General features: G+C 60.4%; 62 protein-coding genes, 2 tRNA genes and 4 pseudogenes (2 of these 68 cut by a window edge). 36 read left to right on the top strand and 32 right to left on the bottom strand.

What is annotated here, in order from left to right; all coding sequences use genetic code 11:
* On the bottom strand, positions 1–1,589 hold the 5' portion of the coding sequence (gene recG, locus AC5J09_RS20635; RefSeq protein ID WP_494298377.1) for an ATP-dependent DNA helicase RecG. 517 nt of this gene lie to the left of the window's left edge; the window shows 1,589 of its 2,106 coding nt (coding positions 1–1,589); it begins with the start codon at positions 1,587–1,589; the stop codon falls past the left edge of the window.
* A gap of 117 nt (positions 1,590–1,706) precedes the next feature.
* Between recG and AC5J09_RS20630 the strand changes: the two genes are divergently transcribed.
* Positions 1,707–2,012, top strand: a complete 306-nt coding sequence (locus AC5J09_RS20630; protein ID WP_003537695.1) for an FAD assembly factor SdhE — start codon at positions 1,707–1,709, stop codon at positions 2,010–2,012.
* 2 nt (positions 2,013–2,014) lie between these two features.
* Entirely contained in the window at positions 2,015–5,530 is a 3,516-nt protein-coding gene (gene mfd, locus AC5J09_RS20625) for a transcription-repair coupling factor (protein WP_018094974.1), read from the top strand.
* Positions 5,531–5,602: 72 nt separating this feature from the next.
* On the opposite strand, the gene AC5J09_RS20620 is transcribed toward mfd, so the two are convergent.
* The 5 genes from AC5J09_RS20620 to AC5J09_RS20600 form a co-directional block, all read right to left on the bottom strand.
* Positions 5,603–5,824, bottom strand: coding sequence for a hypothetical protein (locus tag AC5J09_RS20620; protein WP_275597930.1), 222 nt, complete (start codon positions 5,822–5,824; stop codon positions 5,603–5,605).
* Entirely contained in the window at positions 5,821–6,615 is a 795-nt protein-coding gene (gene xth / locus AC5J09_RS20615; protein WP_275597931.1) for an exodeoxyribonuclease III, read from the bottom strand. Before xth ends, AC5J09_RS20620 begins: the two co-directional genes overlap by 4 nt.
* A 4-nt stretch (positions 6,616–6,619) precedes the next feature.
* Positions 6,620–6,796 (bottom strand): hypothetical protein, encoded by a 177-nt coding sequence (locus tag AC5J09_RS20610; protein WP_018094971.1) that lies wholly within the window; start codon positions 6,794–6,796, stop codon positions 6,620–6,622.
* A gap of 157 nt (positions 6,797–6,953) precedes the next feature.
* Entirely contained in the window at positions 6,954–8,204 is a 1,251-nt protein-coding gene (locus tag AC5J09_RS20605) for an alpha/beta hydrolase (protein ID WP_494298376.1), read from the bottom strand.
* A 98-nt stretch (positions 8,205–8,302) separates the two neighbouring features.
* Positions 8,303–9,745, bottom strand: a complete 1,443-nt coding sequence (locus tag AC5J09_RS20600; protein WP_275597934.1) for a DUF1254 domain-containing protein — start codon at positions 9,743–9,745, stop codon at positions 8,303–8,305.
* Between the two features lie 261 nt (positions 9,746–10,006).
* Between AC5J09_RS20600 and AC5J09_RS20595 the strand changes: the two genes are divergently transcribed.
* Positions 10,007–10,927: an AraC family transcriptional regulator gene (locus AC5J09_RS20595; protein WP_100674316.1), complete on the top strand. Its 921-nt coding sequence runs from the start codon at positions 10,007–10,009 to the stop codon at positions 10,925–10,927.
* Between the two features lie 98 nt (positions 10,928–11,025).
* Here AC5J09_RS20595 and AC5J09_RS20590 read toward each other — a convergent pair whose 3' ends face one another.
* Positions 11,026–11,691, bottom strand: coding sequence for a DsbA family oxidoreductase (locus AC5J09_RS20590; protein WP_100674225.1), 666 nt, complete (start codon positions 11,689–11,691; stop codon positions 11,026–11,028).
* An 82-nt stretch (positions 11,692–11,773) separates the two neighbouring features.
* Entirely contained in the window at positions 11,774–13,588 is a 1,815-nt protein-coding gene (locus AC5J09_RS20585; RefSeq protein ID WP_494298375.1) for an extracellular solute-binding protein, read from the bottom strand.
* Positions 13,589–13,907: 319 nt separating this feature from the next.
* On the opposite strand from AC5J09_RS20585, the gene AC5J09_RS20580 reads away from it, so the two are divergent.
* Positions 13,908–14,537, top strand: coding sequence for an invasion associated locus B family protein (locus AC5J09_RS20580; RefSeq protein WP_100674227.1), 630 nt, complete (start codon positions 13,908–13,910; stop codon positions 14,535–14,537).
* 165 nt (positions 14,538–14,702) lie between these two features.
* Here AC5J09_RS20580 and hspQ read toward each other — a convergent pair whose 3' ends face one another.
* The 3 genes from hspQ to AC5J09_RS20565 all read right to left on the bottom strand — a co-directional run bounded on the left by hspQ (position 14,703) and on the right by AC5J09_RS20565 (position 17,043).
* Positions 14,703–15,032: a heat shock protein HspQ gene (gene hspQ, locus AC5J09_RS20575; RefSeq protein WP_003528052.1), complete on the bottom strand. Its 330-nt coding sequence runs from the start codon at positions 15,030–15,032 to the stop codon at positions 14,703–14,705.
* A gap of 180 nt (positions 15,033–15,212) precedes the next feature.
* Positions 15,213–16,622 carry a type I glutamate--ammonia ligase gene (glnA, locus tag AC5J09_RS20570; protein ID WP_100674228.1) on the bottom strand — a complete coding sequence of 470 codons (1,410 nt, stop codon included), beginning with the start codon at positions 16,620–16,622 and terminating at the stop codon, positions 15,213–15,215.
* 82 nt (positions 16,623–16,704) lie between these two features.
* The gene (locus AC5J09_RS20565) at positions 16,705–17,043 is read right to left on the bottom strand and encodes a P-II family nitrogen regulator (protein WP_003528058.1); all 339 of its coding nucleotides are present in this window, start codon (positions 17,041–17,043) and stop codon (positions 16,705–16,707) included.
* A 346-nt stretch (positions 17,044–17,389) separates the two neighbouring features.
* Here AC5J09_RS20565 and AC5J09_RS20560 point away from each other — a divergent pair, with 346 nt between their 5' ends.
* Entirely contained in the window at positions 17,390–18,874 is a 1,485-nt protein-coding gene (locus tag AC5J09_RS20560; protein ID WP_494298374.1) for an NAD(P)H-hydrate dehydratase, read from the top strand.
* 115 nt (positions 18,875–18,989) lie between these two features.
* Here AC5J09_RS20560 and gpt read toward each other — a convergent pair whose 3' ends face one another.
* Positions 18,990–19,487, bottom strand: a complete 498-nt coding sequence (gene gpt, locus AC5J09_RS20555; protein WP_015007526.1) for a xanthine phosphoribosyltransferase — start codon at positions 19,485–19,487, stop codon at positions 18,990–18,992.
* 170 nt (positions 19,488–19,657) lie between these two features.
* On the bottom strand, positions 19,658–20,419 hold the full coding sequence (locus AC5J09_RS20550; RefSeq protein ID WP_018094962.1) for a competence/damage-inducible protein A: 762 nt from the start codon (positions 20,417–20,419) through the stop codon (positions 19,658–19,660).
* A gap of 161 nt (positions 20,420–20,580) precedes the next feature.
* On the opposite strand from AC5J09_RS20550, the gene wrbA reads away from it, so the two are divergent.
* The 3 genes from wrbA to AC5J09_RS20535 all read left to right on the top strand — a co-directional run bounded on the left by wrbA (position 20,581) and on the right by AC5J09_RS20535 (position 22,085).
* Entirely contained in the window at positions 20,581–21,180 is a 600-nt protein-coding gene (wrbA, locus tag AC5J09_RS20545; RefSeq protein WP_100674230.1) for an NAD(P)H:quinone oxidoreductase type IV, read from the top strand.
* 356 nt (positions 21,181–21,536) lie between these two features.
* A complete protein-coding gene (locus AC5J09_RS20540) occupies positions 21,537–21,779 on the top strand; it encodes a DUF2188 domain-containing protein (RefSeq protein WP_003528075.1) in 243 nt (80 codons plus the stop codon).
* 87 nt (positions 21,780–21,866) lie between these two features.
* Positions 21,867–22,085, top strand: a complete 219-nt coding sequence (locus AC5J09_RS20535) for a hypothetical protein (RefSeq protein WP_494298373.1) — start codon at positions 21,867–21,869, stop codon at positions 22,083–22,085.
* 44 nt (positions 22,086–22,129) lie between these two features.
* On the opposite strand, the gene AC5J09_RS20530 is transcribed toward AC5J09_RS20535, so the two are convergent.
* Positions 22,130–22,369 (bottom strand): hypothetical protein, encoded by a 240-nt coding sequence (locus AC5J09_RS20530; RefSeq protein ID WP_324763406.1) that lies wholly within the window; start codon positions 22,367–22,369, stop codon positions 22,130–22,132.
* Positions 22,370–22,576: 207 nt separating this feature from the next.
* Between AC5J09_RS20530 and AC5J09_RS20525 the strand changes: the two genes are divergently transcribed.
* The 5 genes from AC5J09_RS20525 to AC5J09_RS20505 all read left to right on the top strand — a co-directional run bounded on the left by AC5J09_RS20525 (position 22,577) and on the right by AC5J09_RS20505 (position 25,031).
* Complete coding sequence (locus AC5J09_RS20525; RefSeq protein WP_324763405.1) at positions 22,577–22,837, top strand: hypothetical protein; 261 nt, start codon at positions 22,577–22,579, stop codon at positions 22,835–22,837.
* Positions 22,838–23,011: 174 nt separating this feature from the next.
* On the top strand, positions 23,012–23,401 hold the full coding sequence (locus AC5J09_RS20520; protein ID WP_494298372.1) for a YciI family protein: 390 nt from the start codon (positions 23,012–23,014) through the stop codon (positions 23,399–23,401).
* 255 nt (positions 23,402–23,656) lie between these two features.
* Positions 23,657–23,962 carry a hypothetical protein gene (locus tag AC5J09_RS20515; protein ID WP_018094956.1) on the top strand — a complete coding sequence of 102 codons (306 nt, stop codon included), beginning with the start codon at positions 23,657–23,659 and terminating at the stop codon, positions 23,960–23,962.
* A gap of 191 nt (positions 23,963–24,153) precedes the next feature.
* Positions 24,154–24,236 (top strand) — tRNA-Leu (locus tag AC5J09_RS20510).
* A gap of 324 nt (positions 24,237–24,560) precedes the next feature.
* Positions 24,561–25,031 (top strand): GNAT family N-acetyltransferase, encoded by a 471-nt coding sequence (locus AC5J09_RS20505; RefSeq protein WP_494298371.1) that lies wholly within the window; start codon positions 24,561–24,563, stop codon positions 25,029–25,031.
* 1,424 nt (positions 25,032–26,455) lie between these two features.
* Here the strand turns inward: AC5J09_RS20505 and AC5J09_RS20500 are convergent.
* Complete coding sequence (locus tag AC5J09_RS20500; RefSeq protein WP_100674249.1) at positions 26,456–27,046, bottom strand: hypothetical protein; 591 nt, start codon at positions 27,044–27,046, stop codon at positions 26,456–26,458.
* A gap of 85 nt (positions 27,047–27,131) precedes the next feature.
* A complete protein-coding gene (locus tag AC5J09_RS20495; RefSeq protein ID WP_494298370.1) occupies positions 27,132–28,586 on the bottom strand; it encodes a TrkH family potassium uptake protein in 1,455 nt (484 codons plus the stop codon).
* A gap of 160 nt (positions 28,587–28,746) precedes the next feature.
* Between AC5J09_RS20495 and ilvA the strand changes: the two genes are divergently transcribed.
* Positions 28,747–29,994 carry a threonine ammonia-lyase gene (gene ilvA / locus AC5J09_RS20490; RefSeq protein WP_494298369.1) on the top strand — a complete coding sequence of 416 codons (1,248 nt, stop codon included), beginning with the start codon at positions 28,747–28,749 and terminating at the stop codon, positions 29,992–29,994.
* Positions 29,995–30,070: 76 nt separating this feature from the next.
* Positions 30,071–30,391: an HlyU family transcriptional regulator gene (locus AC5J09_RS20485; RefSeq protein ID WP_100674251.1), complete on the top strand. Its 321-nt coding sequence runs from the start codon at positions 30,071–30,073 to the stop codon at positions 30,389–30,391.
* Between the two features lie 94 nt (positions 30,392–30,485).
* On the opposite strand, the gene AC5J09_RS20480 is transcribed toward AC5J09_RS20485, so the two are convergent.
* A complete protein-coding gene (locus tag AC5J09_RS20480; protein WP_494298368.1) occupies positions 30,486–32,459 on the bottom strand; it encodes a bifunctional 2',3'-cyclic-nucleotide 2'-phosphodiesterase/3'-nucleotidase in 1,974 nt (657 codons plus the stop codon).
* Between the two features lie 119 nt (positions 32,460–32,578).
* Positions 32,579–33,040 carry an Lrp/AsnC family transcriptional regulator gene (locus AC5J09_RS20475; RefSeq protein WP_018094938.1) on the bottom strand — a complete coding sequence of 154 codons (462 nt, stop codon included), beginning with the start codon at positions 33,038–33,040 and terminating at the stop codon, positions 32,579–32,581.
* Between the two features lie 158 nt (positions 33,041–33,198).
* Between AC5J09_RS20475 and ald the strand changes: the two genes are divergently transcribed.
* Positions 33,199–34,317 (top strand): alanine dehydrogenase, encoded by a 1,119-nt coding sequence (gene ald / locus AC5J09_RS20470; protein ID WP_338283053.1) that lies wholly within the window; start codon positions 33,199–33,201, stop codon positions 34,315–34,317.
* Positions 34,318–34,358: 41 nt separating this feature from the next.
* On the opposite strand, the gene AC5J09_RS20465 is transcribed toward ald, so the two are convergent.
* The 5 genes from AC5J09_RS20465 to AC5J09_RS20445 all read right to left on the bottom strand — a co-directional run bounded on the left by AC5J09_RS20465 (position 34,359) and on the right by AC5J09_RS20445 (position 38,211).
* Positions 34,359–34,826 (bottom strand): DUF1203 domain-containing protein, encoded by a 468-nt coding sequence (locus AC5J09_RS20465; protein WP_494298367.1) that lies wholly within the window; start codon positions 34,824–34,826, stop codon positions 34,359–34,361.
* A gap of 102 nt (positions 34,827–34,928) precedes the next feature.
* The gene (locus tag AC5J09_RS20460) at positions 34,929–35,492 is read right to left on the bottom strand and encodes a GNAT family N-acetyltransferase (protein WP_018094935.1); all 564 of its coding nucleotides are present in this window, start codon (positions 35,490–35,492) and stop codon (positions 34,929–34,931) included.
* A 5-nt stretch (positions 35,493–35,497) separates the two neighbouring features.
* Positions 35,498–36,361: a 3-mercaptopyruvate sulfurtransferase gene (sseA, locus tag AC5J09_RS20455; RefSeq protein ID WP_494298366.1), complete on the bottom strand. Its 864-nt coding sequence runs from the start codon at positions 36,359–36,361 to the stop codon at positions 35,498–35,500.
* A gap of 52 nt (positions 36,362–36,413) precedes the next feature.
* Positions 36,414–37,163 carry an alanyl-tRNA editing protein gene (locus tag AC5J09_RS20450; protein ID WP_494298365.1) on the bottom strand — a complete coding sequence of 250 codons (750 nt, stop codon included), beginning with the start codon at positions 37,161–37,163 and terminating at the stop codon, positions 36,414–36,416.
* Between the two features lie 7 nt (positions 37,164–37,170).
* Positions 37,171–38,211, bottom strand: coding sequence for a cysteine synthase A (locus AC5J09_RS20445; RefSeq protein ID WP_494298364.1), 1,041 nt, complete (start codon positions 38,209–38,211; stop codon positions 37,171–37,173).
* A gap of 313 nt (positions 38,212–38,524) precedes the next feature.
* Here AC5J09_RS20445 and AC5J09_RS20440 point away from each other — a divergent pair, with 313 nt between their 5' ends.
* The 3 genes and pseudogenes from AC5J09_RS20440 to AC5J09_RS20430 all read left to right on the top strand — a co-directional run bounded on the left by AC5J09_RS20440 (position 38,525) and on the right by AC5J09_RS20430 (position 40,013).
* Entirely contained in the window at positions 38,525–39,406 is an 882-nt protein-coding gene (locus tag AC5J09_RS20440; RefSeq protein WP_494298363.1) for an SDR family NAD(P)-dependent oxidoreductase, read from the top strand.
* Positions 39,407–39,412: 6 nt separating this feature from the next.
* Positions 39,413–39,619 carry an AbrB/MazE/SpoVT family DNA-binding domain-containing protein gene (locus AC5J09_RS20435; protein WP_494298928.1) on the top strand — a complete coding sequence of 69 codons (207 nt, stop codon included), beginning with the start codon at positions 39,413–39,415 and terminating at the stop codon, positions 39,617–39,619.
* Positions 39,616–40,013 (top strand): annotated as a pseudogene (locus tag AC5J09_RS20430) (type II toxin-antitoxin system VapC family toxin). The gene AC5J09_RS20435 and the pseudogene AC5J09_RS20430 overlap by 4 nt, the downstream one beginning before the upstream one ends.
* A gap of 78 nt (positions 40,014–40,091) precedes the next feature.
* Here AC5J09_RS20430 and AC5J09_RS20425 read toward each other — a convergent pair.
* Positions 40,092–40,418 (bottom strand): SMR family transporter, encoded by a 327-nt coding sequence (locus AC5J09_RS20425; RefSeq protein ID WP_100674260.1) that lies wholly within the window; start codon positions 40,416–40,418, stop codon positions 40,092–40,094.
* Positions 40,415–40,759 (bottom strand): SMR family transporter, encoded by a 345-nt coding sequence (locus AC5J09_RS20420; protein ID WP_494298362.1) that lies wholly within the window; start codon positions 40,757–40,759, stop codon positions 40,415–40,417. The genes AC5J09_RS20425 and AC5J09_RS20420 overlap by 4 nt, the downstream gene beginning before the upstream one ends.
* 466 nt (positions 40,760–41,225) lie before the next feature.
* On the opposite strand from AC5J09_RS20420, the gene AC5J09_RS20415 reads away from it, so the two are divergent.
* Together AC5J09_RS20415 and AC5J09_RS20410 are read left to right on the top strand one after the other, a co-directional pair.
* Positions 41,226–41,609, top strand: a complete 384-nt coding sequence (locus AC5J09_RS20415; RefSeq protein ID WP_275597950.1) for a VOC family protein — start codon at positions 41,226–41,228, stop codon at positions 41,607–41,609.
* Positions 41,610–41,776: 167 nt separating this feature from the next.
* Positions 41,777–42,166 carry a cupin domain-containing protein gene (locus AC5J09_RS20410; protein WP_494298361.1) on the top strand — a complete coding sequence of 130 codons (390 nt, stop codon included), beginning with the start codon at positions 41,777–41,779 and terminating at the stop codon, positions 42,164–42,166.
* 17 nt (positions 42,167–42,183) lie between these two features.
* On the opposite strand, the gene AC5J09_RS20405 is transcribed toward AC5J09_RS20410, so the two are convergent.
* Positions 42,184–43,101 (bottom strand): LysR family transcriptional regulator, encoded by a 918-nt coding sequence (locus AC5J09_RS20405; protein WP_494298360.1) that lies wholly within the window; start codon positions 43,099–43,101, stop codon positions 42,184–42,186.
* 97 nt (positions 43,102–43,198) lie between these two features.
* Here AC5J09_RS20405 and AC5J09_RS20400 point away from each other — a divergent pair, with 97 nt between their 5' ends.
* From AC5J09_RS20400 to AC5J09_RS20380, 5 genes are all read left to right on the top strand, one after another.
* Positions 43,199–43,990: an SDR family NAD(P)-dependent oxidoreductase gene (locus tag AC5J09_RS20400; protein ID WP_494298359.1), complete on the top strand. Its 792-nt coding sequence runs from the start codon at positions 43,199–43,201 to the stop codon at positions 43,988–43,990.
* 13 nt (positions 43,991–44,003) lie between these two features.
* Positions 44,004–44,306 (top strand): putative quinol monooxygenase, encoded by a 303-nt coding sequence (locus tag AC5J09_RS20395; protein ID WP_324763392.1) that lies wholly within the window; start codon positions 44,004–44,006, stop codon positions 44,304–44,306.
* Positions 44,307–44,362: 56 nt separating this feature from the next.
* Positions 44,363–45,205 (top strand): type 1 glutamine amidotransferase domain-containing protein, encoded by an 843-nt coding sequence (locus tag AC5J09_RS20390; protein WP_275600033.1) that lies wholly within the window; start codon positions 44,363–44,365, stop codon positions 45,203–45,205.
* 319 nt (positions 45,206–45,524) lie between these two features.
* Positions 45,525–45,719 carry a hypothetical protein gene (locus AC5J09_RS20385; RefSeq protein WP_494298358.1) on the top strand — a complete coding sequence of 65 codons (195 nt, stop codon included), beginning with the start codon at positions 45,525–45,527 and terminating at the stop codon, positions 45,717–45,719.
* 20 nt (positions 45,720–45,739) lie between these two features.
* Positions 45,740–45,913 (top strand): DUF3606 domain-containing protein, encoded by a 174-nt coding sequence (locus tag AC5J09_RS20380; protein ID WP_100674268.1) that lies wholly within the window; start codon positions 45,740–45,742, stop codon positions 45,911–45,913.
* A 375-nt stretch (positions 45,914–46,288) separates the two neighbouring features.
* Here AC5J09_RS20380 and AC5J09_RS20375 read toward each other — a convergent pair.
* Positions 46,289–46,363, bottom strand: a tRNA-Asn gene (locus AC5J09_RS20375).
* Positions 46,364–46,505: 142 nt separating this feature from the next.
* On the opposite strand from AC5J09_RS20375, the gene AC5J09_RS20370 reads away from it, so the two are divergent.
* Positions 46,506–46,787: a hypothetical protein gene (locus AC5J09_RS20370; RefSeq protein ID WP_494298357.1), complete on the top strand. Its 282-nt coding sequence runs from the start codon at positions 46,506–46,508 to the stop codon at positions 46,785–46,787.
* A gap of 47 nt (positions 46,788–46,834) precedes the next feature.
* Here the strand turns inward: AC5J09_RS20370 and AC5J09_RS20365 are convergent, their stop codons facing one another.
* A complete protein-coding gene (locus AC5J09_RS20365; RefSeq protein WP_494298356.1) occupies positions 46,835–47,182 on the bottom strand; it encodes a hypothetical protein in 348 nt (115 codons plus the stop codon).
* A gap of 397 nt (positions 47,183–47,579) precedes the next feature.
* Between AC5J09_RS20365 and AC5J09_RS20360 the strand changes: the two genes are divergently transcribed.
* Entirely contained in the window at positions 47,580–48,659 is a 1,080-nt protein-coding gene (locus tag AC5J09_RS20360; RefSeq protein WP_494298355.1) for a calcium-binding protein, read from the top strand.
* Positions 48,660–48,809: 150 nt separating this feature from the next.
* On the opposite strand, the pseudogene AC5J09_RS20355 reads toward AC5J09_RS20360, so the two are convergent.
* Positions 48,810–48,938 (bottom strand): annotated as a pseudogene (locus AC5J09_RS20355) (site-specific integrase); the annotation flags it as partial.
* Positions 48,939–49,356: 418 nt separating this feature from the next.
* Here AC5J09_RS20355 and AC5J09_RS20350 point away from each other — a divergent pair.
* From AC5J09_RS20350 to AC5J09_RS20335, 4 genes and pseudogenes are all read left to right on the top strand, one after another.
* Positions 49,357–49,614, top strand: coding sequence for a putative metallopeptidase (locus AC5J09_RS20350; protein ID WP_494298354.1), 258 nt, complete (start codon positions 49,357–49,359; stop codon positions 49,612–49,614).
* Between the two features lie 81 nt (positions 49,615–49,695).
* Positions 49,696–50,034: a hypothetical protein gene (locus tag AC5J09_RS20345; RefSeq protein ID WP_494298353.1), complete on the top strand. Its 339-nt coding sequence runs from the start codon at positions 49,696–49,698 to the stop codon at positions 50,032–50,034.
* Between the two features lie 106 nt (positions 50,035–50,140).
* Positions 50,141–50,437, top strand: a pseudogene (locus AC5J09_RS20340) (anti-CBASS protein Acb1 family protein); the annotation flags it as partial.
* A gap of 81 nt (positions 50,438–50,518) precedes the next feature.
* Positions 50,519–50,671 (top strand): hypothetical protein, encoded by a 153-nt coding sequence (locus tag AC5J09_RS20335; protein WP_494298352.1) that lies wholly within the window; start codon positions 50,519–50,521, stop codon positions 50,669–50,671.
* A 31-nt stretch (positions 50,672–50,702) separates the two neighbouring features.
* Here AC5J09_RS20335 and imm45 read toward each other — a convergent pair whose 3' ends face one another.
* Together imm45 and AC5J09_RS20325 are read right to left on the bottom strand one after the other, a co-directional pair.
* Positions 50,703–50,984 (bottom strand): Imm45 family immunity protein, encoded by a 282-nt coding sequence (imm45, locus tag AC5J09_RS20330; RefSeq protein ID WP_494298351.1) that lies wholly within the window; start codon positions 50,982–50,984, stop codon positions 50,703–50,705.
* A gap of 188 nt (positions 50,985–51,172) precedes the next feature.
* Positions 51,173–51,646, bottom strand: a complete 474-nt coding sequence (locus AC5J09_RS20325) for a hypothetical protein (RefSeq protein WP_494298350.1) — start codon at positions 51,644–51,646, stop codon at positions 51,173–51,175.
* Positions 51,647–51,890: 244 nt separating this feature from the next.
* On the opposite strand from AC5J09_RS20325, the gene AC5J09_RS20320 reads away from it, so the two are divergent.
* From AC5J09_RS20320 to AC5J09_RS20305, 4 genes and pseudogenes are all read left to right on the top strand, one after another.
* Complete coding sequence (locus AC5J09_RS20320) at positions 51,891–52,331, top strand: hypothetical protein (protein ID WP_494298349.1); 441 nt, start codon at positions 51,891–51,893, stop codon at positions 52,329–52,331.
* Positions 52,262–52,462: pseudogene (locus AC5J09_RS20315) on the top strand (transposase domain-containing protein); the annotation flags it as partial. The gene AC5J09_RS20320 and the pseudogene AC5J09_RS20315, both read left to right, overlap by 70 nt.
* A gap of 80 nt (positions 52,463–52,542) precedes the next feature.
* Positions 52,543–53,043 (top strand): hypothetical protein, encoded by a 501-nt coding sequence (locus tag AC5J09_RS20310; protein WP_494298348.1) that lies wholly within the window; start codon positions 52,543–52,545, stop codon positions 53,041–53,043.
* Between the two features lie 59 nt (positions 53,044–53,102).
* Positions 53,103–53,426 carry an immunity protein CdiI family protein gene (locus AC5J09_RS20305; protein WP_494298347.1) on the top strand — a complete coding sequence of 108 codons (324 nt, stop codon included), beginning with the start codon at positions 53,103–53,105 and terminating at the stop codon, positions 53,424–53,426.
* A 158-nt stretch (positions 53,427–53,584) separates the two neighbouring features.
* Here the strand turns inward: AC5J09_RS20305 and AC5J09_RS20300 are convergent, their stop codons facing one another.
* Positions 53,585–54,010, bottom strand: partial view of a hypothetical protein gene (locus tag AC5J09_RS20300; RefSeq protein WP_494298346.1) — the 3' portion only. The gene runs 264 nt beyond the window's last position; only the last 426 of its 690 coding nucleotides appear in the window; its start codon lies off the right edge, out of view — the gene reads right to left on this strand; it ends in the stop codon at positions 53,585–53,587.

Here is a 54,010-nt window from a genome sequence, read left to right as displayed (position 1 = left end):
TCCGGCCCTGCCATGCGCCCGTGCACCAGGCCGACATCCTTGCCGAACCGTCGAGCAAGGCTCTGGTAGCGCTCATCGGCGGACATGGCGTCCGTCTCCTCGGACTCCTCGACAAGCGGGCAGATCCAATAGGCCTTCTTGCCCTGCCGGAGCGCTACGTCGAGCCTTTCCACGATCTCCTCCGTACGTTCGTTCGGTATCGTGACGGTCTGGATCGGCTTGCGCCCTGCCGGCTTCTCTGTGAGCTTCGATACATCCATGTCGCCGAAGGCGGCGAGCACGAGTGTTCTCGGAATTGGCGTCGCGGTCATGACGAGCATGTGCGGAGAGATACCCTTGGCCGTCAGCCGCAGCCTCTGATGCACGCCGAAACGATGCTGCTCGTCGACCACGGCGAGGACGAGTTGGCGATAGATCACGGCGTCCTGGAAGAGTGCGTGCGTGCCGATGACCATCTGCGTCTCGCCGGAGGCAATGCGTTCCAGTATCGCGTCCCGTTCCTTGCCCTTCGTCCTGCCGGTGAGGATATCGATCGTGATGCCCGCCGGCGCGGCCATCCGCGAAAGCGTGGCGTGGTGCTGCCGCGCGAGAATTTCCGTCGGCGCCATCAGCACGGCCTGGCCGCCGGATTCCACCGCCGCCAGCATCGCCATCAAGGCCACGGCCGTCTTGCCGGAGCCGACGTCTCCCTGCAGCAGCCGCAGCATGCGGTCGGCTCCGGACATGTCGGCAAGGATCTCGTCGACGGCCGCCGACTGGCTGTTCGTCAAGGAGAAAGGCAGGGCGGCGATTACCGGACCGCTCAACCGGCCGGTCGGATGAATCGGTGTACCGGCGACTTTGCGCAATCGCTGGCGAACCAGCGAGAGCGAAAGCTGCCCCGCCAGGAACTCGTCATAGGCGATCCGGCGGCGCGCGGGCGCCTGTGCGTCGACATCGGTTTCGTCCCGCGGTTCGTGCAGGCGCTGGAAGCTTTCTTTGGCGCTCTTGAAGCCCTGTTGGCGCAGAAGTGCCTCATCCAGCCATTCCGGCAGGTCCGGGACGCGTGCCACTGCCGCCTCGATCGACTTGCGAAGGGGCCGCGAGGTCAGGCCCGCCGTCAGCCCGTAGACAGGCTCGACGAGCGGCATGTTCTCCGATTCGGACGCACGGACCATGTAGTCAGGGTGGACCATGGAAGCCCGCCCGTTGAACCAGTCCACCTTGCCGCTGACGATCACCGTCTCATCGATGGGCAGGGCCTTTTCGAGCCAGTTCCCCCTGACGCGAAAGAAGGTGAGCGCCAGTTCGCCGGTCTCGTCGTGGAGAAAGACGCGATAGGGCGCGTTCGATCTGCCGCCGGGAGCCGGTTGGTGCCGGTCGACACGTCCGGTGATGGTGACGATCGACCCATCGGGGGCATAAGCGATTCCGGGCTGGCGGCGACGATCGATCAGCGAATGAGGGATATGGAACACAAGATCGACCACGCGGCAGTCCTCAACCGTCTCGCGCCCGAGAAGGCGCGCGTAAAGTTCGCCGGTCTTCGGGCCGATGCCGGGCAAGGTGTCGAGGGGCGAAAACAGCGGATCGAGCAGGGCAGGGCGCATAGCAATGAAATTGCGACGATAATTCCGCCTTTGGCAAGGCTGACAACCCGCTTTCCAGCGTTTATAGAGCCCATGATCTCGATCCGCCGGAGCGGCGGAGGGCAGGAAGGACATCCCATGACCGGCATTTCGCGCACGAGCGCCGATCTCGACCCGCGTCGGCGCAGGATTCTTTTCCGTGCGTGGCACCGCGGCATCCGCGAGATGGACCTGATCCTCGGCCAGTTCGCCGAGGCGGAGCTCGCCACCTTGTCCGAAGCGGAGCTCGACGAACTCGAAGCAATCATGGGGGAGGAGGACAACGACCTCGTCCGCTGGATCACCGGAGAAAAACCGCTGCCCGAGCGTTATGCGACCGAACTCTTCTTCCGGATCGCTGCCTATCGCCCGGATTTCGACCCGGTTCGCCACGAAACGAAGTAGACATGACGATGATACCTGGCCTCGACCCTAGGAAGATACTTGCGGCGACGCGGGAAATTACGATCGGCCCGGTTCCCACGGGCGCCGAGGCGCTCGTGCTCGCCGAACTTGCCCGGGCCGGGGCACCCGTCGCCTATATCCTCTCCGATGGCCAGAAGGTCGCCGACCTCGAACAGGTGCTCGGTTTCGTTGCTCCAGACATACCGGTCCTGACGCTGCCCGGTTGGGACTGTCTGCCTTACGACCGCGTCTCGCCGAGCGCCGACACCTCGGCGCGCCGTCTCGCCGCGCTGAGCGCGTTGATCGCCCACCGCAGGAAACCGCATCCGGCGATCGTGCTCGTCACCATCAATGCAGCGCTGCAGAGGATCTCACCGCAGGATGTGATCGAAAGTCTCGCCTTCACGGCACGGCCCGGCAACCAGATCCGCATGGACGACCTTGCCGCCCGGCTCGAGCGAAACGGCTTCGAGCGGGTCCCGACCGTGCGCGAGATGGGCGAATTCGCCGTACGGGGAGGCATCCTGGATGTCTATGTACCCGGCAGCGGCGAGCCTTTGCGCCTCGACTTCTTCGGCGACACGCTCGAGGCGATCCGGTCCTTCGACCCCGCAAGCCAGCGCACGATCGGGCAGGTCCGGTCCCTCGACCTCAATCCGATGAGCGAGGTATCCCTTACGCCCGAGACGATCAGCCACTTCCGAAAGCAGTATCTTTCTCTCTTCGGGGCGGCGACGCGCGACGACGCGCTTTATCAGGCCGTGTCGGAGGGACGGCGCTATGCCGGCATGGAACATTGGCTGCCGCTTTTCTACGATCGGCTCGAAACGGTCTTCGACTATCTCGACGGCTTTCGCATCGTCACCGACCACCTGGCGCGCGAGGCCGCGGCAGAGCGCTCGAAGCTCGTTCTCGACTATTACGACGCCCGCCTCGCTTCGGCTTCGCCGGGCAAGTCTCAGGTCACCCAGAGCACGCCCTACAAGCCCGTGCCGCCGGACATGCTCTATCTCACTGCGAAAGGCTTCGGCGAAGCCCTGAATGATCGCAATGCGATCCGCCTTTCGCCCTTTACCGAACACGAGGGCGAAGCGCGCCAGGTCGTGAACATCGAAGCGCGTCAGGGCCTGCGTTGGGCCAAGCCGGCGGGCGAGGCCGATACCGATGGCACCCGCACCAACGTTTTCGATCAGGCCGTAAAGCATATCGCCGAGAAGCGGGCAAAAGGCGCCAAGGTCATCGTGTCCGGCTGGACCGAAGGCTCGCTCGACCGGCTGCTTCAGGTTCTGGCCGAGCATGGTCTCGCCAATATCCGTCCGGTCAAGGCGCTCGCGGATATCGGTTCGCTGAAGCCGGGCGAGGCCGCATCCGCGGTGCTAAGCCTCGAAGCGGGATTTGAGACGGGTGACCTCGTCGTCATCGGCGAGCAGGACATTCTCGGCGACCGTCTGGTTCGCCGCTCCAAGCGCCGCAAGCGAGGCGCGGATTTCATCGCGGAAGTGACCGGTCTCGACGAGGGCAGTTATGTCGTGCACGCCGAGCACGGCATCGGGCGCTTCGTCGGCCTCAGGACGATCGAGGCCGCCGGCGCGCCGCATGACTGCCTCGAGCTCGTTTATGCGGACGATGCCAAGCTTTTCCTCCCGGTGGAAAACATCGAGCTTCTGTCGCGCTATGGCTCGGAAGGAACCGATGCGGTCCTCGACAAGCTCGGCGGTGTCGCCTGGCAGGCGCGCAAGGCCAAGCTCAAAAAGCGGCTGCTCGATATGGCCGGCGGCCTCATCCGCATTGCTGCCGAAAGACATACGCGCCATGCGCCGGTCCTTGCGGCACAGGACGGTGTCTACGACGAATTCGCCGCCCGCTTCCCCTATGACGAGACCGAGGACCAATTGAACTCGATCGATGCCGTCCGCGACGATCTCGGCCGCGGCCGGCCCATGGACCGTCTCGTGTGCGGCGATGTCGGCTTCGGCAAGACGGAGGTGGCGCTGCGTGCCGCTTTCATCGCGGCGATGAACGGCGTACAGGTCGCCGTGGTCGTGCCGACGACCCTGCTTGCGCGGCAGCACTACAAGACCTTCTCCGATCGGTTCCGCGGCTTGCCGATCCGAATTCAGCAGGCCTCGCGACTGGTCAGCGCGAAGGATCTGGCGCTCACGAAGAAAGAGGTCGCCGATGGCAAGACGGACATCGTGGTCGGCACGCACGCGCTGCTCGGCTCGTCGATCAAATTCGCCAATCTGGGCCTGCTCATCATCGATGAGGAGCAGCATTTCGGTGTCAAGCACAAGGAGCGCCTGAAAGAGCTGAAGAGCGATGTGCACGTTCTCACGCTCTCGGCGACACCCATTCCGCGGACGCTGCAGCTTGCCCTCACCGGAGTGCGCGAGCTTTCGCTGATAACGACGCCGCCGGTCGACCGCATGGCGGTGCGCACCTTCATTTCGCCCTTCGATGCTTTGGTGATCCGTGAAACTTTGATGCGCGAGCACTACCGCGGCGGCCAGAGCTTCTATGTCTGTCCGCGGGTGAGCGATCTTCCGGAAATCCATGATTTCCTGAAATCCGACGTGCCGGAACTGAAAGTTGCCGTGGCACACGGGCAAATGCCGGCGACCGAGCTCGAAGACATCATGAACGCCTTTTACGAAGGGCGCTACGATGTGCTCCTCTCGACGACGATCGTTGAGTCCGGTCTCGACGTACCGACCGCCAACACCCTGATCGTGCATCGTGCCGATATGTTCGGCCTTGCCCAGCTCTATCAGCTGCGCGGCCGGGTGGGGCGCTCCAAGGTCCGCGCCTTCGCGCTCTTCACGCTTCCCGTCAACAAGACGTTGACCGGGCCGGCGGAACGACGCCTGAAGGTCCTTCAATCGCTCGACACGCTTGGAGCCGGGTTCCAGCTCGCCAGCCACGACCTCGACATCCGCGGAGCGGGCAACCTGCTCGGCGAGGAACAATCGGGTCACATCAAGGAGGTCGGCTTCGAGCTCTACCAGCAGATGCTCGAGGAGGCGGTTGCCGAACTCAAGGGCGAGGAGGAGATCCACGATACCGGCTGGTCGCCGCAGATATCGGTCGGAACCCCGGTGATGATTCCGGAAGAGTATGTGCCGGACCTCAATCTTCGCCTCGGCCTTTATCGGCGCCTGGGCGAGCTGACCGACCTCAAGGAGATCGACGGCTTCGGTGCGGAGCTGATCGACCGTTTCGGGCCGCTGCCGACGGAGGTACAGCACCTTCTGAAGATCGTCTACGTCAAGTCGCTCTGCCGCACGGCGAATGTAGAAAAGCTCGATGCCGGACCGAAGGGCGTCGTGGTCCAGTTCCGCAACAAGGAATTTCCCAATCCCGCGGCACTCGTGGGCTACATCGCGAAACAGGGAACAATCGCCAAGATCCGCCCGGACCAAAGCATCTTCTTCCAGCGCGACCTCGCAACACCGGAGAAACGCCTTTCCGGCGCCGCGATGGTGATGACGCAGCTTGCAGCGCTCGCGAGAGCCGGATGAGGAAAGGTGTGCGCGGTTGATCGCGACCACCAATTTCGTAAACCCGTTCCGGACGGCGACACCGTGCTGCGATCATTCGTCCGCGGCCGGCCAATTGTTGGACGGTTCTTCGATGACCTGTTCGCTGACGGAGTCAGCGGGATCCGGGTCTCGTTCGTAGGCGAGCCGAAGCTGTCCGATCTCGTCAAGAATGGCGGCGTAGACATCCTGTTGGCGCGCGCCGACAACGACGGCGGCGTCGACCAGTTTTTCCAGTTCGAGGCGCAGCTCGGCACGCCAATCTTTCATCGTCATCGACCTTCCTCCTCAGCTCCATCTGAAAGTTCGATCCAGGCCGGCGCGTGATCGCTTGTGTGCTCCCATCCCCGGACATGCTTGTCGACCCCCGCAGCCGAAAGCCTTTTGGCGACATCCGGGCTGAGCAGGAAGTGGTCGATGCGAAGGCCGGCATCCCTCACGAAGGCATTTCGGAAGTAGTCCCAAAAGGTGTAGACGCGCTCGCCGGGATGAAGCTGCCGGAGGGCATCCGTCCAGCCCTGTCCAAGCAGGCGATGATAAGCGTCTCTGACCTCGACGCGGAACAGCGCGTCGTTCACCCAACGCTCCGGTTTGTAGACATCGAGTTCCGTCGGCATGACGTTGTAGTCGCCAGCGAGGATCACCGGCACGTCGAGTTCCAGCAGTTCTGCCGCGTAGGCCGTCAGCCTGTGGAACCATGCCAGCTTGTATTCGAACTTCGGTCCCGGGTAGGGATTCCCGTTGGGCAGATAAAGGCAGCCGATCACGATGCCATCGATGGCTGCCTCGATATAACGGCTGTGGGTATCGTCCGGATCACCAGGCAGGCCCTTGCGCGTCAGCATTGGCTCCCTGTCTCTGGCGAGGATCGCCACGCCGTTCCAACTCTTCTGGCCGTGCCAGATCGCCCCGTATCCGGCAGCCTCGATGGCTTTGACGGGGAACTTCGGGTCTGGTGCCTTCAGTTCTTGAAGGCAGACGACGTCGGGTGACGCCTCCTCCAGCCACCGCAGCAGGACTTCCAGACGGCCATTCACCCCGTTGACGTTATAGGTGGCGATCTTCACGGAGCTAGTTCTTGCGATCGCCCTTGTCGCCCTGGCCGGGCTTGGCATCGTGTTTCGCCTTCTGTTTCCTGTCCGAAGACAGGGAACGGCCGACATCCACCGATTGTTTGAACTTCCCGCTTTCGTCGCGCCGCACGTAGCGCTTGTCGGTCCCGGTATCGATGAGTTCGCGCTTCGACATCACTGCCTCCGTTCCTCGGCTTGCCCGACAGAACGCACGGAAAGCCGAAAAGTTACAAACCACCGGCCGCCGCGCCACCTAAGCTTTCCTGTAATCCGGCTGGTTTGGCGGCGCACCTCATGGGGTTGCAGCCCCAGCACGCAATGTCGGCCGCGTTTCATTTCACTCCGCCGGATGGTCCGGCGAGTGACTCGACGTGATGGACGTAATTCCGCCGCGTGTTCTGATCGACGAGGGCAGCGGGAGCGGCAACGACCAGTCCCGCGGCCGTTCCGACGGAATGGGCGGCCCCGGCGGTCGCCGCGACGATATGGTCCCCGAGCCCCAGGCGACTGTCGGTCAAGGTCTGGCCGCTGGACAGGCGGCTGCCGATCAGTCGTACGATTTCGGGCGACTCCGCGAACTTGGTGTGGTGCAGATTGTCGCCTGCCTTGATTTTGGTGAGGTCGACGACGGTAATCCCATTCGCCGCCAGCTCCTCCTTGTAGGGCGACTGCTCCGGATCGATCGCTCCCAGCCGGGAGACATTTCCCCATACGCGACGCGAAACGGCGAGCGCACGGTCGTCACGCGAGACGAAGAGGGTGAAGCGCGGCCGTTGCTTGCCCATGTCGGCGATCTGCGAACCGAAGACGTCGACATCGACGTCGGGCGCCGCCAGCATGACATTCCTGAACTTTGCCGGCAGCCCGTCGTTGCGGATGGCCATCTGGCGCAAGGACTCCAGCGCCAGCCAATTTCCCATCGAGTGGGCTAGAATCGAGACTTCCTTCACCTCGGGATCACGCGCGAGATATTGGAATAACCGTTCTACTGCGTTGCGAGTATAGTTGGTGCTTTCGCGATCATAGCCATAGGCCAGCAGACTCCCGCGTGACGGCCACGTCGCGAGCACCGGGACACTGCGCGCGCCCGAGTCATGGACGATCTGCGCGAAACGGAAAACCGCATCCTCGAAATGGTTGTTGAACCCGTGGATAAAGACAAGGACACTGCCGTCCGGGCTCTTGCGCACCTGGCTGTTCAACCATTTTTCGGCCGCACCGCGGTCGATTTCCTCGGCCTTCAGTGTTGCGAAATCCGTCTCGGGATTCGGTGGAAGCTTGCGCGGCCAGGCGACTTCGCCGGCCTTGCGGACTGTGTCGGACGGAATAGACACGGTGATGTCTGCGAATGTCGGGCTAAGCGCGCGCTCGCCGCTGAACATCTCGCCCGGTTTTTCCGCCCTGCCTCGGGTGGTGGTGACCAGCATCTCGACTTGAGTGGCCGACGGATTGGCCGCCACCGGCTCGAGCACCCCTGTCGGGCGGCCCGCACATGCGGAGAGCAGCATCAGGCACAAGACGCACGGCAAAGACGGCCATGATGGTACGCCGCCCCTGGCGTTCCGGGTAAGGTGCCGCGCCAAATCGATTACTCCTGTAAAATACCGTATTCACGCCGGCAGGAAGAGGAGCGGCGATCGAACATTTCGCCGCTCCCAGTTCTCAGCGCCCAATACAGACATCAACTCACCTTCTTCACGGGCGGTATCGTCCAGGAACCATCGATAATGGAGGGATTGCCCTCGTCAGGCCAATACAGGCGCATCATGAGGATAAATTTTCCCTCGGGGGCCGGCAGCCAGTTTGATTCCATGTCCGATCCGGGGGATTCATGCTGAATCAGCAGGTCGATCGAGCCATCCGGATTGGCCTTTAGCGGTTGCCGAGCGCTGATCGAATAGCGATCGAGCGGATTGTCGACGAAGAAGTACTCCGCATCATACATGGTCAATGACCAGAAACCCGAAACCGGCGGCGTAAGCCCCTTCTTGAAAGTCAGGACGTATTTTTCGGATCCATCGTATGCCCGCTTGATCACGCCGCTGTCGGACTTCAGTGAGGTGGGGTAGATCGCATCCTGTGGCCGGTTTGCCCCAAGCCCGATCGCGGTGATCAAGGCACGCTGGAGATAATTTGTGCCGTAGATGCCTGTTTTCGTGGTGAAGCCCCAGCCGTCGATGTCCTGAACGTCGCCATCGCTGAATTTGAAGTGCATCATGATGCGCGCAAAACCCACCTCGGGGACGCGCTTTGCGAAGGCTGGATCGAATTTGGTCTTGTCGAAATCCCGGCCGGGAACGATGCCCAACTCAGCAAGCTTGGCCACCATGGGCGCATCTGCGTCGGTGGGCGGATTCCGTTTCAAGAGTTCGGCGAACAGCGTGAAGTATTCGACGGCGTCCATCTTGTTGACTTGCTCGCGAACGGCGGTCTTCATGTCGATGGCCGGATCGACCTTGCCCTTGGGCGCAGTCCAGTCCTTCCCCCAGGCGCTCAAGGGGTAGAGCTTCACTTCATCCTGAAGCTTGTGGACTTCGGCGTAGTCTTCTGGGGTTCCGGTGCAGTAGATGCGCCCGAGCAACCAGACGATGCTCGTCGGAGACTTGTATTGCTTGACCCCTTCCGGGAGCGCGCCTTCCCATCCGGGACCGGTAACCACGAAGGTCTGTGCCCCCGTGCCCGTGGTCCGCTTTCCGGGAACGTCGAACACGGTCGTCCAGCCGTCCAACATCGGAAACAGGGCATAGCGATCGTTCAGGTCGGGCAGGCTGACCACCCACGGTTCATCACCGACGTCGAAGAATGCGGTCGTATAGAGCGTATCGGCGTTGGGCGCCGTCACGTCCCGGAACTTGGCGTCCGGGTATCGGCGCAGCTTGATGATATGCCCCATCGGGCCTCGGGTTCCTTCGGTCTCGGCGACGTTGGTGATCACACGCCTGGTGATCTCCATGGTCACAAGAGGATAGGCATAGATGTAAGCCTCCACGGCCGATGCGAACTCGTCGAGACCCTCCGGCAAATTCGCGACCAGCCCATCGCGGGCGGTCGCCGGCGAACCTATGGAGCCCGCTGCCATCAGGCCGAGACCGGCCACCGTCAACTCACGGCGCGTAATATTCATTGTACCCTCCGAAAAATAGATTTGTGACGAAATGCTTCAAGCTCAGTCGATGCAGACCCCGGCGTAACGCCGCCATAAGGTTGGTAATAGACCCCGCCAAAACGCCGGAGGAATTCTGCTACGGACAACTTAATCGCGAAAGACTTCCAACGGAGTTGCATACTGCTATAGTGCGTGTATTTCGTCTTGCCTTTTCATGCCAAGTTTGGTCCCCGAATGTTGAATTCTGCACCCTCGATCAGGATCAGGGCTTTCCTGCCAATTGCGCCCTATCTGGCCCGGCGCGGTGTCTCGGCAATCGAATTCTGCGAACGCCTCGGCATCTCGCCGAACGTGTTCCAGAACGCAGACGGCTGGCTTCCCCGCGCCCAGTGCTTTCACATGGCCAACGAGCTGGCGAAGGTTGCGGCGGACCCGTTCGCGGGCGCGCATGTCGGCTTCATGACTGAACTCCGCGATCTCGGCGTGTGGGGACAATCGGTTCTCGCGGCGAGAGACGTGGCCGCCGCATGCGCGCTCGCGACCGTCAATGTGCCTACGATCCACCGCGGATCGGAGGTACGCTTCATGACGGAAGGCAAAACCGCTCGAATCGTCTTCCGCTTCGCGGACCGTTACGAGTTCGATCCCCGGCAGTTCATCTTCGGCAGCCTGGCGGTACTTCGCAAAGTGCCGCTTATGGCCGGCGAACCCTCCGCAATAAGGGTTCGGCTGACAGCTTCGAGGATGCTCGGAAACGGGGCGCTGGAGGAGTGCCTGGGGTCCAACATCGAAACGGGATGCGATCACGATATGATCGAGTTCGATCGGGAACTGCTCGACCTTCCTCTCAAAACCGCCGGAATTCGGCCTTCGAAGGCGACAGAGGCCCTAGCTTCCGCGGTAGAGGCGGCGAAGATGCTCAGCGAAAGGCTGTCCGATGGTCATGCGCTTGGACTGGAGACCGTCGCGAGAACCCTTGGCATGTCGCCTCGGTCCCTGCAACGGCGCCTCAAGTTTTGCGGCGTCGATTTCGAGGAGTTGCTTGATGACACGCGCCGCAGTGAGGCAATCCGGCTGATCTGCGAAGGTGTGCATAGCATGACCGACATCGCCTTAAGGGTGGGCTACAGTGATTCCGCGCATTTCACCCGCGCGTTCAAACGCTGGACGGGAGTAGCGCCATCCCGCTTCCGGAAATGATCGGAAATGACCGGCTGTAGCTATCCCCGCGGAAAAGAAGGTTCTCCCGATGCAGTGAAACGCCGCCGTTCCACGCGGAATTTGCTCTCTACGCAAGCTCAGTGAGCCGGATGCTCGGCCTTCATCTGCGCAATCTCGCGCAAAGCGCTGGTCAGCACCTCGACCGACTGCGCCCCCATCACCGCATACTGCTGCTCGATGATGAAGCAGGGAACGCCGGTCACGCCGATTTCCCGGGCCATGCCGATTTCCTGCCTTACGGCGTCCTTATCGGCGTCTGAGGCGAGGAGAGCCGCGATAACCGGCCTTTCGAGGCCGGCCTGTTCGGCGATGTGGAGGAGGACGGCGTGGTCGCCGAGGTTGCGACCCTCTTCGAAATTCGCCTTGAACAGCAGGCTCACCACCTGGTCCTGCGCCGCTTCGCCGCCGGTCGCGGCCCAGCGGATCAGCCGGTGCGCATCGAGCGTATTCGGGCTGACCCTGACGGCATCGAAATCGAAGGCGATGCCGTCTTCCACACCGAGGCCTTCGAGCATCCGGTGCGCCTCGTCGACGGCCGCTTGACCGCCGAGCTTGGCCGCCAGGTGCTCTTTATGGTCGACGCCTTCCGGCGGCAGATCGGGATTGAGCTGGTAGGGACGCCACTGGATAGCGACGTTGATCTCGCCGGCGACATTGGCGATCGCCTGGTCGAGGCGATTCTTGCCGAGATAGCACCAGGGGCATACGACGTCCGAGACGATATCGATATTGACGGTTTCCATGGTGCCGGCCTTTCGCTTTACCAAAACTGCGACATAGGCCGGCCGGAAACATCTTTCAATGCATCAGCGAACGGGTGCCTGCCTACTGAACACGCTCGTCCCACCAACTCGGCAACTGATAACCGTAAAGCGGTACCGTCGTCGGCCGGCCGATATGCTTCCACCGGGCAATCCATTGCGCATCGAGATGGTAAAGCGGAACAAGATAGGAATTGTTGACGAGGAGCCGGTCGTGCGCACGAACGGCGGCGGTGAAGTCCTCGGGGTTGCGCGCCTGCAGGATGTTGTTGATCAGTTTGTCGACGTCCTTGTCGGCGACGCCGGCGAAGTTGTCGCTGCCTTGCCTGTCCCGAGTTTGCGAACTCCAGCGATTGATCTGTTCGAGACCGGGGGAGAGCGACGAGGGGAAGGACTTGATGATGACGTCGTAATCGAAGGATTGGCTGCGCAGCTGATATTGTGAATCGTCGACGGTGCGAACCCTCGCTGCGATGCCGAGCGGCGCGAGAAACCGCTGATAAGCAAGCGCAACCTTCTCCTGGCCGGCATTCTGGCTCATGATCTCGAAAGCGAGCGGCGTACCCTTGCCGTCGACCATCTTGCCGTCCTTGATGGAGTAGCCCGCTTCGCGAAGAAGCGTCACCGCTTCCCGGAGCACATTGCGATCGCGACCCGAGCCGTCCGTCACGGGGAGCCGGTAGGTGCCGTCGAGGATCGCCGGATTGATGCGCTCCCTCACGTCTCCCATGAGGTCCAGTTCACGATTGTCAGCCGCCACCCCGAGGAAGGAAAGCGACGAATTCTGCCAATAACTCTGCGTACGCGTATAGGCGCCGTCGAAGAGATTCTTGTTGACCCATTCGAAGTCGAAAACGAGAGCGAGCCCCTGCCTGAGCTTGATGTTGTCGAACATCGGCCTGCGCGTATTGAAGACGAAGCCGAGCATGCCGGACGGTGTCTTCGGCTTGAACGTTTCCTTGATCACGCCGCCGCTGCGAACGGCGGGAAAATCGTAGGCGCGGGCCCATTTCGTTGCGCTGCCTTCGGCGTAGATGTCCACCACACCCTTCTTGAAGGCTTCGAACAGGGTGTTCTCCTGCAGAAAATATTCGACTGAGATCTCATCGTAATTGTCGAGGCCCACCTTCGAGGGCAGATCCTTGGCCCAATAGTCGGGGTTGCGGCGATAGACGATCCGTTCGCCGGGCCTGACTTCCGCGACCCGGTAGGGACCGGAGCCGAGCGGTGGCTCCAGGCTCGTCCGATCGAACGCCTCGACGTCGATCGCATGCTTCGGCAGCACGGGCGAAAGTCCCAGCAACAGCGGAATCTCGCGATCGGCCTCCTCGGTGAAGGTGAAGCGCACGCTACGTTCCCCGACCTTCTCCATCTTCGCAACCTTGGAGAGGCGGTTGCTGAAGGGTGCGCGCCCTTTGTCGCGCAACAATTCGAAGGTGAAGATCACGTCTTCGGCGGTCACCGGCCGGCCGTCGGCCCAGCGCGCCTTGGGATTGAGGTTGAACTGGATGAAAGTGCGGTCATCGTCCCATTCGACGGTTTCGGCGAGCAGGCCGTACATCGTGAATGGCTCGTCCTGCGAGCGCTGCATGAGGGATTCGTAGACCAGGTTGCCAAAGCCCGGGTCCCACATGCCACGCGCGGTCGTGCGCATGCTCTTCAAAATGAAGGGATTGAGGCTGTCGAACGTGCCGACGACCCCGTAGGCGACCTTCCCGCCCTTCTTCACCTGCGGGTTGACGTAAGGGAAGTGCTTGAAATCGGCAGGCAAGGCGGGTTCGCCATGCATGGCGATCGCATGCACGGGCGCGGCCAGAGCGCCATTGGCAAACATGCTGGCCGCCAGGAGCATCACCAGGCCGGAAACAACTGCGCGCAACTTCACCTCCCGTGGGGATTCAACAGGCCGATTCCGCGCAAGGTATCAATGCGGGAGCGCATTTCCAACCGGCGCCGGGTCGGGAAAAGAACAAAGCAGGCTCCTGCCACATCCCTCGCCGGTTCGAAAGGGCCGCTCAAAGCAAATGATTGCACAAAATCGCAACAAACACTGGATAAACCGCACGAGCCAATGTAACAGGTGTTTCCGGAATCGGGGCCATTCAAATGCCTCATTTGGCCAACAGGACAACGGCGGCTGACGATACTCACTCTGCGGAACTCTGTTCCGTGACCGGATTTCAGGAGACGGAATCACAATGATCTTCAAGTCGAACTTCACCACACGCGCGGGATTGGCAGCGCTGGCGCTTTCTTTCGCAGCAGCCGGTGCGCCGAACGTCGCATCCGCGCAGCAGGCGGGAGGCAAGCCGCCGCAGGGTTGGTTCAAGGTCTGCACCAAGCAGGAAGACAACGATGTCTGCATCGTGCAGAACCTGCTCACCGCCAATAACGGCCAGCTGGTGACGGCCGTCGGCCTCATTACCGTCTCCGGCAAGGTCAATCGCAAGGTCATGCAGGTTTCCGTACCGTCCGCGCGCATGATCCCGCCCGGCGTTCAAATGCAGATCGACGGCGGCAAGGGCGTCAAGCTCGACTACGCGATCTGCATGCCGGACAAGTGCGTTGCCGAAGCGCCGCTCTCCGACGCGCTTATCGCGCAGTTGAAGAAGGGCAACGAGGTCGTCTTCACCTCCGTCAACTTCCAGCGCGCTCCGAACCCCATCAAGATGACGCTCGAAGGCTTCACCGGCGTATTCGACGGCGAACCGATCGAGCAGTCCCAGCTTGAAGAGCGTCAGCGCCTGCTGCAGGAAGAGATGCAGAAGAAGGCAGAAGACGCCCGCAAGAAGCTCGAAGAGGCGCAGAAGGCTGCCAAACAGCAGTAATCGACAGCTTCTCTGAACAGGTAAAACGCCCGGCGCGGTTCACACCGAGCCGGGCGTTTTTTCGTACCTGCTTCCGCCGGCGAAGTTGCGGCGACTCTGCGTGGTTTCAGCCCGGCGCTGAGCGGATGCGGCAGCAACCCGCACGCACCTCTTCCTCATTCCGCTCTAATGCTGATAGGTGGCCTTCGGCTTGTAGTGTCCGGCGTCGGCCTTTTCGAACAGAGCGTCCACCTGGGGGTGCCGGATCGGCCTGTCGCTGTCATCGGAAACGAGGTTCTGTTCCGAAACATAGGCGACGTATTCGCTTTCGTCGTTCTCCGCAAACAGGTGATAGAAGGGCTGGTCCTTTTCGGGCCGGATCTCCTGCGGAATCGCATTCCACCATTCTTCGGTGTTCGCATATTCCGGGTCGACGTCGAAGACGACGCCGCGGAACGGGAACATCCGATGGCGAACCACCTGTCCGATCTCAAACTTGGCGTTTCTTTGTTTCATGACGCAACACATCCTTTCAGACAGTTATCTGGGTTGTCGCATATGGAACATCAAGAGGTCCGGTCCTCCGGTAGCGAGGCTTCCATCGGCGTCGAACTGAAAAGGCGGGCTTCGGATGAAACCCGCCTTCCTCGTTTCATCTTGCATGGACAGAACCTGTGAGGGCCGTCCGCTCCGCCATCAGACGGAATAGTACATGTCGTACTCGACCGGGTGCGGCGTCATTTCGAAGCGCATGACTTCCTGCATCTTCAGTTCGATGAAGGAGTCGATCTGGTCGTCGTCGAAAACGCCGCCGGCGGTCAGGAACTTGCGGTCCTTGTCGAGGCTCTCGAGCGCTTCGCGCAAGCTGCCGCAGACGGTCGGGATCTTCTTCAGTTCCTTCGGCGGCAGGTCGTAGAGGTCCTTGTCCATGGCCTTGCCGGGGTGAAGCTTGTTCTTGATGCCGTCGAGACCGGCCATCAACATCGCGGCAAAGGCGAGGTAGGGGTTCGCCGTCGGATCGGGGAAGCGGACTTCGACGCGCTTCGCCTTCGGGTTGGTGCCGAAGGGGATGCGGCAGGAGGCCGAGCGGTTGCGGGCCGAATAGGCAAGCAGAACCGGTGCTTCATAACCCGGGACGAGGCGCTTGTAGGAGTTCGTCGACGGGTTGGTGAAGGCGTTCAGGGCCTTGGCATGCTTGATGATGCCACCGATGAAGTAGAGGCAGGATTCGGAAAGCCCGGCATATTCGTCGCCGGCGAAGGTAGGCTTGCCGTCCTTCCAGATCGACAGATGCACGTGCATGCCCGAGCCGTTGTCGCCGAAGATCGGCTTCGGCATGAAGGTCGCGGTCTTGCCATAGGCATTGGCGACCTGGTGCACGACATATTTGTAGATCTGCATCTTGTCGGCGTTGCGCACGAGGGCATCGAACTTGACGCCGAGCTCGTGCTGCGCCGCTGCCACTTCGTGGTGATGCTTTTCCACCGTCACGCCCATTTCGGACAGCACGGTCAGCATTTCGGAGCGCATGTCCTGGCTGCTGTCGACCGGCGGAACCGGGAAATAGCCGCCCTTGACGCGGGGGCGGTGACCGAGGTTCCCGGTCTCGTAGTCCGTGTCGTCGTTTGAGGGAAGTTCGGAGCTGTCGAGCTTGAACCCGGTGTTGTACGGATCGGCCTTGTACTTGACGTCGTCGAAGACGAAGAATTCCGCTTCCGGACCTACGAAGACGGTGTCGCCGATGCCGGAGGCCTTGAGGTAGGCTTCTGCCTTCTTGGCCGTGCCGCGCGGATCGCGGTTATAAGCTTCGCCCGAAACCGGATCGAGAATGTCGCAGAAGATGACCATGGTAGACTGGGCGAAGAACGGGTCCATATGCGCCGTTTCCGGATCGGGCATGAGCACCATGTCGGATTCGTTGATAGCTTTCCAGCCGCCGATCGAGGAACCGTCGAACATGACGCCGTCGGCGAACATGTCTTCGTCGACGCAGACGACATCCATCGTCACGTGCTGCAGCTTGCCTTTGGGGTCGGTAAAGCGCAGGTCTACGAATTTGACGTCGTTTTCCTTGATCTGCTTCAGAACTTCATTCGCAGTCGTCATTTGTTGCAATTCCCTGTGTGATGACGAGGATTGGAAAAACGGGGCCGGACGGCCCCCGGATCGGTGAGATCGCCGGACGCGATCAGATGGCGTCGAGACCGGTTTCGCCGGTGCGGATGCGGATCACTTCTTCCACATTGGATACGAAAATCTTGCCGTCGCCGATGCGGCCGGTTTGCGCGGCATTGCGAATGGCTTCGATCACGGCCTCCGCATTTTCGTCCGCCAGCACCACTTCGACCTTCACCTTCGGCAGGAAGTCGACGACGTATTCTGCGCCGCGGTAGAGCTCCGTATGTCCCTTCTGCCGCCCGAAGCCCTTGGCTTCCGTGACGGTGATCCCCTGCAGGCCGACCTCCTGAAGGGCTTCCTTCACTTCGTCGAGCTTGAAAGGCTTAATGATCGCTTCGATCTTTTTCATGAGAAAATGTCTCTCCGCTTCTCCCTTTAAAGCAGGTTCTGCCCGCTTGGCCTCACACTATGCACGTAGCGTGCCACTTTTGTAGCGGAATGACGCGCAGATTGCGAAATTTCCAGTGGTAACGCGATGGGTGCCGATGGGGCAGTGGCTTCTGCAACGGCATTCTGCCTATTTTTTATGAGGTTTTGAGTGTTCGACACCGGTGCGCGACGGATGATCGCTACGTTTCGTGGTCAAAGCATGTTATTTGAGCACTTATAGTGTGCAATTGCATATTTTTTAGTCACGTCACTTTCCGTCAACGCTGCTCTTGTCTTGCGCTTTCGGTCGAGCTTAGATCGTTTCCATGCTTCACGCGCTTTCGAATATTCTCGTGACCCCGGCGGAAATGACAGAGGTCGACAAGGATGCCGCGCGCTCGGGGATCGACAGCTTCTCGCTCATGCGTTCGGCGGGAACGGCCGTATCGGCCGCCGCCTTGCGGCTTTACCCGGAAGCACTGCGCTTTGTCGTGCTTTGCGGCCCCGGCAATAACGGCGGCGATGGCTATGTCGCCGCAGCGGCGCTCGCCGAAACCGGCGCAAGCGTCGCCGTCTTCGCGCTCGGGGACGCGGCAATTCTGAAGGGCGACGCCGCGCAGGCGCGCGATGCCTGCGCGCTGGTGCCCGGACCCCTCGACGCCTACGAACCGCAATCGGGTGACGTCGTCATCGACGCACTTTTCGGGGCGGGGCTTGCGCGCGACGTGCCCGAGGAGGCGAGAACGATAATCGAGCAAGTGAATGCGAGCGGAGTACCGGTCCTCGCCGTGGACCTGCCATCCGGCATTGACGGGCGTACGGGCGAAATCCGGGGCTTGAGCTTCGTTGCGGCTCACACGGTGACGTTCATGGCGGCCAAGCCCGGCCATCTGCTGATGCCGGGCCGCGCCCGCTGCGGCACACTTGAAATCTTCGATATCGGCATTCCGGCAAGGCTCGTTGCGGACAGAGCCGGCGATCTCAACGTCAACACGCCCGCGCTGTGGGAGCGACACCTCGGCGCGCTGGATCCCGCGACCCACAAATACAAGCGCGGCCATCTCGCGGTGCTTTGCGGCGGACCGGTTTCGACCGGGGCCGCGCGGCTATCGGCCGCCGCGGGCCTGCGCGCCGGTGCGGGGCTGGTGACGCTTGCCTCTCCCACGGAAGCGCTTGCCGTCAACGCGTCGCACCTCACCGCCATCATGCTCAAGGAAATCAGCAACACTGCCGGCCTTGCCGACTGGCTCAAGGACAGACGCCTGAATGCCTTCGTTCTCGGACCGGGCTTCGGGATCGGTAAAAAGGCGCGGGATTTCGTGCTCATGCTCTGCGGCCGCGCGCTAGTGCTCGATGCCGACGGGATAAGTTCGTTTCGAGAGGGCAGGGAGCAACTTTTCGACAGGATCGCGGCAGAGGGCGGCCAGGTGGTGATGACGCCGCACGAAGGGGAGTTCGCCCGGCTCTTCCCGGATATCGCCGAAGATGCGGCGCTGTCCAAGATCGAGAAGGCGCAGGCCGCAGCAAGGCTCAGCCATGCCGTGATCGTCTATAAGGGTGCGGATACGGTCGTTGCCGCGCCGTCCGGCCGGGCCGCTGTCAATGTCAACGCGCCGCCCTGGCTCGCGACAGCAGGTTCGGGCGACGTGCTTGCGGGGATCATTGGCGCCCATCTGGCACAGGGAATGCCTGCCTTCGAGGCGGCAGCGGCCGCAGTCTGGCGCCATGGCCAGGCAGGCATCGTGGCCGGCCGCGCGGCAACGGCCGAAAGCCTTGTCGAGTGCATAGCGCCGCTTGGAGAGAATGCTTAGAACGCCGAGCGTTCTGCACACTTCCAGGAAAGCGTGTAACGTTTCCGTCGGGAATCGCCCACTTTCAAAGTGCTAAAGTGTTTCACTACGCTAATGAACGGTGAAACGATCTGCGCTAGCCGCGGGTGCCCTTGGCGATCGGTTCCTGGTAGGTGAAACCGAGGTCCCAGGGGAAGTAGATCCAGGTATCCTGGCTGACCTCGGTCACGAAAGTATCGACGAGGGGGCGACCTTTCGGCTTTGCGTAGACCGCGGCGAAATGCGCCTTCGGCAGCATCGCACGAACCTCGGCAGCAGTCTTGCCGGTATCGGTCAGATCGTCGACGATGAGAACGCCTTCGCCCCCATCCTTGGCGATCTCAGGTGAGATGCTCTTGAGCACCTTCATCTGACCCTGCGTGTCGTAGTCGTGATAGGAGGCGATACAGACCGTTTCGATCATCCGGATGTTGAGTTCCCGGCTGACGATAGCCGCCGGAACAAGGCCGCCGCGCGTGATGCAGACCATCGCGCGCCATTCCTGTCCGTTGTCGGCCAACCGCCAGGCCAGGGCGCGGGCGTCACGGTGGAACTGATCCCAGGATACAGGAAAGGCTTTCTCGGGAAGAGACATGGCGGACTCCGGCTCTCTTGCGCTGTCGGCGGATAAGCGTTGCTGCAGTTCGACGGCCACGCCGCCGACACTTGTTCATGCCTGATGCAATAGCGGCAATGAAGCCGAAAGTGCAAGAGCCAGTGCGGTCGCGAGCACCGCGATCTGCAATGATTTCGCGGCCGCGGAGTTCAGGGCTGGTTTTTCTCGCGCGAGCTGCCTATCGCCTCGATCATCGCGATCACTCCGGCTTCTGCGGCGCCAAGGACCGCGGCATCGCGAGCCCGGATCACGATATCCGTCGAGAAGCTCTTGCCGTCGAATTTCGGATAGGAGCCGATGCTCGTTTCGGGATGGTTCTTCTGCACCTCGGTCAGCGGCGCTCCGATGTCGCCCTCGCCATAGGGGGAGCGAACCGTACGGGACAGGACGGGCGTGCCGGCCTCAAGGCTCGGCAACAGCGCGTCGAGCATCGCCTGGAACACCTGGGGCACGCCGGCCATGACATAGACGTTCTCGATGGCGAAGCCGGGCGCGGTCGACACCGGATTGGGAATGTGGGTCGCGCCATCAGGCATGCGGGCCATCCGCTTGCGCGCTTCGGTGAACTCCATGCCGCGGCGCTCGTACATCGCGCCAAGCAGCTCCATTGCCTTCGGCTCGTGAATGCACTCGACCCCGAAGGCCTTCGAAATCGCATCGGCAGTGATGTCGTCATGGGTCGGACCGATGCCGCCGGACGTAAATACGTGGCGGTAGCGGCTGCGCAACGCATTGACCGCCTCCACAATCGCGTCCTGGTCGTCGGCGACGATGCGCACCTCGCGCAGATCGATTCCGACCATCGTCAGCATATCGGCAAGGTGGCCGATGTTCTTGTCCTTGGTCCGGCCGGAGAGAAGCTCGTCGCCAATGGCGAGCATGGCGGCGGTGACGATCGTGGGGCTGGTCATTGGTGCTCCGGGCGTATTCGGATCGCGAACGCGATCTCGTCGGTGTTGAAAAAAGCTGAACAGTCTGTCGACCATCCCTGCACTGGCAGTGGCATGTGTTTTGATAAATCCTGCCTGCCGCGGCGATCAAGCGGAATTGCCGGACAACAAGGAGTATCGTTTTGGCTAGAGTACTGGTTCTTTACTATTCGGCCTATGGGCATATCGAGACGATGGCCTATGCGGTCGCGGAAGGTGCAAGATCGGCCGGCGCCGAAGTGGTCGTCAAGCGCGTTCCGGAACTCGTGCCGGAGGACGTGGCGAAGGCTTCGCATTTCAAGCTCGACCAGCCGGCACCGGTCGCGACCGTCGAGGAACTGGCGGATTACGATGCGATCATCTTCGGCGCGGGTACCCGCTACGGAACTGTCGCTTCGCAATTGCGCAACTTTATCGACCAGACCGGCGGCCTCTGGGCAAAAGGCAAGCTCGTCGGGAAGGTGGGTTCCGCGTTCACCTCGTCGGCGACCCAGCATGGCGGCCAGGAATCGACGATTCTCGGCCTCATCCCCACGATGATGCATCACGGCATGGTGGTCGTCGGACTTCCCTATGCCTTCCAGGGTCAGATGGGGATTGAGGAAGTCAAGGGCGGATCGCCCTATGGCGCCTCGACCATTACCGGCGGCGACGGTTCGCGGCAGCCGTCCGCGGTCGAACTCGAAGCGGCTCGCTTTCAGGGTGCGCATGTCGCGCGGATTGCAGCGAAGCTTGCAGACTGACGATCTTCAACGTTCGTGCGCGGCTCCCGATCGAGCCGCGCGCTTTTTTTAGCGGGCGATTCGCATCACAACTCGCCCATCGGCGGAGTCGCCGAACATCGGCCGAGAAGCATTCGCAAATGTGGCCCAATGGGGCAATTTTGTGTTAACATCGCAGCATTCGGCATCAGAAATGCCCGACGGCGACGTGCGCTTTTTAGGTAGCGACGGTCGCTACAGCACTTGAATGGCTGCGGCGCTTCTCAAACCGGCTCCGATTCAGGGAAGTATGCGGCAACAAGGAGGAGCATAAGGGGCCCGCGCGGCGCGGCCCTTCGAGGGCAGGGACTGTCCTTGAACATCCATGGGAGTGAAGGATGGTGCAGATCACATATTTCATCGTTCCACACGATGGAGGCTGGGCCTACAAGGCAGCCGATGCATATTCAGAGCCCTTTCCCAGTCGCGAGATGGCGCTAGCGGCCGCCAAAGCTGCAGCAGCCGAACAGCAGGTCGGTGGCGACGACGAGGAGATCAGCTTCCAGGATGAGAAGGGAAACTGGCATTTCGAGCATGCCGACGGCGGCGATCGACCGGAAGCGACCGTAGAGGATGGCTGACGATGTTGCGTTGGAGGGCAATTGACGCGGGGCAGTTGTCCTTGGCTATGTGACCGGCACGGCCGGCGACTGAAATGGAGAATTTCCATGCATTACAATGTTCAGATCTTTACCTGGACTGCACGCCTGGGCGTTCACCAGGTCGGATCGGTCATCGAAATAGACGCGCCGAATCCCAAGGCGGCGGCGGTTTCGCTGTTGGGATTGCGGCTCGAGGAGACCGGCGAGTCGTCGAAGCTGGCGGTCAGAGTGTGGAGGGGAGAGGACGCCACGAGAGCCGACTGCGATTGTTTCTACTATCACTGAGCCGGTCATTGACCGGCTCCTCGCCGCACGGCCGGGATTTCTGTTCAGGCCAATCTCTTTTGTGCGTTGGCCTGGCTGACGAAGGCTTGCCCGGCTCGCAGAAGAAGTCCCTCATCTGTCGTGCCGGCCTGATATTCCCGGATCAGCATCCTCCCGAACCGTCGAGCCTGCGCGCTCTCGCGGGGCCATCGATGTTCGCGACACAGCATGTCGAACACGCGCTGCAGCGTGTCCAGGTCTTCGGGAAGCAAGGCGATGCCGCCGAACGCTTGCAGTGAACGCACGCCCCACCCTCCTAGTCATCATCAGGGATGCCATTGAGCCCTGCATTATCTTGCCATTGACATGCCGCGATTGAACCCCTGGCGAATCAGGGGTTGCAAAATTTCTTGGGCAGACGCCATCCGCGATCCTCGAACGGACCGGGCAGGCCATGAGGAACCTTCAGAAATGTCCGGGGTTGATCTGGTAAGACCGAAAGGAGCGAGCCCATGAGCGATCCCAAACATGACGATCTGACCGACCAGCCGATGCCGTCTCCCACATGGAAACCGGAACCGAAAGAAATGGATATGGAGCAACAGCCGCTCCCGGACCAGGGCGCAGAGTCCGGCACCGAGGAGGCAGACGAGCCGCCGGCCAGGAGTGGCCAGACCACAAAGAAAGAGAAACCGACCGAAGGCGCAGGATCGGACAATCCGATCCATCACACCGGCCGTGTTCCTCCAAAGGTGACCAAAGGCGAGCTTTGAGCACATCGAGCGGCTGACGCAGCTGGGCTTGCCCGCGCGCTCCGGAAACGATCTAATCGCCTCGATTCACGAGGGCGTTTCATCGGGGTTGCTTCGCATCCCGCGTGACTATGCAATCGCGTGCATGTCGTTGTGCCTGACCTGGGCACCGTATGGGAGATTGTAGAGGGATCCATGTTCTACGCGATATTGGCCTATCACGAGGAAGAAGTGGTCGAATCCTGGACCGGGGAGGCAGATGCCAAGCTGATGGACGATCTGCTGCAGGTCAATGATCGCCTCGTCCGGCAGAAGCGATTGGGGCCGGCCGCACGGCTTGGCTCGACCAGGGACGCCGTGACGCTGCGGGGCGAGGGTGCCGGCATGATCATCGACGGTCCCTTTGCCGAAACCAAGGAGCAGTTGCTCGGCCTCTACGTGGTCGATTGCCCGAACCTCGAAGCCGCCGTCGAGACGGCGCGCGAATTGCGCCGCGTCAACCCGACCGCCGTCTACGAGATTCGGCCGATTTCGCTCTATCTGCCCGGTGCCGCGCTCTCGGCCTCCGACGAGAGCCCGGCCTGATTTCGCGCGGCATGGTCGGTAATCGTAGGGAGCGGCTTTCGTCGACCTTCTGCTCACGCTTCGTGCCTCGACCTACGCGACGCGCCGTCTGGGCCGTGCCGGTGCGGCGTATATGCGTTCGAAAGCCGGAACTCAGGATTGAGCCAGGTCCCCAACCGCTCTCTTTGGTTCTATATCGTACCCCATATGTTCAACGCCGGGCTGCGATGGCAATCTCTACGGGTGTAATCGATGCAACCCGAAGGAGAGGCGTTCATGCCCGAAGTACCACACGAACCACTATCAACGAGCGATGAAGACCGGCGAGAGTTTCTGAAAAATTGCGGTCGTTTCGCCGTTGTGACACCTCCTGCAGTAACAATGTTGCTTTCCACCAGCCTGACGTCAAACGCAATCGCCAAGTCCGGCGGCGGCGGTGGCGGGAAGGTTAAAGGCAACAACGGCTGGGGTAACGGCGCAGATCCAAGGAACCCCGGCAGCTCCCATGGCAAGGGCGTAGCTCGCGGCGGCCGCGGCGCGGGACAATCACAAGAAAGCTCGAAGACCGGCCGAGGTCGGTAAGCCAATCCATTTACGCTTCGCGGCTAAATTGGTGTCGTTTCTTGCGCCGTGCGTCATTTCAGACGCACGGCGCTTTCGCATGATGTGAAATTCTGGCGTTGCCTCAGCGATCTCGCTGGGATTGTCCGGAAAACGCCGTTCGCAAAACATTGCCTTGACTGAATCGACTAAGTATTTGATTTAGGCTGCGGGCGGACGTGGCGAAACTGGTAGACGCAAGGGACTTAAAATCCCTCGGGAAACCGTACGGGTTCGATTCCCGTCGTCCGCACCACGTTGATTTTGTTGGTAAAATCGAAAATATCACTGCACGCGTCGCTAAATACAAAAACGCGCTTGGCCCTACATTTGGTCCTATCGTTGCCGTATTGTCCCGCCCCGATTGTCCCCCGGGAAGCATAATACGATATTACGGAGGCGAAACGATCATCTGCTCGGCCGCTGTCGTAAGCCGCCACCGGACATAGACTCCCGCTGTGGGGGACTGCGGAGGTTTGACGCCACGTGCTAGATGGCTAGTTTGCGCCAACAGCGGTCATTGCAAAGGTTCAAGAAACACCTAATCTCTCGTCAACCTGCTTGAACTGGACTGCTCACATTGATCACTATCCGCCCCTTCCAGGATGATGACGCCGAGAAGCTCTCCGTATTGATGACAGAGATGACGGAGTTCTATGGGGCAGCAGTTGCAGTGGGTCTCGATATTATGGGAAGCATTATCTCCAACTCGAAGCTGGTCGATATTCTCCTTGCGGAGCAGGAGGAGAAACTTCTCGGCTTCGCGACATTCGGCACGATGTACCCTGTCGCCGGCCTCGTACCATTCACTTACATCCAGCAAATCTACGTCCGTGAGGGCGGACGCCGAATGGGTGTCGCCCGGAGCTTGATGCAGAAGATCGCCAAAACCTCGATAGAACGAGGGATGACGCGCGTGGAATGGTCGACCAGTCACGAGAACTTTGCCGCTCAAGCTCTTTATAGGCGTCTCGGTGCTCACGGTGAAGACAAGGTTCATTTCGTCCTGAAGGGGGCCGCTTTACGCGCCTTGGTCGACGCAGCAAAGTGAGAGGCTGACCTCCGACAGATGACCGCCTTGGACCCGCAAACGCCTTTGAATCCAGGCCGCCGCGGCGCTGATGCGCCAGGAGCGGTCATTGCAATAAATCTAAATGCGGGCTGGCAAAAGCTGGAAAACGGCCAATGACGGCCAGAGTTGCGAATGCACTATGAAGTTCAATTCATCCCTCGGACTGTCCGTTCTTGCCTACTGCGGCCTTACCATTTTTTGGCATTTGGCGACGTGTTGGCCCCTTTACTACTCATGACGATTTGGTCTGACCGTCTCGGAGCCCCTTATTGGAAAATCGCTGTCCCCGGCAGTTTTGCTATAGCAGCATTCGTTTTATCCGCCTCCAGTTCGCATATTAGATCACCCTACAGGCTTCCAGTTTTCGTGGTCGCCGGGCTGCTTCTCTCCGTGATTTCAGTCGGACTTTACGCAGACTGGATCAGGCGTGAGAGAATTATCGAGTTCAACGCAGACGTTGCCATTCAGCACACGTTCTTTCGTTCGATTCGAGAGGCACCGCGTGAATTTCAGTTTTTTCTCCACTCCGCAGCATTGAAAGGCTGTGTTCCTTACGCGTGGAGCTATCGTCTGATGGAATTTTACCAATTGCCATCAGACGTCGCCGTCAACGTGCTCCCGCAAGATTGGTTAGAATGTTGCTCCATTCAGCGCACAAGATAGATTATTTCCCGATGAGGAAGTTCGACTGCTGAGCCGTAACTGTATTGCGGGGCAAACCGCCGCTTTGGCCCAATCGAGCACTTCGTGGTGCTTGTCGCCAACGACCGCAAGCGGCCGACTGCCGCCATGTCGCTGAAGCGCCATAGTAAGCCACCACCGGACAACGCCTAATACGCTTAAATAATGGTAGTATATGGAAGACGATATCGCCCTAGCGCACAAGCATAGTGCTAACCATCGAGCGGAAATCGAAACGAGTTCACTCTGTGGCTGCTTCTACTGCTGCTCAACCTTCCCACCTAACGAGATTGATGATTGGGTGGACGATGACCGCACCGCTCTTTGCCCACGCTGCGGCATTGATTCCGTCATCGGTGACGCCTCCGACTTCCCCGTGACGACGGTCAATTTCCTGACACGGATGAAACAATATTGGTTCTAGACGTCCGCTTAGGGCCGAGTTGCGCCATGGCGCGAGCAGGTTCGGATGGCTGCAATGGGGTCGAAACCGGTGTTTCGACTCCGGCTCCGGGATGGTGGGCGGTCGCGCCGAGATCAGCGGCGGCCGGTTAGACGGGGTTAAAACCGGGCTATTGCCCACCAACTCAAAAACTACGCGCGACTCACCCGCGGGCCCCGGCAGTCCGTCCCGTCGTCCGCACCAGAGCCGCCAGATTCTCCCACCAGCCAAGTGCTCCGCCTTTCGATTCCGGCATGCTACCGGCTGAGATCGGCAACTCTCAAGAGCCGGAGATCTCGAACGGTTGATCGACGCTTGCGCTCCTGCCGCTGTTGGTGTCGTTGAAGCGGTAGCGCAGCACATAGTTCCCGGATGGCGCCCCGGCGACGTCGATCCTCAGGGTCGCATAGATTTCCTGGTTGCGCTGATAGCCCTTGAAGGTGAAGTCGCCGAACGCCTTCTGGCTGGCGAGCACCTCTCCCTTCGGGTTCAGGATGTCGAAGTCGACCGTGAAGCGTGTCTCGAGCTTGCCCTCGTCGCTTGCTTCCTTCCAGGTAAGTCCCACGGGCTCGACATAGGATATGAGCGTTTCGCCGGCTTCGAATACCGGGTCGGGCCGGGGCTCGTACATTGCAAAGCCCGCCGGTGCTTCTGTGACGAAGACCGCCTTGCCGATGGCGAAGGGAAGGGTCTGCGAAAAGTCGCCTACGGCCTTGCGCAAGGTTTCCTGCGCGCCGGCGGCATCGCCGGAGCTCGCCTGCTGTTCGGCCTTCGCCGCAGCGTCGGCAAGCGGACCCGCCTCTGCCTGCGTGTCGGCAAGCATGACGGTGGCGTTCGTGAGGGCCGCCAGCAGGAGCAGGTATTTCGGCATCGCGCTTTTCCAGAATGCCCGATCGCTCTGAGCTTTCGGTATTTGGCACCCCAAGTCAAGGCAAGGCTGAAGCGGGCGGCGGCCGTTACTGCTTCCAGAAGATCGGAGTGAGCACGACGAGGACGGTCAGGACTTCCAGACGCCCGAGCAGCATCATCAGCGACAGCAGATAGAGCTCGGGATCCTGGAGTGTCGAGAAATTGCCCGCAGGGCCGATAAGGTTGCCGAGGCCGGGGCCGACATTGGAGAGGCACGTGATCACGGCCGACACGGCCGTGACGAGATCATAGCCGAGGGCGCCCATGACCAGACTGCCGAAGACCCAGAGCAGGATATAGGTGATGAAGAACAGCAGGATGGCGCGCTGCACGTCCGCGTCGACCGTATTCTTCCCGTACCGGACCGCATAAATCGCATTCGGGTAGACGAGCTTGTTCAGGGCAGACCGAATGGCGTTGAAGAGAACGACGAACCTATAGGCCTTCATGCCGCCCGCCGTCGAGCCCGAACAACCGCCGATGAAGGTGCATATGAACGCGACCATCACCGCGAACGGTCCCCAAAGGCTGTAGTCTTCGCTCGCATAGCCCGTGGTCGACAGTATCGACGTGATATTGAAGAAGGCATAGGTAAGCGCCAGGTGGAACTCGACACCGTTGGCGAGCCGGTGATAGGCGGCAACCGCAACCGAGAATGCCGTGAGATAGCCCAGAAATACTATGATCTGAGGATCGCGGAGCGCGTCCAGCCGTCCGCGCACGACGAGCACGATCAGGATGGAGAAGGGCAGGCTGCAGAGCGTCATGAAGAACGTGCTGACCCAGAGCAGGGGAATGCTGGAAAAGTAGCCGAATGACGCATCGTGAGTCGAAAAGCCGCCTGTCGCGACGGTCGTCATCGCGTGGTTGATCGCGTCGAACCTGTTCATCCCGAGCATGGCGTAGCTGATCGCGCACAGCAGAGTTATCGATACGTATACGACGAGGAAGGCGCGGCCGAAGCTTGCGAGCCGGGCAAAGGGTTTGTCGCTGGTGTCGGAGGATTCCATCTTGAAGAAGGACATGCCGCCGACACGCAGATAGGGAATGATGAACAGGCCGAGAACGACGATGCCTATGCCGCCGAACCAGCTCAGGAGCGACCGCCAGAGCAGGAGGCCGGGCGGCGCGTCATCGAGCCCGACGATTACGGTCGAGCCGGTCGTCGTTACCGCCGACACGGACTCGAACAGGGCCTGGGCGAAATCCAAATTCACCGAGGAAAGCCAGAGTGGAATGGCGCCGACGATCGAAAACACGATCCACAGGATGTTCACCACCAAGAAGCCGAATTTCTTCGAGAAGGGCGGAGGACCTGCGCGTGTCGCCATGAACGTCGTCGACGAGATTGCGCCCGTCATGAAGGCCGTCACGGCGAAGACCTGCCAGTCCGCGTGGCCGTAATAGAGATCGACCAGAGCCGGAATCAGCATCGCGCCGGAGAGATAGAGCCCCAGGATCGCCGCGAGATGGACAGCATGCCGGATCAGATTCGCGTTCAAGCTCTTGATTTCCTGCAAGCGGTTTGTCGGTGGGCCGGCGATCGCCCGAAGCGGGCGCGATAGTGCCGTGCGTGACCGATTCGTGTCAAATCGATGGTCTCCGGCGCGGCAATGTGCAATAGCGACTGCCATCGGCAAACTCAACGGGTGAAGTCACGTGATGAAGCAGGATGTTGAAAAAGCGGCAGCGGCAATGCGCGAAATCTTTCCGCCGACGCCGCTTCAGCTCAACGAGCACCTGAGCGCGCGCTATGGGGCGACCGTCTTCCTGAAGCGCGAGGACCTTTCGCCGGTGCGCTCCTACAAGATCCGCGGCGCCTTCAATTTCTTCCGTAAGTCGCTCGGCTCCGGAGCGGCCGGGAAGACCTTCGTTTGCGCGTCCGCAGGCAATCACGCTCAGGGCTTTGCTTTCGTCTGCCGTCACTTCGGCGTTCCCGGCGTCGTCTTCATGCCCGTGACGACGCCCCAGCAGAAGATCGACAAGACGCGCATGTTCGGGGCCGAATTCATCACGATCCGCCTCGTCGGCGATATTTTCGATCAATGCTACAAGGCGGCGCGCGAGCATGTGGAAGCGATCGGCGGCGTCATGGTGCCGCCCTTCGACCATGAGGATATCATCGAAGGCCAGGCCACGGTTGCAGCGGAGATAGCCGAACAATTGCCTGCCGGCCTCGTCGCCGATCTCGTCGTCCTGCCCGTCGGCGGCGGCGGGCTGGCCGCCGGCGTGACCGGCTATTTGGGCGACAGTCTCTCGGCCGATCGCTTTCTGTTCTGTGAACCGGAGGGGGCGCCGAGCTTCAGGCGCAGCCTGGAACTCGGCAGCGTCGTTACGCTCGACCAGGTGGACAATTTCGTCGATGGCGCGGCGGTTGCACGGATCGGCGACCTGAACTTTGCTGCGCTCCGGAGATTTTCGCCGGAGCAGGTGTTGCTGCTGCCGGAGAATGCGATCTGCCTGACGATCACCGAAATGCTCAATGTCGAGGGCGTGGTTCTCGAACCGGCCGGCGCGCTTGCAGTCACCGCACTGGAAGCGCTTGGCCGCGACAGTCTCGAAGGCAAGATCGTCGTAGCGGTCGTTTCCGGAGGCAATTTCGACTTCGAGCGTCTGCCGGACGTGAAGGAGCGGGCCATGCGCCATGCGGGGCTCAAGAAATACTTTATCCTGCGGATGGCGCAGCGCCCGGGCGCGCTTCGCGATTTCCTCGGTCTCCTGGGCGAGGAGGACGACATCGCCCGGTTCGAATATCTGAAAAAATCGGCCCGAAACTTCGGCTCCGTGCTTATCGGTATCGAGACGAAGCACGCCGAGAATTTTCCGGTCCTCAAACAGCGTTTCGATGCAGCGGGGCTGCGCTACCAGGATATCACCGACAACGAGATGCTGGCCAACTTCGTCATTTGAGAAGGCGGCACGTGACCGGCGCCGGTTCACCAATTTTCGCTTTGACAGGGCCGGCGAGCACAGCTAACTGTGAGACATGGCATCGTTTTTCTCGAAATTATTCGGTCGCTCCGGCGGCTCTGAAACGCAGGCGCAGCCTGCGGCAGGCAAGTCCGAGAACTATGCGGATTGCGTAATCCGCGCGACGCCTCAGCGCGAGGGGTCGCAGTACCGGCTTGCCGGCAGTATCGAAAAGTCGATGCCTGACGGTGCAACGAAAGTCCGCAGCTTCATCCGGGCAGATCTCTTCACCTCCGAGCAGGACGCCATCGACTCGGCGTTGCGCAAGGGACGGCAGATCATCGACGAGCAGCGCGCGGCCCTTTTTGCCGACGACGCTCAGTCCCGGCCAGTCTGACGTCCGGTACCTGTGACGAGCACAGGGACCAGGCAATCAAACAAGCCGAGCCGGATGAGGAAAAGCATGTTCGGCTTTCCGCCCGCATCGCGAGTCAAAGCTTGATCCTGAACCGGGCGAAACCGTCGCTGCCGTCGCCTGCATCCTCGATCTTCACCGCCTTGACCTCTGCCAGGAATCGACGCGCGTTCGGACCGCTATCGAACAGCACGCTCGTGTCCTTCTGCGGCGCAAATGTCCAGTTCGCGTCCGCAGAGGGGTTGATCGTTCCCTGTTCGACGATGTAGCGCACGATGACGTCACGGTTGGTGTCGGGCGCGACGAAGACGACCTTGTCGCCGGTGATGCCGGGAAAATTGCCGCCGCCGCCGGCACGGTAGTTGTTGGTCGCTACGACAAATCTCTGCTTGGGATCTATCGGCTTGCCATCGAATTTCAGGTCGCGGATGCGGCTGGCCGCCGGGTTCGCCACGTTGCCGTCCTTGTCGTATTTCGCGGACTGCGAGAGGTCGATCTGGTAGGTGACACCGTCGATCACGTCGAAATTATAGGAAGGGAAGTCGCCATTGATCAGGCTTGCATCGGCTGATCCCGGCGCAATCCGGTTGAAGATGCCGGCGGACATTTCGAGCCAGTTGCGCACCTCGTCGCCGGTGATGACGACCGCCTGCACCGTATTCGGATAGAGGTAGAGGTCGGCAACGTTCTTGATGGCGATGTCGCCCGCTGGAACGTCCGTATAGTACTCGGCGCCGCCGCGCCCGCCGGCCTTGAACGGCGCCGCGGCGGAGAGGACCGGCAGGTCGCGGTGCTCGGTGTCCTTGAGCATGTCGCGGATATACCAGGTCTGGGCCTGGCTCACGATCTGCACCGACGGATCGTCCGCGACGAGCGCGAAATAGGAGTAGAGCGGTGCCGAGGTTTTGCCGACGGGGGTGCGGACATAGGCGAGCGTCGCTTCGTGGTCCTTCTGCGCGGCTGCCAGCACTTCCGGCTTGTCACCGACCTCGGCGATCACCTTCTTTTCTTCCCGGCGAAAGATGGGCCGCGCCTCGCTTGTCGAACCGATCACACGCCACTCACCCCCGTCGCGTTCGAGCAGGAGATCGATGAGGCCGAGATGCGATCCCCAGAAGCCTCCCATGACGCCGGGCTTTCCGGAAATCAACCCTTTGGCATTGTCCACGCCCGGCGTTCCGTCGAACTTGGGCCCCGGAAAATCGAGGTGGCTGTGGCCGGTGACGATGGCGTCGATACCCTCGATTGCCGCCAGGGGTATGGACGCGTTTTCGAGATTTTCGGCATAGGCCTGCTGCCCTATGCCGGAATGGGACAAAGCGATGACGATGTCGGCACCTTCCTCGCGCATTTGCGGCACCCAGGCTTGCGCGGTCTTGACGATGTCGCGCGCATTCGCCTTGCCCTCCAGGTTCTTGGCGTCCCAGGTCATGATCTGCGGCGGCACGAACCCGATGAGGCCGATGCGGATCGGGTGTTCCTGACCGGCCCCGTCCTTAACTTTCCGGTCGAGGATCACGTAGGGCTTCAGGAAGAGCTTGTCCTGGCGCGGGGCGGCGGCCATGGCGCCATTGGTCAGGTTGGCGCAGACGATCGGAAAGTTTGCGCCGTTGATCACGTTGAACATGAAGTCCAGGCCGTAATTGAACTCGTGATTGCCCAGCGTGCCGCAGTCGTAGCCGAGTACGTTCATCGCGGCGATGACCGGATGCATGTCGCCTTCCTTCATGCCGCGCTTGTAGGCGATGTAATCGCCCATCGGATTTCCCTGAAGAAAATCGCCATTGTCGACGAGGATCGCGTTCGTCGCCTCGGCGCGGATGGCGTCGACGATCGAAGCGGTGCGCGCCAGGCCGAGCGTGTCGTTCGGCTTGTCGGCATAGTAGTCGTAGGGAAAGACATGGACGTGCAGGTCCGTGGTTTCCATGATCCTGAGATGCGCCTGGTTTGCAGCCGCGCGGGTCGCGAAGGGATGCAGCACGACACATGCCGACGTGGCGGCAAGACCGCCGAGCAGGGTCCGGCGCGAAATGGTATGCAAGACGGTCATCGGTGATCTCCCCTCGAAAGCGCGTTCAGATAAGCGTAACTATGGCGGAATGGCCGGGCTACGCAAAGCGGCTGATTTTTGCAGACGGGGTTACCGCCGCGTCTCGGCGGATCACGGTCTCAGATGCCGACATTGGGGCGGTCGATGACCTCGCGCAGCGAAAAACTCGAATTGATCTTTACCACATGCGGCAGCGCCGAAAGCCAGTCGCGGTGGATGCGCTCATAGTCCTCCAGATCCTTCGCTGCCACGCGCAGGATATAGTCGTATTCCCCGGACATCAGGTAGCAAACGAGCACATTGGGGCAGAGCTTCACCGCTGCTTCGAACTCCGCAAGCGTCTTGGCGAACTGCCCGGAGAGCGAAATATGCACGATGACCATGATCTTGTAGTCGAGCGCCTTGTGGGCGATGCGCGCATGGTAACCGGCGATCGTCCCGGACTTTTCGAGGATATCGACCCGCCGCGAACAGGCTGACGGCGAGAGGCCAACCCTCCCTGCGAGGTCGGCGTTCGAGATTCGGCCATCCTGCTGCAGAATGCGCAGAATCGAACGATCGATAGCATCCAAGCCAGCCATTCGCATCTTCTTTCGAATAGTCGCTGTTTTGCGCAATAACTCCCGAAAGCAATGCATGGATGAGCACGTCTTTGCAAGGACATTCGGAATGCCATCTGCTTTGCTGGACCCCTCATCAGCGCGGCAAAAAAGCCCACAGATAGGAGAGGAACGCGAAGATGCGTGTCGGTTGCCCGAAGGAAATCAAAAACCATGAATACCGTGTCGGCCTTACGCCCGGATCAGTACGGGAATATGTAGCCCACGGCCACGAGGTCATCGTGGAAACAAAGGCCGGGGCAGGGATCGGGGCGGATGACGACTCCTATCGCGCAGCCGGTGCGAGGATCGTACCGACAGCCAGGGAAGTCTTCGAAAAGGCGGATATGATCGTCAAGGTCAAGGAGCCGCAGCCCTCCGAATGGGCGCAACTGCGCGAAGGCCAGATTCTCTATACCTATCTTCATCTCGCACCGGACCCGGAACAGACCCAGGGACTTCTCAAGTCCGGCGTCACGGCGATCGCCTACGAGACCGTGACGGATGAGCGCGGCGGGTTGCCGCTGCTTGCGCCGATGTCCGAGGTCGCGGGACGGCTGGCGATCCAGGCGGGCGCGACCTCGCTCCAGAAGGCAAATGGAGGCCGCGGAATCCTGCTCGGCGGCGTACCGGGCGTTCTTCCGGCCAAGGTCGCGATCATCGGTGGCGGCGTCGTCGGCCTGCATGCTGCCAAGATGGCTGCGGGTCTCGGGGCCGACGTTTCGATCCTGGACCGGTCCCTGCCGCGTCTGCGCCAACTCGACGATATCTTCAACGGCCGTGTCCATACGCGCTATTCGACGATCGATGCCTTGGAAGAGGAAGTATTCTCCGCCGACATGGTCATCGGAGCCGTGCTCATTCCCGGCGCTGCTGCGCCGAAGCTCGTCACGCGCGAAATGCTGTCCGCCATGAAAAAAGGCGCTGTCATTGTCGATGTCGCGATCGACCAGGGCGGCTGCTTCGAGACGTCGCATGCGACGACGCACTCCGAACCAACCTACGAGGTCGACGGCATCGTGCATTACTGCGTCGCGAACATGCCGGGGGCCGTGCCGATCACGTCGGCGCACGCACTCAACAATGCGACGCTCCAATACGGACTTCAGCTCGCCGACCGCGGCCTCAAGGCGATCGCCGAGGACCGGCATCTGCGCGCCGGCCTCAATGTCCACCGAGGCCGCGTAACCAATGCGGCCGTGGCCGAAGCGCTCGGCTATGACGCCCACGCTCCCGAGGCCGTCCTTCACGTCGCCTGACACGCGGAACCGCCCGGCGCCGTCAAGCGCCGGGCTCCCACTCAGGCCGCTTCGATGCGGCACTGGTAGCAGTTGTATTTTCCCGAGCGAACATGCACGAAGGCGACGTCCGGCCGTGCCAGCAATTCCTCGGCCCGCTGTTCGAGGTACTCGGCATCGACGGCCCCGCCGGTGCCGTAGACGATGCGCTCATCACTCCCGTAGCCACGCAGAAGATAGCTCTTGCTGGACGCGAGAATCGGCGGCACGGAGGCTCCGTCGTGAATCGCGCAATTTTCGGCATGCATGAAGATCGGTCCCGTTTCGGCATAGGCCTGAACCGACGAAAACGGCCGGTAGGCCAGAACGAGATAAGGCTGGCCTTCATCGACATTACGAAGACAGTGCCGGCACGGCACGCCGTCGCCGTCCGAAATGCGCCGCTCGGGCCGGTGGCCATAGGCATCCCGCCCGCCTTGCCTTAGCCGCTCCGCCTCTTCGACGGGCATTGCAACGTAATTGAGTTTCATGGCGCTTCTCCCGATTGGCTGAATTCAGGAGAAAGATGCGCACCGGCGTCAGGGAACGACACCCGATACTTGCCGAACTTAGATCTAAGATCCTGAAGCCGTTCAGAGCTTCTTCGCGAAGGTGAGAAGTTCCTCGTCGCTCAGCGGCTCGACCACCGTCTCCCGCGTCGCGACCGGAGAAAAGCCGAACTGCTGGTAAAGCTGCAGCGCCCGGGGGTGATCGAGATTGTTCGTCGTGACCGTGACCTTGCGCGGGTTCATGGCCCAGGCCGCAAACAATGTCTGCAGCAAAAACCACTTACCAAGTCCCAGGCCGAGCGCGTGCTCCATGAGCCCGAAATGGGTGAGGTCGATGACGTCATCGTCGAGTTGCCGGAATTCGAAGAAACCCGCCGGCGCACCGTCCACATAGAGGACCATGACCGTCGTTCGCTTGTCGTGGAGGATAGCCGCCAGATCGTCGTCGCTCATGCGCAGGCGCTCCGCCCAGTGCCAGCGCTTTCCGACACGCAGATAGAGAAAGCGGTAATAGGCGAGCGGAATATCCGAAACGCGCAGGATCGCCGTATGGATGTTGATCGGCATCGGCAGACTTTGCTTCGGCGGCGACGTCATTTCGAGTTCGGTCACGTGCGCCGTGATCGCGGCAGGCTTTGACCTTGGCATGGCTCTCACTCTTTACCGATTGCAACCGGAGTATCCGGCCGGCTACCCCATTCCGACCAGGAGCCATCATAAAGCGTATTGTCCTCGTGTCCCAAGGATTGAAGCGCAAGCGTGATGATGGCGGCGGTAATGCCGGAGCCGCAGCTCGTGACGACCGGCTTCGTCAGATCGATGCCGGCATCCGCGAAAGTCCGGCGCAGCGCATCGAGATCCTTGAACCTGCCCTTTTCGGAGAATACGCCCGAAGGCAGGCTCCTTGCACCCGGCATATGGCCCGACCGCATGCCGGCCCGCGGTTCCGGTTCCTCTCCGGCGAAGCGCCCGGCGCTGCGCGCATCGGCAATCTGCGAGAGCCGGTGCTCGACGACATCTCTCATGCGCTCGAACGAGGTGACGGCGTTCGGGTTGAAGACTGCGTTGAAAACCTGCGGGCTGAATTTCGGGACCTCGGTCGTCGTCGGCCGGCCGTCCGCTTTCCAGCCGTCCATCCCGCCATCGAGAACGAAGACGTTTTTGGCGCCCATGATTCGGAACATCCACCAGACTCTCGGAGCGGTGAAAATCCCCGGGCCGTCGTAGACGACGATCGTGTCGTTCTCGCTGATTCCCATTGCGCCCACGGCGTTGGCGAATGCCACGGGGGAGGGCAGGGTGTGCGGCAGCGCGCTCGACCGATCGGCGATCGCGTCCTGATCGAAGAAGACCGCCCCGGGAATGTGCGCGGCGGCGTATTCGGCTTGCCCGTCGCGGTTCTGCGCCGGCAGATACCAGGAGGCATCGACTATCTTGACCGACGGATCATCGAGGCGCTGTTCAAGCCAATCCGCAGAAACGACAAAGCGGCTCTTGTTTTCGTTATCACCATTCATCGTCGTCACTCCACTGGCTTTCTCATGTGAAAGAACAATTTCCCTGCCCGCACTAGACCGCAACCCCATCTTCGGGCGTCGCGAAGCGTATACGGAAACGTCTGTTTTCCTTGCCCTTCTTCTCGATCTTGGCAACGTGGATCGCACCCACTTCCTGCGTCTCGGAAACATGCGTTCCGCCGCAGGGCTGGCTGTCGATCGATGAATTCTCGCCGATGCAGACGAGACTGACCCGGCCAAGCCCCATCGGCGGGCGGACGTTCTTCGACTTGACAATGCCCGGATTGGCGGCCAGCTCCTCGTCGGTGATCCACTGCACGTAGACCGGATGGTTCTCTTCGACGAGTTTCATCAGCGCTGCCGTGACCTCGTCCTTGTCGATCGTTTCGCTCATGTCGAAGTCCACGCGGCTTTCCTCCTCGCCCACGGCTGCGCCGGTGATCGGGAAGGGGCAGACGACCGACAGCAGGTGGCAGGCCGTGTGCATGCGCATCAGCCGGTAGCGGCGCGGCCAGTCGATGTGCAGCACGAGCTTCTCGCCGACCGCCGGCGTGGGCGCGCCGCCGGCAGGCATGTGAGCGATGACGTCCTTGGTCGCGCCGTGCCGGGTTTCGACGATGTCGATGCGGCTGCCGTCCTCACGCTCGAGAAAACCCGTGTCTCCCGGTTGCCCGCCGGATGTCGCATAAAAGCAGGTCTGATCCAGCTGGATGCCGCCGCCTTCCAGGATTGCCGTCACACGTGCTTCGCAGGTCGAGAGGTAAAAATCGTCTCGGAAGAGGGCGGTGACGGTTCCGGTCATGGCAATCCTATCCAGCGGGTTCGTATGGCACTGCTATGTTCGAGGTCGTCTTCAGCCAGTCCGGAACCGGCAAGCCCTTGGAGGTCAGGAAGTCCGGATTGAAGAGCTTCGACTGATAGCGGTTACCATAGTCGCAGAGGATCGTCACGACCGTGTGTCCCGGCCCGAGCTCACGGGCAAGCCGCACGGCTCCGGCGATGTTGATGCCGGTCGAGCCGCCGACGCAGATACCTTCCTGTTCGATGAGATCGAACACGTAGGGTACCGCTTCAGCATCGGGAATCTGGTAGGCGAAGTCCGGCGTGAAGCCTTCGAGGTTGGCGGTGATTCGGCCCTGACCGATGCCTTCGGTGATCGAGCTGCCGCTCGACTTGAGCTCGCCATGGGCATAAAAATTGTAGAGTGCCGCCCCTTCCGGGTCGGCGATGCCGATCTTGATCGCCGCATTGCGGGCGCGCAAACCTTCCGCCACACCGGCAAGCGTGCCGCCGGAGCCGACGGCGCAGATGAAGCCGTCGACCTTGCCGTCGGTGTCTCGCCAGATTTCAGGCGCGGTCGTGTCGACATGCGCTTGCCGGTTGGCGACATTGTCGAACTGGTTTGCCCAGATGGCGCCGTTGGGCTCTGTTTCGGCGAGTTGGGCCGCCAACCGGCCGGAGATCTTCACGTAGTTGTTGGGATTCTTGTAAGGCACAGCTGGAACTTCGACCAGTTCGGCCCCAAGCAGGCGCAGCGCGTCCTTCTTTTCCTGGCTCTGGGTTTCGGGGATGACGATGACGGTGCGGTATCCGAGTGCGCTACCCACAACGGCAAGGCCGATCCCCGTATTGCCGGCCGTACCTTCGACAATCACGCCGCCCGGTCGCAACTGCCCGGCCTTCTCGGCCTGGCGGATGATCCATAGCGCCGCCCGGTCCTTCACGGACTGCCCGGGATTGAGGAACTCCGCTTTGCCGAGAATGTCGCAGCCGGTCGCTTCGGAAACGGCCTTTAGCCGGATCAGCGGCGTGTTGCCGATTGCTTCGAGCACGGACGGAAGAACAGGCATTTTGAAAACCTCGCGCTAGACGGAACGGGTGCCGGCATTAGCCAAGCACTAACCTCGGTCGACGGCAAGCCGATAAACATTTGGTTTCATGGGTAGGATTGCCGAAATATTGGCGTGTTTTCGGCTCACTCTCTCTTACAGGCAAGGAATAGCGTTTCGCAGCTTTCCTGTCCCGGGCAAAAAACGTCTCTGCCGTCAATCGACGGGCGGGAAGCGGAGATTGCGGGGCAGGCGCTTGCCGTCCGGAGAGGTATGGGACCGGCCGCTTATGCGGTGGCCCCGGTGAGAACCCCCGTCGACGAGCGAGGAAAAGATGACAGCCGTATTCACCGCCCGCCCCGAACATGGATTGGCCTGGGTCACCGGCGCGAGTTCCGGAATCGGTCGCGCCGTGGCGCTTCGATTGGCCGAGGAAGGCTATTCGGTGGTCGTCACGGCGCGAAGTCACGAGAAGCTGGTAGACCTTCAGCACGAGGCGGCCGGAGCAGGGCGGATGATCGTTCTCGATGGAGACGTCACCGATCCGAAAGACATGGAGCGGCTCTTGGCAAAAATCGAATACGAGCACGGGCAGGTGGCACTCGCCGTGCTCAACGCCGGCGTCGTCCTGCCGGTCCGTGGCGACGACCTGCACCGAGACGCCTTCGACAGAAGCTTCGCGGTCAATCTCAACGGGGTCGTCAACTGCCTCGTTCCGCTTGTCGAACATATGAAGCCCAAGGGGCATGGACAAATCGCGATCATGTCGTCGGTGGCCGGCTATGGCGGCCTGCCGATGGGCGCCGCCTATGGTGCGAGCAAGGCGGCACTCATCAACATGGCGGAGAGCCTGAAATTCGATCTCGACCGCATCGGCATCCGCCTGCAGGTCATCTGTCCCGGCTTCGTGGATACGAAGGCCGTGCCGAAAGGCGGATTCCCGAGACCCGCGCTGGTGAGCACGGAGGAGGCGGCGGAGCGGATATGCGCGGGGCTGAAGTCTTCGCGTTTCGAGATCACCTTCCCGAAACGATTTACGTACTTGGTCAAATTGCTGCGGATCCTGCCCTATGGGCTTTATTTCGCGCTTCTCGATCGGCTGGTACCGGGGAGGGCAGCCGTCGCCGCGCCTCCGAAGAACAAGCGCTCAGGATCCGACGGACAGCCGTCAGGCGCTGTCAAGCATCAGCACCGCCCTCGACCCCTGCAATCTTGACCCTACATCCCATGCCCGGCCAAGGTCCGCGCCGATATGGGTCTTTCCGCCGGGGATCGTGTGGACTTCATCCGTATGGAGGACGGCCACTACGCCGTTGTGCCCGTTTCCCATTCGATCAGATCGCTCAAGGGGATCGTTCCTCGTCCGGACAGGCCGGTCAGTCTCGAGGATATGCAGAAAGCGATAGCCATTGGATTCACCGGCGAATGATCGGCATCGATACGAACCTGCTGGTGCGTTACCTGGCGCAGGATGATACCGCCCAGTCGCCTTTGGCTTCGCAGATCATTGACGGCTTCACATCCGAGGCGCCGGGCTACATCTCGCAGGTCGTTCTTGTCGAAACCGTCGGGTCTTAACGCGCTCATATAAGATGCCACGCGAAGCCGTTGCTCGCGTTATTGAAACTTTGTTGCGGGCGCGTGAGATCGTGGCTGATCGAGCGGATGCCGGTTATCTGGCGCTTGCCACCTACCGGACGACGAAGGGGGACTTCTCCGATGCGCTGATCGCCCACGGCGGGCGCTTGGCAGGCTGCGCCGAAACGCTGACCTTCGACAAGCCGGCAGCCGATCCTGCCGGAATGCGCCTCGTAAACCGATGATCAGCTGCTGGTGCCGGGCAGGCAGCCCGTCGCTTCGCCCCTGAGGAACAAGCGCTCAGGCTCAGATGGACAGCCGCGTCAGGCGGTGTGAAGCACCAGCACCGCGCCGAAAATCAGTGACAGTCCAAGCCAGCCGATCGGTTTCAGCCTCTGACCGAAGAAAAGGCGGCCGCAGATGGCCGTACCGAAGATTCCGGTTGCGCCGAGAATGGCATAGGCGATCGCCAAGTCCATGTCCTTGATCGCTTCCGCCAGGAGCGCGAAGGCCGCAAGCACCAGGACGATCGAAAGGGCACCCCAGCCGCGGCGGGCAAAGCCGTTCGACTTCGTCGAGGCGAGATTCGCTGCCACATCGAGCACACCGGCGGCGACCGCGAACGCGAAGGAGAGACCCGACGCGCTCATGCCATAGTTTCCGCGGCATCGCTCCTGCCGGCATTGAGGAGAAGTATTCCCGCGACGGCCATCGCAAGGCCCAGCATTTCGCGACCGGAGAGCGCATGGCCGAAAACGAAAACAGAGACGAGCGTGATCACGGCGACGCCAGATCCTTCCCAGACGGCATAGGCGACGCCGACCGGAATGGTCTTCACCGCTCGCGCCAGGAAGACGTAGGAGAGCGCGATCGAGGCATACATGACGATATGCCCCCAATAGGTGCCGGAGCCGGATGCCGCCTTCATCACGGTCAGGCCGACGACCTCGGTCGCGATCGCAAGGACCAGGAAAAGCCATGCGATACGCATGAGGAAACCTACGAGAAAATCAGCCCGAAAAAATGAAAGCTGGCTCACCGGGCAGGATGAAACCGCGAATTACGAATTCTCGATTCCACTAACCGTGTCAACGCCAAAGACGCCCGAAACCAGCATTCAGAGCGCGAGCTGTCGCTTTGGCCCGAGAACGAGGCATCGTTCGAACGCGAGATCTCACCGCCGTCGGTGTTCCTCGCTGGTATCCAAGCGCGATGTGCCAGGAATGTTTGCTCGTGAAAGTCTGCTATGGCCTCTATCGCGCGACTGAACTCGAAGCGACCGTATGCGATCTTGGCAGCGACCGTTGGGGCCGGGAGCCGAATAGCGGACATTTGGCATCGCCGATGCAGCCTCATTCGTTTGTGTCACTTTCTGGATAATTGCCGAGACCACCCTCTTCGGTGTCGGAACCGAAGCAGGTCATGCGTCCTCTGGACGTCAATCAAGGAGACATTCCATGAACGCACTCAATGACAAGTCTTCCTCGGCCATTGTCGCGGTGAGCGACATCGATCGGGCGAGGCGTTTCTACAGTGATATACTGGGGCTTGAACTCAACGACGAAGGCATGGAAGGCGTGCTGGTCTACAAGACGGGCGCGACGTATCTGGTCGTCTACAGTTCGGAATTTGCCGGCACCAACAAGGCCAATGCCGTGGTGTGGGACTGCGGACCAGACATCGACGCCATCGTTGCCGACTTGCGTTCCAAGGGTGTGACGTTCGAGCGCTATGAGATGGAGGGCGTGTCATACAAGGACGGGCTCCACGATGCGAACGGGTTCAAGATGGTCTGGTTCAAGGATCCCGACGGCAACATCCTCCATCTGAACAGCGCATGAGCGGCTTCACCGACGTAAGGAAGGGACGATCACGTAGCGCACTTGCTGCGCCAGATATCCGGAGATTGGAGCCGCGATGCAGGGCAATTCGGTCGCGGCTCTGGATAGGCCGGCTGACTTCATACTGAACTGTGACACACAGAGATGGACAATTCGCGAGAGATGACATGACGCGCAAAGATTTCGACGTCAATTCGGTCAGGCCAAGCGGAAGCGCGCCTGCTCATGCAACGCTTTTTGATCCGGGTACTGAAGGTCCCTGGCGTGGCTCTTTGCCGGGTGACACACTCGGAGCACCGGTGACCGTGCTCGCTTACGGCACCAACCGCACTGGCGAAGGCCCACGTCTTCACGTGCATCCCTATGACGAGGTGTTTGTCGTGATCGAGGGCCGGGCCCGTTTTTTCGTTGGAGACACTGTCCTCGACGCGACTGCCGGTCAGGCTGTGTTTGGCCCGGCTGGCATCCCACACCGGTTCGAAAATCTCGGACCAGGGCGTTTACAGACTATAGACGTCCACCATTCGCCGCATTGGATCCAGACCGACCTCGACTAGACGGCCCCGCATAACACCTATCCGCCCTTCAGGAGGGGTGACTCTTCCAATGCCTCGATCATGTATTCAATGAAGGCTCGAACCCGATGCGGCAGTGGTCCCCCGCCAACGTAAATGGCGTGGATCAGTTCGAGATCACCTGGATTGCAGTCTTCGAGCAGAGGCACGAGCCTTCCGGCGGCGATGTCGGCGGCGACGTGAAACAGCCCGAGCCGTGCAACGCCGGCTCCGGCCAGCACCATCTGCTTCATCGTCTCACCGTTGTTGACGACAAGGCTTCCGGTGACCGCCTGGGCGATCTCCCGGCCGTCCCACCGGAAGGGCCATGAGGGCCGCTCGCGGCGAAAGTTGAAGGTCAGGCAGTCATGACGCTCGAGGTCGGCGGGCGTCTGGGGCTTTCCTTTGCGTTCCAGGTACGAAGGCGCGGCGCACACCACTCGTCTGCTCTGACCGAGCTTTCGCGCGATCAGGCCGCTGTCCGGCAGGTTGCCCATGCGAATGGCGACGTCGGTCTTTTCCGCGACGAGATCGACAATACCGTCTGCGAAGCTGAGATCGACGATCAAATCGGGGTTCCGCGCGATGAAGGCGGGCATCGCCGGCGCCACGAACATGGTGCCGAACGGAATGGTGGCGTTCACCCGAAGCCGGCCACGAACGGCGCCGCCCGACGCTTCCTGATCAGCATCGTTCAGAGCCTGCAAGATCTTGAGCGCGGCGTGATGATAAGCCTCGCCTTCTTCGGTCAGCGTTAGCGCGCGGGTCGTGCGCATCAGAAGGCGCGTGCCAAGTCTTGCCTCCAGACGCGCGATCAGCTTGCTGACTGCCGATGGCGTGATGTCGAGGCTGCGCGCGGCTGCCGAGAAGCCGCCCTCCTGCACCACCCGCGTAAACACCTCCATCTCGCCAGAGCGTTCCATCAAAATGCGCGGCACTGATGATCTCCATTCACAGGTGCATGTCCAGCGGCGGCAATAGTTCCTCGGGCTCTCAGATCATAGATTGCATTCGGACACAATCAGGAGCCACGTCATGGATTTGCAACTGACCGATAAAACCGCCCTCGTTACCGGCGCCACCGCTGGTATCGGGCTCGAAATCGCCCGCGCGCTCGCCCGCGAAGGCGCGAATGTGATCATCACCGGCCGCGACCGGCCGAAGCTCGACATAGCCATCACCGACATCAAGACGTCCGGCGGGGAATCCGTTGCCGGCGTTCTCGCAGACGCTGCCACCGCTGATGGCGCAGCGACCATCGCCAAGGCCGCGCCGTCGGTCGACATCCTGGTCAATAATCTTGGCATTTACGAAAGCAAGGACTTCGGCGCCATCACCGACGCTGACTGGAACCATCTCTTCGAGGTGAACGTGATGAGCGGCGTACGCCTGTCGCGCGCTTACCTGCCTGGCATGCTGGAGCAGAACTGGGGTCGGATCATCTTCATCTCAAGCGAGTCCGGCCTCGCCATCCCGCCCGACATGATCCATTACGCCACCACCAAGACGGCGCAACTCTCCGTCTCGCGCGGCTTGGCGCAACTGACGCGCGGCACCAACGTCACGGTGAACGCGGTGCTGCCGGGGCCGACCCGTTCGGAAGGCATCGAGACCTTCCTGCGCAGCCAGGCCACCGATCCTTCCGCTCCGATCAAAGAGATCGAGGCCGAATTCTTCGCCACTGCGCGCTCCGCTTCGATCCTGCAGCGGATGGTGGAGGCAGAAGAAGTGGCAAACCTCGTCACCTATCTCGCCAGCCCGCGTTCGTCGGCCACCAACGGCGCAGCACTGCGCGCCGAGGGCGGCCTCGTCAACACGATTGCCTGAGAGAGCGCGTTCGATGTCAAACTCTCCGCTCACCATCATTGCCATGACTACCGCCAAAGCCGGCAAGGAGGCGGCCCTTGGGGCTGCCCAGGAAAAGCTCGTCGCCGAGACTCTCATGGAGGACGGCTGCCTTCGCTACGAACTGCACCAGTCCCTCGATGACGGCCGCATTCGCATCTTCGTCGAAAGCTGGGAGACCGACGCACAGTGGCGGGCGCACATGGAAGGCGCTGCCATGCAGCGGTTTCTGGCCAGCGGCGTCGGCGACTATTTCGCCGATTTCTCGCTGCATCGGCTGGCGAAGATCGCCGGCTGACACAGCCCGCAACACACTCCTGACAACGCAAATTTTCAAGCATCCGGAGACAGACGATGAAATACCTGCGTCGCCTCGCCATCACCCTTGCCCTCGGTTTCAGCGCCGCCAGCGCCCATGCAGCAAACGTGCTGGTGGTTCTTTCCGATTCAGACCATCTCGACCTGAAGGACGGCAAGGTATTCCAGACCGGCTTTTACCTCAACGAACTGATGCAGCCGGTCGAGGCGCTGCTCGATGCCGGTCACGAGATCACCTTCGCCACCCCCAAGGGCACGGCGCCGTCCATCGACAAGACCTCTATCGACAAGATGTATTTCGGCGGAGACGAAGCTGCGATGAAGGCGAGCGAAGCGCAGCTTGAGGAAATCGGCTTGCTGTCTGACACTGCCTCGCCCGTAATCAGCCTCGCGCGGGTCGAGCAGATCGGCTACGACCATTTCGACGCGGTCTACGTCCCTGGCGGCCATGCCCCGATGCAGGATCTTCTTGTCAGCCCTGAGCTCGGCAAGGTGCTGACGCATTTCCATGAACAGGGCAAGACGACCGCGCTCGCCTGCCATGGCCCCATCGCGCTCATCTCGACCCTGCGGGACCCGAAGGCTTTCACCACACAGCTGGAAACCGAAGGCGCAGCGAAAGCAGACCGTGAATGGATCTATGCCGGCTACAACCTCACTGTGATCAGCAATGAGGAAGAGGAACTGGCAAAGGGCTTGCTCGGCGGCGGCGCGATGAAGTTCTATCCGCAGGATGCTCTCACGCAAGCAGGTGCTCGCTATAGTCAGTCCGATGCGCCCTTCAGCGCGCATATCGTCACCGATCGGGAACTGATCACGGGCCAAAATCCGGCCTCGGCCCCCGCCGTGGCGCAGGAACTCCTCAAGCGCTTGAAGTAAGAGGCGACATGTCCGGCCAGCACGAGGCCAGCCGGCGAGACCGCGCTCAGTTGCGGCGTTGATGCGGGGCTCATCGAATGCAAAAGCCCGGCGCAGCAGGAATGCCGCGCCGTACCTCGAGTTGAATTGAGCAAAGAGGAAATCTGAAGCTGAGAACATCGAGGCACTGATTGAGCCGTGGACGTCCCTGATACGGTGAAATCCTTACCGGTCGACGGCGCGCCCCGGACTATGACATCACCTAGAGACGCGTCATAAGCCCGCCCTTGCCGAAGTGTGATCCGCTCCTATTCTTCATCCAAGTACATGGAGAAAAAGAGTGGCAGATAATGACAAGGAGCCGGATCGTAACCGCGATCTCGTTTCCACTGAGGGGCATGGGGTCGCCAGTGATGAGAAAGATGCGGCCTATAGGAGAAGGATGGTGCAGGAAGCCCTCCGTGAAGGAAACCCTGCCGGGGTGAAAGCGAAGGACTATCTCAGCAATAGATGGTTGTCCGGCGGCTCGTGGTAGACCGTCGACGAGAGGAAAGCATGGCAGATAATCCGAAGAAGAAAGGCCGCGACCGCGAGCTCGTTTCCGAACAGGAGCACGAGGTGGCCTACCTCATGAGAACGGCGAAGGTGACGCGGCAGAAGGCGTTGAAGGCGATCCGTGAAGCTGGGCCGAACCGCGAAAAAGTGATGGAATATCTCGGCAAGAAATAACGCTCAAAAGAGCGTCGCCTGCTGGACCTCCTTTGTCTCCGGCTCAAATGGCGGTCGCGTCCCGCCTTTCATGGCGTTCGTCTCCTGATCCGCGCCTTCTCCCATGCGGCGTGATAGTTCGTGTGCAGCTCGGGCGCGGCGATAATAGTGATAGCTGTCGCTTGCGGCGTTTCTCATTGCGTAACGCGCAATATCTTCGAACCCCAGGAATTCCCCGTTTGCCGGCCTGTGTGGTCCGAAAAGCAGCCAAAATGTAACCAAAAAGCAAGCCAGCACCGAACCTTTTAGAGGCTTGGTGCATTTACATGATCGGTTAAGCGATTGAAAATATTCAAAGAAAAAGCCCCGCACCGTGAGGTGCAGGGCTTTGGAAACTGGCTCCCCGGGCCGGATTCGAACCGGCGACCTATCGATTAACAGTCGAGTGCTCTACCGCTGAGCTACCAGGGATCATCTGCGCCGCAGAAGTGAGGCTGCTAATACAAATGCTTTTCCGATTTGCCAAGCGGTTTTTCAAAAAAAATGTCGGCAGGCGGTTGCCGCCCTGTGGAGAAGGCACCAACTGTGGGGTCATTGGTACGGAAGAAGAGTGATGGCGAAGAAGCATTTTGGCATCGATCCCAAGACGCGTGAGATCGTGCTCGGCAAGTGGCGGATCAGCCTGCCCAATTCGCCGGCATTGCGCGTGCTCATCGGCGTTCTGCTCGTCTTCGGCGGTCTGCTCGGTTTTCTGCCCATCCTGGGCTTCTGGATGGTTCCTCTGGGCCTGCTCGTGCTTTCGCACGATATTCCCTCGATGCGCCGACGGCGGCGCAAGCTGGCCGTATGGTGGGCCCGATGGCGCAGCAAGCCGAACTCGTCCGGCAGGTCCTGAGAGGTGGGCCTTGCCAAGAGTTCCGCCAGCATCCGCATGCACGCATTTCAGTCGTCGGAATTGCGCGGCTTTCGATGTCGTTTGGGCAGGAGGGCGACAATGACGCAGGCGAGGACCAAAGCGACCGGCCAGAAATCGGTCGCCTGGTCCCAACTCCACCTCCACATTTCATAGCCCTCCAGGTGAGGCGGCAGCAGCTTTGCGCTGATCTCGAAATCACGTTTCTCGCGGCCGTGGAAGTGTCCGATGGCGAAGGCGAGGCCGATGATCAGCGCCAGCCTTCTCGGTGCAATCGCCATGAACAGGAGGGCGACGACTGCTGCAATACAGAAGCCCTCGACCACATGCCCGAGCCAATCGAAGTGGCGCTGAATGTAGCCCCAAGGAATATCCATCACGTCGCGCTTCGAGTGCCGCCCTCCCGATGAGGCCGGCCGACGGACCGCTATATCACAACCGCCGATCACGAGACCACACGATCCTCGAGGTTTCGCCCTTCGCGGACGTCTTCGGGAGCGTGGGCGAGCTCGTCCTTCTTCCAGTATCCGGACGCTGAGTGTGGTCGCAAAGTACAACTTGTAGTTAATCCAAAGTGGTCAATAGACAGGAACATCACATTCGGCAACATTGGAGCGCTTTCAGGAAAAGGGTGTAACGGTCTTCCGTAGGAAGTCGGTATTTTCATAGCGTTAGCTCGTCACTCCGACGGAGCCCGACGAAGTCGGCGCCGCGAAGGCCGTCCTGGTTTCCCAAGACGAGCATCGCCTACTTTACAGCACTGTGGAGAGAAAAATGGCGCATCTGATCGGTGGCATCGCCCCTTGGCTCGGGCTGGACAACCACATCTTCGGAACGAACGATCCGGACATTATCTTCGGAGACCCGTTCACGACCGGCAATAGCCTGGGAGTCTCCGAAATCGGCGGCTTCCTGTCTTCGGGGCAGGGTGGCCGCGACAGCCTTGACGGCCTTGGGGGCAACGACACGCTCTTCGGCGACGCTTGGACGATCTCCAATCAGGGGCGTGGTGGCGACGACCAGCTCGACGGCGGCGCCGGCGACGACACGCTGTACGGCGATGCCTTCCAGATCGATGCGATTGATTCCGCTACCGTCGCCGGAGGGAATGATCGTCTCTCGGGCGGCAAAGGCAACGATACACTCTATGGCGATGGCTACGATTGCCTCAGCGGACGTGGTGGAGACGACTGGCTCGACGGCGGCGCCGGAGACGATACTCTCTCGGGCGACGCTTTCTCCCTGGGCGATTTTTTCGTTGGCGGGAACGATCGACTCCAGGGCGGAGAGGGCCATGACAAGCTCTACGGCGATGGCCTCGACCAGGGGGTCGTGGAATCCGGGATCGGCGGCAACGACCACCTCTATGGTGGTTCGGGCAATGACTTTCTCGTTGGAGACATTCTTTTCTCACGTGGCGGCAGTGGCGGCGACGACCTGCTCGACGGAGGCAAAGGCAATGATGTCCTGTATGGCGATGCAGAGGTCGGCGTGGACACCGCGGGTGGGAACGACCTCTTGATCGGCGGCACCGGTAACGATCAGCTCTGGGGCGATGGTCGACTGACCGCAGCCTTCGCGGTCGAGACCGGTGCCGATCAGTTCCTGTTTTCACGAAACAGTGGTCGGGATGAGATCTTCGACTTCGAATTGGACAAGGACGTCATCCAAATCGCTGGCTATGGCTACGACGACTTCGCTGATTTTTTGCCCAACATCGGCAACGATGCCGACGGGAACGCTGTCCTGCAGTTGAATGGTACCGTCGATCAGGTCACTCTGATCGGCATCCACGCTGCCGACCTCAGCGCTGCCAACTTCGTCTTTGCGGGCGCGGATTTCGCCTTCGTCTGACGCAGGTAAGATTTGTCGGTAACAAAGCTGAATAGGGGTGGTTTTTTGGAGGCCTCGCCCGGAATTGAACCGGGGTACAAGGATTTGCAGGCTTGCATCCAATGTTGAAATTATTGCGGAAATGGTTGGCGTGTCGCAGTCATGTTTCAATCAACCCAGCAGATTGTTCGCTGCCTGGGCCAGTTCTGCCCGATCATTCGACCGCGGAAACAGGTGTCCATAAACATCCATGGTCATCACGTTCGAGGCGTGACCGAGCCGCTCTTGAACTATCTTTGCCGTTTCATCAGCCCCGAAGAATTTACGCCGCTTTTTCTCGGCTGAAAGTAGGAGGCTGCTTGTGAGGCTCTATCCTCCGTCCCCGATCTCGAGAACACCGACTCTTCCGCTTTCGTCCCGGCCGAAGACATGCCGGCTGGGTAGAGGCGACTTTCCTCGATCCTTCGTCACCGCTCCACAACGCGGAGCACGCCCATCTGGCTCATACCGAGATCGACTTCTCTGGACCGTCATCGAGAACAGCCGCTGGGGCCGCCGCATCACCGGCCAGTGCGAAGAGGGGAAGCCTCAGGATGCGATGGGAAAATGGCCCCGCGCCCGTGCAGAGATGCAGGTGAGGCAGTGGTCGGCTCTGTCCCGGATTTCACCATCACGCTGGATGCCGAATACTGCAGGGCCGTGCGGAGACGCAGATTTCATGGCGCTGGTCAAGCACGAGCTCTACCACGCTGCCCAGGAAACGGACGCATTCGGCGCGCCGAAGTTCAGCAGGTCGGCCGGTCGGCCGGTCTTCACCTTTAGCGGGCATGACGTGGAAGAGTTCTGCGCCGCCGTTCGTCGGTACGGAGCAGATGCAGCCGGTGTCCGCGCTATCGTCGATGCGGCCCACCGCCCGCCCGAGATCGCAAGAGCGCAAATTGCCCATGCTTGCGGCACCTGCCAGCTCATCGCGTAACTACTGTTGACAAGGTTCGACACGTGGCCTTTGGAGTCACACGTAGGGAAGCCGCCCAGACGGCGCCGGTAGGGGCAGAAAATGAACGATCGACAGCGCACGTACCTAGGTGATCCACTGGTAAGGCTTTGGGATGGCGAGGGAGAGTTTGGCGAATGTTTTAGGGAGGTCCTCTCTGAAGAAGACATCGTGACAATGCTTCGCGAAGGGCCGACGAAATTCGTTGAGGCTGACGTTGGGATGCCGCTCCGTTGGATAGCCGAAGACGAATGCTTTGAATTCTGGAAATCAGTCCGCGCAAACTTGCATGTGCGCGAAAAGCCTTACATGGAAGATTACCCGAATTGTTTCTTCTATCGAGCGTCAGAGTGGATCGGTCGCGATGATGACCGCGTTATCGTCCTCGCCAAAAACCACTAGCTTCTAGACTGACAGGAGCCTGACCGAAACATGGCCAAAGGCAAACTGAGAGATGAGGTGAAGACCTTCATCGTGCAAAGCCTAGCCGTCTTCGACACGCCTCGATTGGGGCATGTCGGAGGAGGAGAAGGCCGGCGTCTTCAAGACGAAGGCCGATGCAGCCCGGCAGTTGGTCGGCACGACGCCAGGGCAGGAGATCATCCCGCGTGACGCGGTCTCGGATACTCTGGTCAATCCGTTCATCGAGGACGGATCATTGCCCGGCCTCGACGCCGCGAGTGAGGCATACGGCAAGCTTTCTGAACAAGAGCCGGATGAGCGGGAACTGACTGCTGCCGCCATGTCACCGTCGTCAGCGTCTTGTAGACCGGCTACGTCTAAACCCGACGTGATCGGGCGTTAAATCTGGGTCGAGTTCTAACTCAAAGCCAAAGTTATACCAGGCTTCATAGCTGTTCTTCGCGGTGAGCGGAGGCTCCCAGTAGTGATCAACAACCCAGAACGAGTAGCCTCCGTCGACGTCGGTTGCCTCAATCTCTGGCTCTCGGAGAGCCAGTCTTTGAAGGCATCGCGCTCGCCCGACCAGATGTATATGATTGCCCATCCCTGGCGCTTCAACTTGGCGGCGATTTCCTGATACTCCAACGTCTCGAAATTCATCCGTTCGCCTACTGCTGAATCACGTAACGCTCGATAAAGAGCACTTCCTCGACCGGGCACTCGGGGTAGACCCACTGCATCCAGTTTGCCTTCAGCCAAGCGGTAGAAATGGCCTTGTCTCGTGAGACGAGTGCCTCCAGCGGCAGATGAAGGAACGTATGTCCCGCGCTGTAACCCGTTGCCACCATCATCCCAAGAGGGCGTGCTGCCTCGTAGGGACGAGAGCCCTTCACGCGGAAGATTGCGCCGCGCCAGATTTCAGGCTCTTTGAGGTCCACCAGTTTTTGCATTGATTCCGCCTCCTGTACGCAATCGCGGGTAGCACGCAGCAAGGATTGACGATAATGAAAATTCACAGACCTTGCGCCGATCGCGGGCACGCGAGCTTACGTCCGCACCGCGCGCACCGGCATCCAGCTCTATGCCGGCCATGAGGTCGGCAAGCCTGCAATTTATGTCGTGAAGGTGTACGGGGCCTTCAATTCAGGGCCGATCTGTCCTGAAAAGTGATGACGATTTCCGTAAGTTCAAAGTCAATGCAGGCAAAGGTGTCAGGAGCGTCGCTCGCGCCCAATTTCAAGAACGCATTGAGCTGAGCACGATCCAAGAACGGAGACGACGAGGCAATGGGTAGCAGAGACAGTATTTCGCCGTCGACGCTCTTTGCAAACGCTTGTGGATCTCCATCAAGGATGTGGACACCGGAAATTTCGACAATGCCGGTCGCGTAGTCGTCGGTCCCAGGCGGCGGGAGCGGTCCGGGCATGCCGAGGTCGTGGCATAGCTCTGTCCGGAAGGTGATTTTCCCAGTCTCAAATCCGAAGTCGAGAAATGATGCGTCGTGAAGCCAACAGCGCTCGTTGAACATTGCTAGCTTCATTTGTTCCCCCGTCTGACCCGTTTTGGGCGCTACCGAGATCGCCGTCGCGCGCTCGGCAGGTAGCCCTTGCATTAATCCGCCTCCTGGACGCCTCGCGGGTAGCACGCAGCAAGGATTGACCACAATGAAATTCACAGACCTTGCACCGATCGCGGGCACGCGGCCGCCTTCCATTCCCCAAGGTCGAGGGCGATTTACCGCATAGCTCGCCTCTTCAGGCGAGCTATCGTTACAGTTGTCTCAATCGTGATTGCAATTTGCGAAGCCGTCGCTTAGGCCTTGATTCATGCATTTCGAGCACAGAGGAAAACCAGCTTTGGCGTGGAAACTGTTCGCGTGCCTTAACGTGCTCTTTGGTCTTGCCGAGCTAGGGCTTTTGATGGGCGGCTTTGGTGAGCTCACAATGTGGAGAGTCGTGAACGATATCTTCTCTGTCTTAGCAACTAGTGTAATCGTGCTCTATGCTTTCGGACCAGTATGTTTCTCACAGGGCGTTCGCAGGGGCGTCGCAGTTGCACTTACTTTGCACGTCATCGCTGAATTTGCAGACGCGCTTTGGACGATTTACGTGTCCTACACATCTGTCGATGCAGACCTTACGCCAATTGGCGCGTGGATACTTTTGGTCTTCTTGTGTATCATCAATTACTTCACCATGCTTGCCACTTGGAGATACAGCATAGGTCAGGCAGGAGGAAGTGGTTCTTTGCCGGCTCAGATCGCGGTGCCGATCGCGCGGCGTTCAAGGCCACACTGATCATGAGCGCCAAGCTCACCGACATCGATCCGCAGGCCTGGCTTGCCAACACTCTGGCTCGTATCGCCGACGCCCGGATCATCAGGCTCGAGGACCTGCTCCCGTGGAATTGGCACCAACGAAGTCTCTAAAGATCAGTGCCTAACCTGCGCCCCCTGATCTCATTCGTGAATTTTCCCCACCGCCGCACTTTCGAGAAGAAGGCAATGCAATGAGGGTCATAGCAATCACTTCCATGCTCGTCGGAACGAGCGATTACCCTCTCGTTCCTGGATCCAAGTTGGAAAAATTGGGGAAGTTCTTAGGAGTTCCAGACCGCTGGGATTTCGGTATCGAAGACGAATTCACGTGCCAGTTGGGATATGCCGATTTTGAGTTTTCTTTGCGAACACGTAGCAATTGTGTCGAAGTTGAGAGGGTGTGGCTCGAACTGTGGAATGCACATCATAGTGAGCCGCAACCGAAAAGGTCTGCTATACGTCTAGTCGAGGGGATTGAGGTCGACGTCGGCGGCTTCCAACCGGGCATCTCGTTATCATCTGCTAAAGCACTGTTAGCCTCGTTGCGGATTTTCTACGAGGAATTCAGTCAAGCCGATGGCAGCGAGATAGTCAGCAAAATCGTTCTCGAGACGAAGTCCGAATTATACTTTTTCCAGGGCGATTATGAGCCCCGGCTCATGGAGATACACTTTTTCGCTGGCGACGAATAACCCGCTGTTACGCGTGGCCCTCGCCGGATGCATACAGCAAACGCTACGAGGTTCTCCCTGTGAGCGAAGTTCCGAAAATTAAATTGTTCTTTGAATGGGGTGGTGGAGTTCTTTGGTGCGCCAATGACGCTGCTCATCAACGCTTTGACGTAGGGCCTATTGAGGACAAGCTGTCTTTGCCGAATGAAATCCGAGAGCGATTGCACGGCATGGCAGTGTGGCATGATACAGCACTGGGTTGGAACAATCCTCCGGGACCTAGCCCATGGTCAAAAGCAGAAGATCTCAGATTTGCCGAAGCAGTTTACCAGCTTGTTGAGGAGATCAGACGGGAACTTGGGCCCGGCTATGAAGTCATCAGCGAACATTGCCCCGTCTATTGAATTCAATTGGGATGTCGGCACTCCCTCTGCGGCAATTCGTCAGATGCGGAACTCGTCGAGAATTACATGCATGGCGCGGATCGCAATGTTTACGGTAAGCATCCGGTGAAGGCCGCAGCTAGAGACCTTCAAGAATTTTCGGCATGATTTGCGAATGACTAGCTTGCCCCAGGGTCCGAAATGCCGACAGCAGATCTGAGTGGATGGCCTTTGGATAAGGTCTCGAAGGCGACGGCGTAGCGTTTCCTCAAGCCTGGGGCGCGAAGATTATTTTCCAAGACGGAGAGTGCGTCGGCGCGGTTCCCATGGGAGACCATCTGCGCTGCGGCCAAAAACAGGTACCAATGCCGTTGCTTGAGCATTCGCTCATCGCCCCGTTCGTAAATCTTGATCAAGTCATGTGGAGTTCGGATCTCATCAAGAAATGGGGCTGGCCATCGTTCAATAAAGGCAACAATCTCACGAATACGCGCCTTCATTTGATCACTGCCGCTTGCAAACCATCTGACGTGTTGCTCCTTTGGTGCAGTGAACTCAATTGGCTGGCTCACGATGATTTCTGGCGCATCCGCCAAAAGAGATTT

The organism is Sinorhizobium sp. (assembly GCF_059070375.1).
Note: the sequence above shows the minus strand (reverse complement) of the source record. Positions and strands in the feature narration are given on the sequence as shown.

Coding starts and splice junctions, on each gene's coding strand:
- AC5J09_RS20630 (WP_003537695.1), top strand. CDS start 1,707: ATGACCGGCATTTCGCGCACGAGCGCCGATCTCGACCCGCGTCGGCGC.
- mfd (WP_018094974.1), top strand. CDS start 2,015: ATGACGATGATACCTGGCCTCGACCCTAGGAAGATACTTGCGGCGACG.
- AC5J09_RS20620 (WP_275597930.1), bottom strand. CDS start 5,824: ATGACGATGAAAGATTGGCGTGCCGAGCTGCGCCTCGAACTGGAAAAA.
- AC5J09_RS20610 (WP_018094971.1), bottom strand. CDS start 6,796: ATGTCGAAGCGCGAACTCATCGATACCGGGACCGACAAGCGCTACGTG.
- AC5J09_RS20600 (WP_275597934.1), bottom strand. CDS start 9,745: ATGAATATTACGCGCCGTGAGTTGACGGTGGCCGGTCTCGGCCTGATG.
- AC5J09_RS20590 (WP_100674225.1), bottom strand. CDS start 11,691: ATGGAAACCGTCAATATCGATATCGTCTCGGACGTCGTATGCCCCTGG.
- AC5J09_RS20580 (WP_100674227.1), top strand. CDS start 13,908: ATGATCTTCAAGTCGAACTTCACCACACGCGCGGGATTGGCAGCGCTG.
- hspQ (WP_003528052.1), bottom strand. CDS start 15,032: ATGAAACAAAGAAACGCCAAGTTTGAGATCGGACAGGTGGTTCGCCAT.
- glnA (WP_100674228.1), bottom strand. CDS start 16,622: ATGACGACTGCGAATGAAGTTCTGAAGCAGATCAAGGAAAACGACGTC.
- AC5J09_RS20565 (WP_003528058.1), bottom strand. CDS start 17,043: ATGAAAAAGATCGAAGCGATCATTAAGCCTTTCAAGCTCGACGAAGTG.
- AC5J09_RS20560 (WP_494298374.1), top strand. CDS start 17,390: ATGCTTCACGCGCTTTCGAATATTCTCGTGACCCCGGCGGAAATGACA.
- gpt (WP_015007526.1), bottom strand. CDS start 19,487: ATGTCTCTTCCCGAGAAAGCCTTTCCTGTATCCTGGGATCAGTTCCAC.
- AC5J09_RS20550 (WP_018094962.1), bottom strand. CDS start 20,419: ATGACCAGCCCCACGATCGTCACCGCCGCCATGCTCGCCATTGGCGAC.
- AC5J09_RS20540 (WP_003528075.1), top strand. CDS start 21,537: ATGGTGCAGATCACATATTTCATCGTTCCACACGATGGAGGCTGGGCC.
- AC5J09_RS20535 (WP_494298373.1), top strand. CDS start 21,867: ATGCATTACAATGTTCAGATCTTTACCTGGACTGCACGCCTGGGCGTT.
- AC5J09_RS20525 (WP_324763405.1), top strand. CDS start 22,577: ATGAGCGATCCCAAACATGACGATCTGACCGACCAGCCGATGCCGTCT.
- AC5J09_RS20520 (WP_494298372.1), top strand. CDS start 23,012: ATGTTCTACGCGATATTGGCCTATCACGAGGAAGAAGTGGTCGAATCC.
- AC5J09_RS20515 (WP_018094956.1), top strand. CDS start 23,657: ATGCCCGAAGTACCACACGAACCACTATCAACGAGCGATGAAGACCGG.
- AC5J09_RS20500 (WP_100674249.1), bottom strand. CDS start 27,046: ATGCCGAAATACCTGCTCCTGCTGGCGGCCCTCACGAACGCCACCGTC.
- ilvA (WP_494298369.1), top strand. CDS start 28,747: ATGAAGCAGGATGTTGAAAAAGCGGCAGCGGCAATGCGCGAAATCTTT.
- AC5J09_RS20485 (WP_100674251.1), top strand. CDS start 30,071: ATGGCATCGTTTTTCTCGAAATTATTCGGTCGCTCCGGCGGCTCTGAA.
- AC5J09_RS20480 (WP_494298368.1), bottom strand. CDS start 32,459: ATGACCGTCTTGCATACCATTTCGCGCCGGACCCTGCTCGGCGGTCTT.
- AC5J09_RS20475 (WP_018094938.1), bottom strand. CDS start 33,040: ATGGCTGGCTTGGATGCTATCGATCGTTCGATTCTGCGCATTCTGCAG.
- ald (WP_338283053.1), top strand. CDS start 33,199: ATGCGTGTCGGTTGCCCGAAGGAAATCAAAAACCATGAATACCGTGTC.
- AC5J09_RS20465 (WP_494298367.1), bottom strand. CDS start 34,826: ATGAAACTCAATTACGTTGCAATGCCCGTCGAAGAGGCGGAGCGGCTA.
- AC5J09_RS20460 (WP_018094935.1), bottom strand. CDS start 35,492: ATGCCAAGGTCAAAGCCTGCCGCGATCACGGCGCACGTGACCGAACTC.
- sseA (WP_494298366.1), bottom strand. CDS start 36,361: ATGAATGGTGATAACGAAAACAAGAGCCGCTTTGTCGTTTCTGCGGAT.
- AC5J09_RS20450 (WP_494298365.1), bottom strand. CDS start 37,163: ATGACCGGAACCGTCACCGCCCTCTTCCGAGACGATTTTTACCTCTCG.
- AC5J09_RS20445 (WP_494298364.1), bottom strand. CDS start 38,211: ATGCCTGTTCTTCCGTCCGTGCTCGAAGCAATCGGCAACACGCCGCTG.
- AC5J09_RS20440 (WP_494298363.1), top strand. CDS start 38,525: ATGACAGCCGTATTCACCGCCCGCCCCGAACATGGATTGGCCTGGGTC.
- AC5J09_RS20425 (WP_100674260.1), bottom strand. CDS start 40,418: ATGAGCGCGTCGGGTCTCTCCTTCGCGTTCGCGGTCGCCGCCGGTGTG.
- AC5J09_RS20420 (WP_494298362.1), bottom strand. CDS start 40,759: ATGCGTATCGCATGGCTTTTCCTGGTCCTTGCGATCGCGACCGAGGTC.
- AC5J09_RS20415 (WP_275597950.1), top strand. CDS start 41,226: ATGAACGCACTCAATGACAAGTCTTCCTCGGCCATTGTCGCGGTGAGC.
- AC5J09_RS20410 (WP_494298361.1), top strand. CDS start 41,777: ATGACGCGCAAAGATTTCGACGTCAATTCGGTCAGGCCAAGCGGAAGC.
- AC5J09_RS20400 (WP_494298359.1), top strand. CDS start 43,199: ATGGATTTGCAACTGACCGATAAAACCGCCCTCGTTACCGGCGCCACC.
- AC5J09_RS20395 (WP_324763392.1), top strand. CDS start 44,004: ATGTCAAACTCTCCGCTCACCATCATTGCCATGACTACCGCCAAAGCC.
- AC5J09_RS20390 (WP_275600033.1), top strand. CDS start 44,363: ATGAAATACCTGCGTCGCCTCGCCATCACCCTTGCCCTCGGTTTCAGC.
- AC5J09_RS20380 (WP_100674268.1), top strand. CDS start 45,740: ATGGCAGATAATCCGAAGAAGAAAGGCCGCGACCGCGAGCTCGTTTCC.
- AC5J09_RS20370 (WP_494298357.1), top strand. CDS start 46,506: ATGGCGAAGAAGCATTTTGGCATCGATCCCAAGACGCGTGAGATCGTG.
- AC5J09_RS20365 (WP_494298356.1), bottom strand. CDS start 47,182: ATGGATATTCCTTGGGGCTACATTCAGCGCCACTTCGATTGGCTCGGG.
- AC5J09_RS20360 (WP_494298355.1), top strand. CDS start 47,580: ATGGCGCATCTGATCGGTGGCATCGCCCCTTGGCTCGGGCTGGACAAC.
- AC5J09_RS20350 (WP_494298354.1), top strand. CDS start 49,357: ATGGCGCTGGTCAAGCACGAGCTCTACCACGCTGCCCAGGAAACGGAC.
- AC5J09_RS20345 (WP_494298353.1), top strand. CDS start 49,696: ATGAACGATCGACAGCGCACGTACCTAGGTGATCCACTGGTAAGGCTT.
- imm45 (WP_494298351.1), bottom strand. CDS start 50,984: ATGCAAAAACTGGTGGACCTCAAAGAGCCTGAAATCTGGCGCGGCGCA.
- AC5J09_RS20325 (WP_494298350.1), bottom strand. CDS start 51,646: ATGCAAGGGCTACCTGCCGAGCGCGCGACGGCGATCTCGGTAGCGCCC.
- AC5J09_RS20310 (WP_494298348.1), top strand. CDS start 52,543: ATGAGGGTCATAGCAATCACTTCCATGCTCGTCGGAACGAGCGATTAC.